We start from the raw sequence: 57,671 nt of genomic DNA on the forward strand, positions 1-57,671 counted from the left end.
GTAGGCGCGAGCCTCACCACCACGCGCTTCAGCGCTCACCTTCGTCAGTGCCGCCGTCAGCGTCGTCTTGCCGTGGTCAACGTGACCGATCGTGCCCACGTTGACGTGCGGCTTGGTGCGTTCAAACTTTGCCTTGGACATGCCTCAAAACTCCGTTTTGTTTTGCTTTGCAGTTGTCGATGATCATGGTGCCCACGACTGGAATCGAACCAGTGACCTCTCCCTTACCAAGGGAGTGCTCTACCGCCTGAGCTACGTGGGCGCTCAACTCAAAAAAAAACCGGCAACGAAACACCTGCGGCATTCGCTGCATGCCGCTTGCGGCGGTTTCCGCAAGCAACCTCGCTTCCTGACCCGCGGGCCGGGCACTGATCCAGCGCGCAAAACCAGCGCGCTACACCAAACACTGGAGCGGGTGATCGGAATCGAACCGACATCATCAGCTTGGAAGGCTGAGGTTCTACCATTGAACTACACCCGCTCGGAAAACCGACTGCTTCCAAACCTCAAAAATCTGGTGGAGGGGGCAGGATTCGAACCTGCGAAGGCTAAGCCAGCAGATTTACAGTCTGCCCTCGTTGACCGCTTGAGTACCCCTCCGGAAATCCGTACATTTGGCCTGGCCGGACCAGCCGACCGCCTGACTTTCCAGACGAAGCCCGCAATTCTGTCCGATCCTGTTCGACAAGTCAACCACTTTACCGAATTCAGGACGGATGGACCGCCCTGAGCTGCCGACCAACGGCAAGCCAGGCGCCCAGAATGCCGAGCGCGCCGCTGCCCAGAACCAGGATGGCCACTACGCCCGACGGCACCGATGCCAGGATGAAGTCGCTGGCATACGCACCACTGAGCCGCCCGACGGGCCCGGACAGCGCGAGCAAGCCCAGCTCGACGACGGCCCAGGCCGTCAGGCCACCGGCCAGACCGTACCAGAAGCCGGAATAAAGAAAAGGGCGGCGCACAAAACCGTCGGTGGCACCGACCAGGGCAAGCACGCGAATCTCCTCGCGGCGGTTATGGATATCCATCCGGATGGTATTGCCGATAACAAACGCTACTGCCAGGGCAAACAGCGCGCCGAGGAGAATCGCCAGGCGCTCGAGCAGCGCAAGAATGGCGTCCAGGCGCTCGAGCCAAAGCAGATCGACGACCACCTGATCAACCCCCTCGACAGCGCGCAGGCGCGCCGACAGGGCCTCGACGTCCTGCCGCGCCGCCGGGGTAATCTCCAGCACCCACGGCAACGGGTTGCCCTCGACATGCGCCGAAACCCCTTCGATCTGCAGGCGCCCGGTGAGCTCGGCCATGCCCGCCTGCGGGCTGATCGGATCGACCGCGACGATGTCCGCCCAGGTGCTCAGCCGGGAGGCCAGCTGCACGGCCTCGCGCTCGCCGCGCTCGCTCTGAAGAAACACCGACAGCGTATCAAGGCGCTCCCAGCCGTCGCTGATCCGCCCGGCATTGTCGAGCGCCACATAAAGGCCGGTCGGCAGGCTGAGCGTGATTGCCAGCACCACCACCGTCATCAGCGTAGCCAGAGGGTGCCGCAGCAATGCGCCGAGTGACGACAACAGACTGTAGGCATGCCTGCGCGCCCAGGCGCGGACACCACCGGTCCAGGGCATCCCCCGGGGGCCAAAGCCGACCTGACCGCTCACGCCCCAGCCTCCGGCCGGGCAGGCAGATCGTCGCCCAGCGCGCCATTCCTGAGCACCAGAACGCGACGCTGCAACCGCCGAATCAAGTCGAGGTCATGGCTGGCGATCAGCACCGTTGTGCCCAGCTCATTCAAGGACACGAAGAACTGCATCAGCTCTGCCGAAAGCTCGGGGTCGAGATTGCCGGTCGGCTCATCGGCCAGCAGCAACGGCGGCTTGGCGACGATCGCCCGGGCAATGCCCACGCGCTGCTGCTCACCGCCGGAGAGCATCGGCGGATACATGCGCTCTCTGGCCAGCAGCCCCACCTTGTCGAGCGCGGCGCGCACCCGCCGCCGGATCTCCGGATACGCGACGCCGGCAATCACCAGCGGCAGCGCCACGTTATCGAACACGCGCCGATCGCCGAGCAGGGAGTGATCCTGAAACACGATGCCGATATGACGGCGCAGCCAGGGAATCTGGCGGCGGGAAATCCGGCCCACGTTGCGGCCCTCGAACAGCACCCGGCCCCGACTGGGCCGCTCGAGCAGCGCGATCAGCTTGAGCAGCGTCGACTTGCCCGCTCCGGAATGTCCGGTCAGGAACACCATTTCGCCGCGGGCCAGGCCGAAGCTGACGTCAGTCAGCGCCTGGATACCGCCAGGATAGCGCTTGGCTACCTGCTCGAACCGGATGATGTGATCGGATGCGCTCATGGCGACGCTCAGGACAACAACTGACTCATTGACATGATCGGCAACATGATGGCCAGCACGATGTAGAGCACCACCAGACCGACGACAAGGATCAATATCGGCTGCAGAACCGCCAGCAGAAGCTCACTGGCCGTCTGCAGCTCGCGCTCCTGAAGCTGCGCCGCCTGCTCAAGCATCGGCGCGAGCTTTCCGCTTCTCTCGCCGCCGGCCAGCAAGCGCCTGGCCATTGGCGGCAGCCAGTCGAACCGACCCAGCGCCCGGGTCAGCGAAACGCCCTCGCGCACCTGAGCGGCGGCGACGGCAACGTCGGCGCGAATCTGCCGGTTACCGACCACCTCGCCGGCCACGCGCAGGGCATCGACCAGCGGCACCGCACTGGCTGCCAGAATGGCCAGGGTACGCATCAGCGTGGCCGTCTCGCGCGAGCGCGCCAGACGCCCGAGCACCGGCACGCGCAGCAGCCGGGCATCGAACAGCCGCCGCACAGCCGGCCGCCTCAGCGCCAGCGCACCACCAAAGGCAACAGCTACAGCAAAAAGCACGACAAGCCAGCCCCAGGCAGCGACGAACTCTGACAGCGCGAGCAGGCTGCGCGTCAACAGCGGCAGCTCGCGGGCGGCGTGCTCGAACACACCCACCACGCGCGGCACGACAAAGCCGATCAGGCCGCTGACCACGGCCATCGCAATCACCGCCAGCGCCAGCGGATAAACCAGGGCCAGAGAAAAACTGCGCCGCATTTCCTCGCGCTGCTCGGCAAACGCGGCCAGGCGATCGAGCACGCCGTCAAGGGCGCCAGCGCGCTCTCCAGCGGCAACCGAGGCGCTGTAGAGCGGCGGGAACAGGCGCGGCTGCTCGGCCATCGCCGCCGACAGGCTCTGCCCCTCCATGACCCGAGCCCGAATGGCACCAAGCTGGCCGCGCGAGCGGGCCTGCTCGGCCTGCTCGACCAGCACCGAGAGCACTTCCTCGAGAGGCAGGCCGGCCGCCAGCAGCGTACTCATCTGCCGCAGCAGCAGCGCGCGCTCGCGCCCCTGCCCGCCAAACCCGGCACGACGGCGCGGCTGGGCGTCGACGCCGTGCACCTCCAGCGGAATCAGCCCGCGCTCACGCAGCTGCGAACGGGCCGCGCGGGCGCTGTCGGCCTGCACCACACCGCGGGCGGTCGAGCCGGTCTCGGTCAGCGCCTGATACTCGTACGCCTGCATCAGGGTGTGCCGGGCGCGCGCGCGCTGTCAAAAGCACGAAGCCCGGCGCCAGCCGGCAGCAGTGGCGTCGGCACCAGGCCGAAGCTCGACACCCGAAACACCGGATCCGAAACCGGCTTCAGCCAGCCGAGCTGCTTGATCAACGCGATCGATTCACGATTCGTGAACGATGCAAAGGCAGTCGCTTCAGTCATTCGCATTTCGAATCTGTTTCGGATTGGACGCTTCGAATTCCGGATCTGCTCTTCCTCAAGTCGTCCTCGTCACCCGCAACACCTCTTCCAGCGAGGTTGTGCCATCGAGCGCCTTGCGCCAGCCGTCTTCGAAGATCGACGGCGCCAGCTCGCGGGCAAGCTCGTGAAGAGCCTGCTCCGAGGCGCCGTCATGAATCAGCCCACGCATCGCCGCGTTGACTGCAACCAGCTCATAAATGCCGGTGCGGCCACGATAGCCCGACTGCCCGATACCAAGATCGGCCCGCGGCCGGTACAGGGTCGCCGACGGCACGCCGGCCACGCCGAGCCGCTCGAGCTCGGTGGCGTCGACCGCCCAGGCCTCGCGGGTGTCGGGGTCGAGCACGCGCACCAGACGCTGGGCGAGCACGCCAATCAGGCTGGAGGCCAGCAAAAACGGCTCCACACCCATATCGACCAGGCGCGCAATGGCGCCAATGGCAGTATTGGTGTGCAGGGTCGAGAGCACCAGATGGCCGGTCAGGCTGGCCTGCACGGCAATCCGGGCGGTTTCGAGGTCGCGTATCTCGCCGACCATCACCACATCCGGATCCTGGCGCAGGATGGCCCGCAGGCCTCGGGCAAACGTCAGATCGACCTTCGGATTGACCTGGGTCTGACCGATGCCATCGAGATCGTACTCGATCGGGTCTTCGACGGTCATGATATTGCGGCTGCGGTCGTTGAGACGCATCAGGGCGGCGTACAGCGTGGTCGACTTGCCCGAGCCGGTGGGCCCGGTCACCAGCAGGATGCCGTGCGGACGCTGAATCAGCGACTCCATCCGCTGACAGGTGGCTTCGTCCATGCCCAGCTCGGCCAGATCCAGCCGACCGGCCTGCTTGTCGAGCAGGCGCAGCACCACGCGCTCGCCGTGACTAGACGGCAGCGTCGACACGCGCACGTCAACCGGTCGGCCGGCGATACGCACCCCAATCCGCCCGTCCTGCGGCAGTCTTTTTTCGGCAATATCAAGCTGCGCCATCACCTTGATACGCGACACGATCAGCCCGGCCAGGCCGCGGGCGGGACTCATGACCTCGCGCAGAACCCCATCGACCCGGAAGCGGATCGACAGACGCTCTTCGAAAGGCTCGAGGTGAATATCCGACGCACCCTCGCGGATCGCCTGAGTGAGAACGCCGTTGATCAGGCGGATGATCGGTGCGTCGTCTTCGGACTCGAGCAGATCGGCCGGCTCGGGCAGATCCTCGGCCAGGCGGGAAAGATCGAGATCTTCGCCCAGGTCCTCCGCCGCATGCTGGGCCGAAGCGTCGTCGGCCTCGTAGAGCTCACCGACGCGATGCTCGAAGTCGGCGGCCGCCAGACGCTCAAGCGCGATCGCCCCACCCACGCGCCGGCGAACTTCCTGGAGTGCAGGCACGTCGAGTGGCTCGCGTGCAATCACGCGTGTACGGCCGTCCTCGGCCCTTCCGGCCACGGCCACTCCGCGCTTGCGGGCAAACCCGTAGCCCGGCCGGAATTCAGCGCCCATCGTCGTTTGCGTCGCCGGCCGCGGAGTCGACCGGGGCAGCCTGCATGAAGGCATCGAGCTCGGGCAGGAGCGGCATTGCCTCGCGGCTGCCCAGCCCCTTGACTGACTCGCGCTGCTCGAGCTGAACATCACGAATACGGGTATATTTCGAACGCGTCACGCTTTCCATCAGCGCCTGATCATGCAGAATCCGGGGGCGAATGAAGACCATCAGGTTACGCTTGACCTTACTGGAAGTGCGGTAGCGAAACAGCTCGCCGAGCAGCGGAATCCTTCCCAGGCCGGGCACTTCCTCCCGCCCCTCCTGCACGTCGTCGCTGATCAGCCCGCCGAGCACCAGCATGGAACCGTCGGGAACCATCACGCGGGTGGAAATGGTGCGCTTGTTGGTCACCAGATCCACCGCACCGGTCGAAGGCGCCAGCGTCGAGACCTCCTGCGAGATATCGAGCATGATGGTGTCGCCCTCATTGATATGCGGAGTGACGTTGAGCTTGACCCCGATCTCTTCGCGATTGATGGTCTGGAAGGGGTTGACCTGACCTTCCCCGGTAGAGACGCCCTGCGTCGAGTAACTGCCCGAGAGGAAAGGCACCTCCTGGCCGACATTGATGTTGGCTTCATGGTTGTCGAGCGTGACCAGCGACGGCGTGGACAGCACGTTGGTGTTGGAATCGCTGGCCAGGGCGCGCGCCAGACCGCCGATCTCGAGCAGCTCCATGCCCAGAAGCTCGGTGGTGCCACTCACATAGCCCAGGTTCAACCCGCCGCCGGGCAGCAGCGGCGCGCCGTTTTCGCCGCCGGCACCCAGGCCGGCGGAGAGGCTGAGAATATTGTTGCCGCCGGACTGAAAGTTGGTGCCGCCGAAAAAGCCCGAATCGCCGGACTCGAAGGCCTGCCACTGAATGCCCAGCTCACGGCTGAAATCCATCGAAACCTCGGCGATGATTGCCTCGACCAGCACCTGCGCGCGGCGTACGTCGAGCTGCTTGATCACCGACTCGATGGACCGAAACACCGAAGGCGGCGCGGTCACTACCAGCGCATTGGTTTCATTGTGCGCCTGGATACGCGCTCGCGCGCCTTCTTCGGCATCCAGTTCGAGCATGCCCTCGAGCACCGGCACCAGCGTATCGGCCGTGGCATAGCGCAGATAGATCACCCGGGTGCTGCCCTCGGCGTCCAGCGGGGTATCGAGATGGCTGATCAGCGTTCGCAGGCGCAGGCGACGGGCGGGGTCGCCCGAGAGCACAACGGTATTGGTGCGTTCATCGGCCACCGCCGACTGCGCGCCGCCGTTGGCCGGATAGATCTGATTGATCAGCTGCACCACCTCGGCCGCGTCGGCGTGCGTGAGCGCAATCACCTCCACTTCCTGATCGATGGCGGCGTCGAGCCGCTCGATGATGGCCTCGATGCGGCGAATGTTGCCGGCACGATCGGAGATGATCAGGCTGTTCGAGCTTTCATGATGCACCATGTAGGCCGACTGCGGCAGCAGCTGGCGCAGCAGCTGGGAGACCTTGCCGGCATCGACATGCTCGAGCTGGATGATGCGCGTCAGCGGCTCGTCACCGCCGCCGCGCATGTCGTCGACCGGCACCCGCCCATCCTGGCGCGCATTGACGTCAGGCAGCACGCGCACCGTGTTCTCGTCGCTCACGGCGGTGTAGCCGTGCACGCGCAGAATCGACTGGAACACCTCCCAGACCTCGTCGTCGTCAAGCGGCTGCGATGAAATCACCGTCACCTGGCCACTGACCTGCGGATCCACGATGATCGAGCGCCCGGTCATGTCGGCCACCGCGGTGATCAGCGAGCGAATATCGGCGTCCTTGAAATTGAGGACGTGGCCGTTCTCCTCCGTTGCCTGCTGCGCCAGCGCCGGTACGGCAAGCGCCAGCCACAGAGCGGCCAGTCGAATGGATTGCATCATCTTGATTGCAGACTCCCCATGATTTGTTCCAGATCGGGCTGCAGCGTCATCTCGCGGCCGTCCCGGCGCACCGTGATGGCCACCCGACCGCTGGACATGACCTCTCCGAACAACCGCCGGACGGCCTGCGCCGACTCCAGAGGCTGGCCGTTGACCGCGACCACCACATCGTTGACCTGCAGGCCCAGCTGCTGAAACAGCTGCGCGTTGCGCCCCGGCCGAACCCGAAAGCCACCACCGGCGACCGGCATGACCGAAACCGATTGCGCCAGCTCGTCGACATCAAGGCCCATCGAACGGGCGGCGTCGGGCAACGCGGCCACGCTGGCACCGGAAGCGGCATCGATCCCGCGAATGCCGGGCAGCGGGCGGCTTGCCCCGGCGGCGCTGCGCTCACGCGCAGCACCCGTGTGCCGCGGTCGGCCCGAAGCGGCGGCCCTGGCATCGAGCACCAGCGTCTCGCGCTGACCGTCACGAACGATGATCACCCTTCTCGATTCAATCGACTCGATCTCAGCGCCATCAGGCAGCTTTTCACCCCGGCGGTAGACGCCTTGCCCCGCGCCTTCGGCGGCGATGATGGCGTAACCTCGCCGGCCGGCCATCACGCCCTTGAGCTTGAGCCTGCTGTCGGCCACCGGCAGCGGCTGCAGCGCCACGCCGGCCGGGGTCGAGCGCCCGAACAGCGCCCAGCGAAATTCGCCGCTACTGCCGCTGGCCTGCGACATCTTCGGCACATCCAGCGCCGGCGCTGATTCAACCGCCACCCCGCCAATCACCAGCCACAGCAGGCGCACCAGCAGCCAGACCAGGGCCAGCGCCAGCAATGCACCGCTGACCAGGGCCAGTCGCGAAGACCAGGCAGGCGGCAACAGGGTGGTCACGAGCGGGTCGACTCCGGGGATGATTCTTGCGCGAGATTAGCACAGACTGGCCGCACTCCGAAGGATGCAAGGCGGCAGGACCGGAGCCATCAATGGGGCGCGGGCGCAGCCGCGCTGGACGACAATTCAGATGGAAACACGCGTCGTCATGGGTGAACAGATTCGGGAGGTCACCGGTCGGCGGTGTCACGCCGACCCGTGCAGAATGGCTGACTGGCTGGTCTCAGCCGGTGCGGCGCCGGCCGCGACCCTGATTGCCGCCCCCACGCCTGCGTCCGCCGCCCCCGCGCCGACCGCCCTTTTTCTTGCCGCTTTTCTTGCGCGGCGCCGGGCGTTCCAGTTCGGGAAGCCCGTCGGGATCATGCTGCTCCACCGGCAGCTGCATCTCGATGTAGTCCTCGATTTCGGGCAGGTGGAAGGCGTAGTCCTCGCAGGCAAAGCTTATGGCTTCGCCGGTGGCGCCCAGCCGGGCGGTGCGACCGATACGGTGAACGTAATCGGCGGCGTCCTGCGGCAGATCGAAGTTGATCACGTGGCTGACATCGGGAATATGCAGCCCGCGCGCGGCCACGTCGGTGGCCACCAGCACATCGATCTCACCGTCGTGAAACCGTTTGAGCAGCGTCTGGCGCTTTTTCTGCGGCACATTGCCAGCCAGCATCGCGGCATCGATGCCGTTGGCCTTGAGCGTCCGCGCCACGCGGTCGGTCTGATGGCGGGTATTGACAAACACCATCACATGGCCATCTTCCATTTCGCGCAGCAGCTTGAACAGCAGCGGCAGCTTTTCCGGGTTGGAGGGATAGTAGACGCTCTGGTGCACCCGATCACTGGTCACCTGCTCTTCTTCGAAGCGAATGGTCTCGGCTTCATTCATGTGCTCGTAGGCCAGCTCGGTGACTTTCAGCGGGAAGGTCGCCGAAAACATCAGGGTCTGACGCTTGTCGACCGGCGGCATCTTGCGAAACAGATAGCGGATATCGGTGATGAAACCGAGGTCGAACATGCGGTCGGCCTCGTCGAGCACGGCGACCTCGATGACCTTGAGGTTATAGACACCCTGCTTGAAATAGTCGATCAATCGACCGGGCGTGCCGATGAGGATATCGACGCCCTCGGCAATCTCATCGCGCTGCCGAGCATAATCAACGCCGCCATAGGTGAGCACCGAACGCAGGCCGGTGTACCTGCCCAGCAGCTCGGCGTCGCGGTGAATCTGGATCGCCAGCTCGCGCGTGGGCGCGACGATCAGCGCTCTGGGATTGGCCCCGGGCCCGATGGAATCCGGTGACAGCAGGCGCTGGAATGCCGCCAGCAGGAAGGCTGCGGTCTTGCCGGTGCCGGTGCGCGCCTGGCCGGCCACGTCACGGCCCGACAGGGCCAGCGGCAGCGTTCGTTCCTGGATCGGCGTACAGTATTCGAAACCGGCCTCGTCGAGGCCGCGGCAGATATCGGGGTGGAGTTCGAAAGAATCGAGCCGGGTGTCGGTTAGCACCTGTTCGGTGCCAGTGTTTTCGGTCACGGGGATGGTATTGTCCTTGAAATTCTGTTGGCTTGCCTTGAATTAGCGTGTTAACCCGGATGGTATCAAGCCATCGCAACCCAGTTGATCGGGAGAGCCGACACACGGATAAGCGGGCATAGTATATTGCCAATCCCGCGCGCCTGCCGGAAATGAACACAAATCGCCGCCGCAGCCCCGAATTTCGAACCCCAACGCCAAGGAGAAGAACACCGTGAGCGACAAGATCATCCATGTCAACGACAGCGATTTCGAAGACCAGGTTCTCAAGGCCGACGGCCCCGTGCTGGTCGACTACTGGGCCGAATGGTGTGGGCCGTGCAAGATGATCGAGCCGATCCTGCACGAGCTGGCCGACGAGTACGGTGACCGCCTCACGATTGCCAAGCTCAATATCGATGAAAACCAGCAAACCACCAGCCGCTACAAGATCCGCGGCATTCCGACCCTGATGATTTTCGAAAACGGAGAGCACCAGGGCACCAAGGTCGGCATGCTGACCAAGTCCGCGCTCAAGGCGTTCGTTGACGAAACCGTCTGATCAGGCAAGGCCGAACCGCTCGAACGGCCGGATCAACCCGCCGTGGCTGGACTCAGCTGGCGAATAGTGCTAGTTTACGATCCATCGGGCGGACCAACCGCCCGGCAATTCCGTAATTTCCCGAACCCTTCCCCGGATCTCTGGGGCACTATGCGATAGAACCTGACCATGGTCCTTATCCGGTCGCTGTGACCGGCGAGCCTCCCCGTTCGCCTGCGGTGCGCCCAAAGACTCCCGTAAAAGACACTCAAGCGATGAACCTGACCGAACTCAAGAAGAAATCCGCCAAAGAACTCGTCGACATGGCCGAAGAACTCGGCATCGACAACATGGGACGCTCGCGCAAGCACGATCTCATTTTCGCCATCCTCAAGGCGAGGGCACAGAAAAAGGACGCCATCTACGGCGACGGCGTGCTCGAAATCCTGCAGGATGGCTTCGGCTTCCTGCGCTCGGCCGAGGCCTCATACATGGCCGGGCCCGACGACATCTACGTGTCGCCTTCGCAAATCCGACGCTTTACCCTGCGCACCGGCGACTACATCTCCGGCAAGATCCGCCCGCCGAAGTCCTCGGAGCGCTATTTTGCGCTGCTCAAGGTCGAAGAGCTCAACTACGACAAGCCCGAACAGTCCAAGAACAAGATCCTGTTCGAGAACCTGACGCCGGAATTCCCGCGCGAGCAGCTCACGCTCGAGCGCGGCAACGGCTCTACTGAAGACATCACCGGTCGCATCGTCGACCTGATCGCGCCGATCGGCAAAGGCCAGCGCGGCCTGGTCGTCAGCCCGCCCAAGGCCGGCAAGACCATGATGCTGCAGAACATCGCCACCGCCATCCGGGCCAATAACCCGGAAACGCACATGATCATCCTGCTCATCGACGAGCGCCCCGAGGAAGTTACCGAAATGGAGCGCAGTGTCGATGCCGAGGTCATTTCCTCGACCTTCGACGAACCGGCAACCCGCCACGTGCAGGTCGCTGACATGGTCATAGAGCGAGCCAAGCGGCTGGTGGAGCACAAGCACGACGTGATCATCCTGCTCGACTCCATCACCCGGCTGGCGCGCGCCTACAATACGGTGGTGCCCTCCTCGGGCAAGGTGCTCACCGGCGGCGTTGACGCCAACGCCCTGCAGCGGCCCAAGCGCTTCTTCGGCGCGGCCCGCAACATCGAGGACGGCGCCAGCCTGACCATCATCGCCACGGCGCTGGTCGACACCGGCTCGAAGATGGACGAGGTGATCTACGAAGAGTTCAAGGGCACCGGCAACATGGAAATCCATTTGAGCCGCCGCATTGCCGAAAAGCGCGTCTACCCCGCCATCGACATCAACCGCTCCGGCACCCGGCGCGAAGAGCTGATGATCGGCAACGATGAGCTCCAGAAAACCTGGATCCTGCGCCGCATTCTCCACCCGATGGATGAAAGCCAGGCCATCGAGTTCATGCTCGACAAGCTCAAGGTCACCAAGACCAACGAGGAGTTCTTCAATTACATGAAGCGGTGAGGCCACGCCCCGGCCTGGCGGCGTGCCCGAGCGTGGCGGCAGACCGGCAGGACGGGACGTCAGAGCCCGTTTGCTGGTTTGCTGGTTTGCTGGTTTGCTGGTTTGCTGGTTTGCTGGTTTGCTGGTTTGCTGGTTTGCTGGTTTGCTGGTTTGCTGGTTTGCTGGTTTGCTGGTTTGCTGGTTTGCAATGATTATGCGCAGCCGGCACAGTGAAAACGAAGGCGAGCCGACCCGAGCGCAACTAGCCAACTAGCCAACAACTTCTTCACCCCCCGTTGACATCCGCGGCCTAAACTCATTCCATTCACAAATGTGAAGGAGCGAGGCCATGTCCGAGGAATCCCTGCCGCAGGCGACCATCCTGCTGGTTGAAGATCATGATGACCTGGCGGCCACCATCGGCACCTGGCTGGAGTCGGTCAACTTTGCCGTCGACTACGCCGCCGATGGCGCGATTGCCCTCAACCTGGTGGCAGAAAATGAATACGACGCCATCGTTCTCGATCTGATGCTGCCGCGCGTCAACGGCATCCGCGTGGCCGAAAAGCTGCGCGACAACGGCATTTCCACGCCGATTCTGATGCTGACCGCCCGCGACCAGCTCGAAGACAAGATCGAGGGCTTCAACGCCGGCGCCGATGACTACGTGGTCAAGCCCTTTGAAACCGAGGAGCTGATTGCGCGGCTGCGCGCGCTGATCCGCCGGGCCCGCGGCGAAACCGGCGAAGGCCAGCTCAAGGTTGGTGACCTGGTGTTCGATCCGCGCCTGATGCGCGTCGAGCGCGGCGGCGAGCGGGTCACACTTTCACCCACGGCCATGCGCATTCTCAAGATCCTGATGCGGGAATCACCCCGCGTGGTCAGCCGCGAGCAGATCGAGAACGAGCTGTGGGGCGACACCCTGCCCGACTCTGACACGCTCAGGAGCCATATCTACAACCTGCGCAAAGGCATCGACCGCGACTTCGAAGGCAAGCTGCTGCACACCGTGCAAGGGATGGGCTTCAAGCTGGCGACACCGGAGGAGGCCTGAGGAATCGGTCGAAGCCCGGGTAATCGATGAAACCCGCGACCGGCAAAGTGCAGGCCGTCCGTCGGGGGCCTGGCCCCGACCTCAGACCTGCGCAGGCACAGCCACAACCCCGCGATGCCCTGGGCCCGGACCGTAGATCACGGTTACATCCGCGACGGACGAGTTTTGGATCGGCAAGGGCGTGGGCGATATGTATCCAGGCCTGCCAGGGCGCCCGTTGGCGATGCAACCCCAACCGACGACACCTCAAGATGCCGACAACATCTCCACGCGGTTCCAATACGTCGCGCGCAGCTCGCGCCACTCCATCCGGAACCACGGGGTGACATCGGCCTGTTCATCGGCAATCAGCGCATCCACTTCGGCGGGCGTGAGAAAGCGCCAGTCGTCGATCTCGAGCGGGTTGGGCTGCAGATCCGACGGATTGACCCGACCGATATATACCCGACACAGCTCACGCTCGGAGCCCAGATCACCGTAGCGGGCGTGGTAGCTGAACTTGTAGAGATACTCGAGCGCCGTGGCGGCCACGCCAAGTTCTTCTTGCAGGCGGCGCTGCGCGGCCTCGTCGGTCTCTTCGCCCGCGCGCGGGTGGGAGCAGCAGCTGTTGGCCCAGTACAGCGGCCACAGGCGCTTGTCGGCACCACGCTGCTGGATCAGCAGGCGACCGTCGGCATCGAACAGAAACACGGAGAAGGCGCGATGAAGCACGCCCTCGCCGTCGTGACACTCGCCCTTGGATTGCGTGCCCAGCACGCGGTCTTGCTCATCGACCAGAATCAATTCTTCGCTGTCGTGGGAAACGGACCTTGCCGGTCCGGCCTGTTCAAGTGCCACCGATCTGTACCTCCAGTGCGTTGTAACCAGCCGCGCGAATGGCGCGGGCAACCCGTGCGCTGTCATCAGGACAAAGCGCGATGATGGATCCCCCCCCTCCGCCGCCGGTCAGCTTGGCGCCGACGGCACCATTGCTGCGCGCGACCTGCAGCAGCTCTTCAAGCTCCCAGCTCGATACCTGCATGGCATTGAGCAATCCCTGGCAGACGTTCATCAATTCGCCCAGCGTCTCGTAGTCGCCGCTTTTGAGCGCGTCCAGCCCGTTGCCGGCAAGCGTGTCGATCTCATCGAAGATCCGCTCATACAGCGCCGGGTTTTTCGTCCAGGCCTCGCGTACGCGGGCCACGGTGCGGGCTGTCAGACTTTCGACGCCGCTCATGCCGATGACGATCGGCAGCGGCTCGCTCACCTCGATCACCTCACGCTCGGGCTGCTGACCGTTGCGAAACAGCATGAACTCGCCCCAGGTGGCCAGGGTGTTGTCGATGCCCGATGGGGTGCCGTGGGCCACCTTCTCGCACTCGAAAGCCAGTTCGTTGATGCGTTCGTCGCTCAGCCCCAGTGAAAAATGCGCGTCGATCGCGCGAATGACGGCCACCGCCAGCGCCGCCGACCCGCCCAGGCCCATCGCCCGCGGCACGTTGGGAAAAACCTCGATGCGCATGCCGCGCCCGGTCAGACCCAGGGCTTCGAGCACTCGCGCAATCGAACGCGCAAACGATTGCGGATGCCGGGCGGTAAAGTCCAGGCGCTGCTCCACGCCCCAGCGCGGAATGATCAACTCCACGCCCTCGCGCGCCTGCTCGACCTGGGCCTGGATCGCCAAAGGCACCGGCGCGGCAATGGCGCGGCGCCCGTAGACCACGGCGTGCTCGCCGAGCAGAATGATCTTGCCGTGGCCGGCACCCAGGGCTTCGCCCTCGAGCATGTAGTGCTCATCGCGGCGCTCGCTGTCTTCGAGTGAAATCGCGGCCGGCTCGGTCTGGGAGCGTACTTCGGTGATCAACTCCTCGGCCTTCCAGATCTTGATCTCGCCCGAGGCGATCAGGCGCTCGACCACGGTGTCGAACAGCTCCGGCGGCGTCCCGGCGGCGGTCGCCACGGAGCGCGCGTGCAGGGTCATGTGGCCCTGCTGAATGCCTTCGGTGACCAGGGCGCGAATGGCTGAAAAATTCTGTGCCAGGCCGACCGCGCCCATCACCTCGGCGAGCTCACGGGCCGAGTCCACGCCCAGCATGCGCATGTTCAGAGCCACCGTGGGGTTGGTCTGCAGCGGGCCGCCGACCGTACCCACCTTGATCGGAATTTCCAGTTCCCCGACCAGGTCACCATTGTCGTCCTTGTACCACTGTGTCAGCGAGGCGTAGCGACCGCCGCGGGCAGCGTAAGCGTGCGCGCCCGACTCGATCGCGCGCCAGTCGTTGCCGGTGGCCAGGGCCACGGCGTCGATGCCGTTCATGATGCCCTTGTTGTGGGTTGCTGCCCGGTAGGGATCGATGCGGGCAAAGTCATTGGCCACGATGATGCCGTCGCGCACCTGCTGGCCGTCGAAGCCCTTGCCGGTCAGGCTGTCAACGGGAAGACGGACGCGCGCCTTCACCAGCGCCCGATCGGTCAGGTTTGAAAGAATGCGCAGAAAGACGCGGCCATCGGCAATGGTTTCCACCAGCGAGGCGACACCCTCGCACATGGTATTGACCAGGTTGGCACCCATGGCGTCACGGGTATCGACCAGCAGGTGGACTACCACCATATCGCCGCCCGGGCCCTGGGAGGGATGGATGAACACCTCCAGATCACGGGCGCCGCCGCCGCGCGCAATCATTTTCGGGTGCAGGCTGTTGGCCAGGTTGAGAATCTCGGCCTTGCGCTGCAAAAGTGCCGCCTTGGCCCGGGAGGGATTGGCCACGTCAACGATCTGGATCTGGCCGATGAGCTGGGGCTCCATGCTCTCGACGCTGAAACCACCGGATGCGCGCGCCAGCTTGGCCGCCGAAGACAGGGCAGCGACAATCGAGGGCTCCTCGACCACCAGCGGCACGACATACTCCTTGTCGTTGATCAGGAAGTTCAGCCCCAGGCCCACCGGCAGGCCCATGACGCCAACCACGTTCTCGATCATCTTGTCGGCCAGCTGCACCGACAAGGTGTGCTTGCCCGACTGCAGGCTCTTGTAGTCGTCCGGGCCAAGCAGGCCACGATCACGCACGGTTCGCACCCGCTCGGGCACGGACATCTTGTAAAAACGGGGTATCCGGGATCGTTCCATCACCTGATCACTCTTGTGTCACGCGCACGCCTTGCGCGTCCGGCCGGATCGTCAACGTCCGCAGCCCGGCCTGCCGGCACAGACGGTCGAATTGCGATCCGAAAGTCGTATCGAGCGAAGCGGCGATCCCCAGATCACCGCCACCGGCACCGCAGGGTTTGTATACCCCGCCCAACTGCCTGGCCAGGCCACTGGCGATCCGGTGCTCGCGGGTCACAACCTCGCAGCCGACCAAATCATTCATTTTACCCATTATTGCGCCATAATCGGAGAAGCAGGCCAGAAACTCCGCGGGGTTGCCGCCCTCCAGCGCTGTGATGCCGGCCCTGGCCACCGTCTGCATCCGGCCGCGCATGCGGTCATGCTCCTGCAGAGACTTCTCACGCGAACGCTGCCAGGCGGCCAGCAGCTCGGCCGTCGAGGCCGGCTCGCCGGTCCAGACGAAGCTGACGCCAATCTCCGGCGGCAGCGCAAGAGGCCGGAGTTCGATCTGCTCGCCACGGATGGAATAAGCCAGCAAGCCGCCACACAGGCCGGCTGCCAGGTCAATGCCGCTGCCGGCATTGCCCTGGGCTTCGCGACCGGGAACAAGCAGGCGTGCCACGGTCTCCGCGGCGGCCTCCTGTGATCTGTCGCCGATAAAGGCGGCATGCACAGCCGCATCGATGGCCACCGCAGTGGCCGCGCTCGAGCCAACGCCCAGCTTGACCGAGCGCCTGCCGCTGTTGTCGAACAGCTCGGCGGTATCCACGCGCATGCGAAACGGCGTGATCCGTGCACCCTGCCGATGGAGATGCGCCACTACGGAATCGATCAGCGCTGCGGTGCGGACAAAGGCCGCAGGCATGGCGCCCTGCCACTGCAGGCGGCCCGCCGCGCCGACGGCAAAACGAACCGCCGGAATATCGAGCTGCGGCGCCTCGACGCGACAGTCGGACGCGGCGCACTCGGTCAACTCCACCCGGCAGCGGCGATCGACGGCCTGCACCAGCGCCGGCGCGCCCTCGAGTACCGCATACTCGCCCAGCAGCACGACCTTGCCCGGCGCGCTGGCAATCCAGCGCTTCACGACGCGGCGACCAGGCCGGCGCCCGCCCCCAGGCCGGAAACCAGCACGCCGCTGACTCCGGGCTGGCCACGCAGCGCGCTGGCGACCCGCTCGCCTTCGCCAGGCAGGCAGATGGCCTTGACCTGCGGCCCGGCATCGATGGTGAAAAATACGCCGGTGCCGGACGAACGCAGCGCGCGCACGGCATGCAGGCAGGCCAGCGTGGCCGGATTCCAGTACACCAGCCCGGGCCGCGCGGCCAGCATCGAGGCATGCATCTTCAGCGCGCTGTGCTCGGCCACCTCGGCCAGGGCCTCGAAATCGCGAGCGGCAATCGCCGTGCGGGCGACATCAAGATCACCCGCCACGGTTTCGATCCAGACGGGGTAGTACGGTGAAGTGCGCATGGTGTGATTCATGCCGTCACGCGAACTCACCGGCTTGCCGCCGGCATCGGTGATGGCCACAACCACTTCCAGCGGCCACGCGCTGGCGGGCAGCAGGGCCTGCGCCACCGCGTCGGCACCATCGTCGCGCTGGCCGGCCTGCATTTCCACGAACCCGCCGAAGATCGAGCGCGCCGCCGAACCCGACCCGCGGCGGGCCAGCTCAGAGAGCCTGCGCTCGGAGAGGTCAAGACCGAAGGCGCCAGCGGCGGCCACCACCAGCGCGGCAAAACCCGAGGCCGAGGAAGCCAGCCCCGCCGAGGTCGGAAAGTCGTTATGGCTCTCCACCCGGCAGGCCGCCGTGGAGTCGGCCAGTTCCCGCATCAGATTGAGCACGGCGCCGACGCGACCCGGCGGCTGCTCAACGCCGTCGAGCAGGACAAGATCAGCGCCCGAGGACGGCGCAAGCGTGACCGTGGTATGCGTCTGCAGGCCCGCCAGCGTGACGGAAATGGAGCCGGCCGCCGGCAGATTCAGCGCCTGATCGCGTTTACCCCAGTATTTGATCAGCGCAAAATTCGCCCCGGCGCGCGCAGTGGCTTTCTGAAAAGACATGTCCGCGTTGTCAAAGTGAACAAAGCCCAATGATACGGACTTCGGCTCGGCATGAGGCTTGCCTTCAGAGCATCAGCCCGTGCCCCCGCCAAAGCGCTTGAACGCGGCTTGGGGAAACTCGACGCGAATTTCCGTACCCGCACCCAGCTCGCTGTCGGCGTGCAGACGCCAGCCAAAGCGATTGCACAGCCGGCGGACAATGGACAGACCGAGACCATACCCCTCGCTGGAGCGGTCGTGGCCGCGGTAGAAGGGCTCGAACATGCGCTCCAGGTCGGTCTCGGCCATGCCGCAGCCCGAGTCCTGGACGGTCACCCCGCTATCGTCGATCAGCACCTGAACGCGACCGGTTTCGGTGTAGCTCAGCGCATTGCGCAACAGGTTGGTGAACACGATCGCCAGCACCCGTTCCGGCGCACTGATCTCGAGCAGACCGTTGCCACGCAGGTTGGTTGTGACCTCGGGACGATCGAAGGTCGCCGCAATCTGGTCAAGCAGATCAGCCAGCAAGTCATTGAGCACCACGGTGGACCAGCTCAAGCGGCTTTCGCTTTCGCGCGCGAGAATCAGCAGCGTCTCAACCAGAGCCTCCATGTCGCGAACCGTCCGGTTCATGCGCGCGACGGTCTTGGCCTGCGCTTCGGGATCGCTTTGTTTGGTCAGCAACCCGAGGTTGGAGCGCAGTACCGCCAGCGGCGTGCGCAGTTCGTGGCTGGCGTTGCGGGTGAAATTGCGCTCGCGCTGGATAAAGGACTCCAGCCGATGAATGAACTGGTTGAAGGCGTTGATCAGGGCCAGCGTTTCCGTATCGGTGGTCTCGCCGAAGGCGTCCTCGCTGAGCTCCTCGAGCTGACCCGAGCGGAAATCGTAGTTGCGCACGGCATCGGCCAGTTGAACCACCGTGGATACGGCCCGCCTCGACATCACGTAGCCGAGCCAGGTCAGCAGGTAGATCAGCAGCAGTACCCCGGTCAAGGGAGCAACGCCAAAATACCAGGCCAGAGACGACACCTGCATTTCGTGAAACACCAGATAGAGGCGGTCGCTGCCGCGCTCGGACACATGCACCACCGGCCGGGATTCGTTGCCCCGGTGCCCGCGACGAAAGCCCGGCGACTCCTCACGCAGCCAGGCCGGCACAGTCGAGGTATCGCCGTCCCGGGCCAGAAATGCCGTTAAATTATTGGTATCGGGCAGGGGGAAATCCGCGTCATCAGCGTAGCGGTCCCAGAAATACTCGGCTTCGCCATTGAGCGCTTCCTGAACGAGCACGCGCTCGACCACCCAGGCCGCGGCATACACGCCAAGCACGGTCGCCATACTGATCGCCAGCGCCTGCAGCAGAAAGACGCGAACCAGGCGGCTGCGCAAGCCGCCGCTGAGAGGGCGATCAAGCGGTTTCATCTGAGCTCTCGGGAGCCGAAGCACTCAACTCGGACCACTCGCGGCAGTGCTCATCGCCGAGCAAATGCCCGCAGGCCATCAAAAACATGTGCCCACGCTGCCAACGAAGGGCCTGCTCCTGCGAGACGAAACTGTGGCGACAGGATAAATCTGCCATGGCCAATTGAACCCGGCGAAGAAGATCTGCATTCTAAAAGCGTTTTCTGTCCAATCAAGCGCTCATTAAGCGCTTCCGACGATCAAGACGACGTGAAAAGACCGGCCCGCTACCCTACCCGCTACAATGAAGCGCCCTGGCTGATGGGAGCATCCCGATCCCTGAGTTCGTCGCAAGAATTTTCGCGCTGGTCGCTGGGGCCAGCTGCACGTGGCTATGGCTGACAGGCCCGGCAAGTCCCGGTGTCGCTTTTACGGCGCGGACCTTCACTATCGGACTGGGCGTCGCGCTGTTCACCATCTGCGCCTTGATACCCAGCCAATTGGACGAGCGTGTCCGACTGCTGGGCGCGAGCGGCCTGATACGCAGTTTTGGTTTTGTAGGTCTGGCGCTATTGGCCAGCGTGCTGTACGCGGTATCCGGACGATAGCGCCGCGAGATGCATGCCGGCCCAGGCGGTTGCTGGCTGGTTAGCTGGTTAGCTGGTTAGCTGGTTAGCTGGTTAGCTGGTTAGCTGGTTAGCTGGTTCGCTGGTTCGCTGGTTCGCTGGTTCGCTGGTTCGCTGGTTCGCTGGTTCGCTGGTTCGCAAAGGTTATGATGCCCGGGGCACATAAAGCAACATTAAACAGAGCCTATCCCGGCGCAACTAGCCAACCAGCCAACCAGCCAACCAGCCAACTAACCCTTGGATGGCCCCACCCACACCTGTTGCGCGTTGACAAACTCGCGGATGCCGTGGGGCCCGAGCTCGCGGCCGATGCCGGAGCGCTTGATACCGCCCGAGGGCAGCCTGGGGTCGGTCTTGACGATGCCGTTGATCGCCACCTGGCCGGTTTCCAGCCGGCGCGCCATGGCCACGGCACGCTCGGTGCCGGCCCACACCGCCGCGGCCAGGCCGTAGCGGGTGTCGTTGGCCAGCGCCAGCGCCTCTTCTTCGTCGGCGACCTTCATCACCACCGCCACCGGGCCGAAGGTCTCTTCCCTTGCCGCGGTCATCTCCGCGGTGACCTGGGTGAGCAGGGTGACCGGATAGAAGAAACCCTCACCCGCGGGGATTTCGCCCCCCAGCGGGCATTGGGCACCGGCTTCCACGGTCTCGCGCACCTGGCGATGCAGGTTCTCGCGCAGGTCGTTTCTGGCGATCGGGCCGATATCGGTGGCTTCCTCGGCAGGGTCACCGACCTTCAACCGCGCCAGACGCTCGTGCAGACGCTCGACGAAGGCGTCGTGCACCGACTCCTCGACGATGATGCGCTTGGCCGCGATGCAGCTCTGGCCGGCGTTGATGATGCGCGACAGGCAGATGGTGTCGGCGGCGGTGTCGAGATCGGCGTCGGCGAGCACGATGGCCGGGTCGGAGCCGCCCAGCTCGAGGATGGAGTGCTTGATTTCGGCCGCCGCGGTGGCGGCGACGATGCCGCCGGCCTTGTCCGAGCCGGTGAACGAGACCGCCTGCACACGCTGATCGCGGATCACGCCCTCGACCCGCTCGGTTTCCAGCGGCAGGTTGGCAAAGATGTTCGCCGGGGCACCGGCGCGTTCGAACAGCTTGCCGATGGCTTCGCCACAGGCCGGCACGTTGGGGTCGTGCTTGAGCAGGCAGGTGTTGCCGGCCATCAGCGTGGGCGCGGCAAAACGGAAGGCCAGCCAGAACGGTGCATTCCACGGCAGGATGCCCAGGATCACCCCCAGCGGCAGGTACTGCACGTAGCTTTCGCTGGCATCGGATGCCAGATGCTCGGTGGCCAGGTAGGCTTCGGCATGTTCAGCGTAGTGCTCGGCGCACCAGGCCGCCTTTTCGACCTCGCCGCGCGCCTCGCCAATGGGCTTGCCCATCTCTTCGGTCATCAGCCGCGCCAGCGACTCGGTGTCTTCGCGCATCAGGGCGGCGACGTCTCGCAGCACCCGCGCACGCTCATCGAAACCGGCCGCTGCCCAGCCGTCAAAGGCCGAGTGCGCGGCGGCCAGCCGGCGCTCCAGGGTTTCGTCGTCGAGCGCGGCGAGTTCGTACTGGACCCGGCCGGTAGCCGGATTGATCGATTGGAGCATGCTCACCTCTTTCCTGCTTCGTTGATGTGCTTGACCGCTTCGCCATCCGGAACGCGCGGCGGGTGCGTGGTTTTCGGCTCGGGCAATTCCCGTGGCGACTGGTCGGGCTTGACGACGAAATCCTCATCGAGGGTGAAAAAGGACTTGCTACCGTTGGCGGTGATGTAGATGGTGTCGGAAATGCCGACCGTCTTGTCGCCGTCCACGCCCCACATCCAGGGAATGATGTGGAAGGTCATGCCTTCCTTGAGCACCCTGGAGTCGCCCTGCTTGAGGCTGATGATGTAGCCCTCGTCCCAGCTCGGCGGAAAGGCAATGCCGATGGAATAGCCCGAACGCGTGATCAGCCGCGCGTCGACCTCGTTGGCGGTGATGATGTTGCGGATCAGGTTGTCGGCATCGGAGACGGTCATGCCCGGGCGCAGCACTTCCTTGAACTCGTGCAGCGCCTGCTTCATGCGGTCCTGGGCGTGCCTCATCGACGGCGACAGCTCACCGAGAACGATGGTGCGCATCATCGCGGTGTGATAGCGGCGGTAGCAGCCGCCAACCTCGAGAAATACGTGCTCACCGGGCTGCACCGTGCGCCCTTCCCAGGTGGCGTGGCCGATCATGGTGCGCGGACCGGAGGTCACGTAGGGCATCACCGCCGGCGGCTCGCCACCGGCACGGAACATGGCCGCGCTGATGGCCGCGCCGATCTCGTTTTCGGTCACCCCGGCGCGAGCGGCCTCGAAGCCGGCCTGCATGCCCGCCTCGGTGGCCGCGGCGGCCCGCCGCATGACCTTGATTTCATGCTCGGACTTGCAGATCCGTCCTTCTTCGACGATCCCGAAGCAGTCGAACAGCCGGCCATCGAGGAAGGTCGTGTGGATGCTGTCCTGATGGTAGGCGGCAAAGTAGTAGCTGTTGCGCTCGTAGCCGATGCACTTGCTGCCCAGACCGAACTCGCGCAGCGACTCGACCAGCATCTGGATGGCATCCCCCGTATCCGGGTAGGGCCGGGTCTTTTCCACCCAGGTGCGCGCATGCACGTTCGACTCTTCCATCTGGCGGGTGATCATGAACGGCTCGCCTTCAAGCGGCACCACCAGGGCCTGGAAGAATGAATATCCGGTGGTCTGATAGTCGGTCAGGTACATCAGGTTTTCCGGGTCGGTGATCACCACCGCGTCGAGCAGGCGCTCGGCCATGCGCTCGCGCAGGGCCTCGAGGCGGCGCTCGTATTCCTCGAAGGGAAAGGTCATGTCATCGCGCTGTCTCACGCCGCCGCCCTCCGCGCCGAGGCCACCGCCTGTTCGAGAATATCCAGCCCTTCGTTCAGGTCGGCCTCCGGGGTGGTCAGCGGCGGAATCAGCTTGAGCACGCGGCCGCCGGTGCCGCAGGCGCCGATCAGCAGGCCGTTCTCGAAGCTGGTGGTCGCGATCTGCTTGGCCAACTCACCATCGCCGACGTCGAGCGCCTGCAGCATGCCGCGACCGCGCACGGAAAACTCCCCGCGACCGGATTCGTCCGCGATCGATTGCAGGCGCTTGCGCATGGTTTCGCTGTTTGCCTTGACCGCGTTCATCAGCTCGTCGTTCTGGAAATACTCCATCGCCACGGTGCCGGCCACGAAGCTCAGGCCCTGGCCGCGGAAAGTGCCGGTATGCTCGCTCGGCGACCAGTGCTTGTCGTGCTCGGGCTTGGCCAGCGTCATTGCCAGCGGCGTGCCGTAGCCGCCGACGCCCTTGGCCAGCGCGATGATGTCGGGGTCGAGCCCCATGTCGTCGAAGCTGAAGTAGCTGCCGGTGCGCCCGCATCCGGCCTGAATATCGTCGTAGATCACCAGTGCGCCGAGGTCGCGGGCCAGATCCTGAACCGCCTTGAGCCATTCGGGTCGGGCCAGGTGCACCCCGCCCTCGGCCTGGATCGGCTCGAGCACGAAGGCTGCCGGGGCTTCCAGGCCGCTGGAGGAATCTTCGTACATGGCCCTGAGCTGATCGACCCAGGCCAGGCACTGCTCGAGCGGCACCTCTTCGCTGCCGTAGGGCTGGCGATAAACGTGTTCCAGCGGCACCCCGGCGGCGTTGCGGAAGTAGGAATTGGCGGTACACGCCAGCGAACCCAGGGTCATCCCGTGAAAGCCGTGCTCGTAGGCCACGACGCCGGGGCGACCGGTGACCTTGCGGGCCAGCTTGAGCGCGGCCTCGACGGCGTTGGTGCCGGTCGGCCCCATGAACTGCAGCTTGTGGTTCCAGCCTCGGGGTTTGACGATGGTTTCGACGAAGCTTTCGATGAAGTCACGCTTGACGTCGGTGTACATGTCCAGGCTGTGGGCCACGCCATCGCGTTCCATGAACTCGATCATGGCGCGCTTCATGCGGTTGTTGTTGTGCCCGAAGTTGAGCACGCCGGCGCCACCGAAGAAGTCGATGTACGACTTGCCGTTCTCGTCGGTCTGGCGCGCGTTGGATGCGGACTTGAATACGGTCGGATACAGACGGCAGTAGCCGCGAATTTCCGATTCCCACTGTTCGAATACCTGCATGATGCACCTCCTGGCAGCTCGCTCCCGGCAATCTTCCGCCGGGGGCGGGCGTGATTACTCCTTCACGGGAACTCCCGCGATGCGGACGTATAGGCGGCCGACCACGTCGATCAGCCGGTCGTTGAAATCGTATTCGGGGCTGTGGCAGGGATGGTGATTCCCCAGGCCGTCGTCGGCCCCGATCAGGGCAAAGGCGCCGGGAATTTCCTTGAGGTAATAGCTGAAGTCTTCCGACGCCATGATGGGTGTCTTCAGCCCGGCATCGAGCGCGCCGTCGCCCAGCTCGGTGAGCAGCGCCTGGCGGTACGCTTCGGCTTCGCGCTCGTGGTTGACCGTTGCGTCATAACGCGGATGGATGCTCACATCTGCGTTGACACCGTGGGCGCGGGCCGTGTTCCGGGCAACTTCAGTGATCAGCTCGGCCATCTGCGCGCGCGTGTCGGGGTCGCCGAGCCTGAAACTCCCCGCCAGACGGGCGGTGGCCGGCGTGACGGTTGCCGAGCCGCCGTCGGCGTGCAGGCTGGTGACGCTGAGCACCGTTGGCGCCTGCGGCGAGATGCGGCGGCTGACAATCTGCTGCAGGGCCGTAACAATCGCGGCGGCGGCCGGCAGCGGGTCGCGGCACAGCTCGGGCTGGCTGGCGTGCCCACCCTGGCCGTGGATGCTGATCTCGAAAGTGCCGTTACCGGCCATCACCGGGCCGTCGGGACAGGCGGCCTTGCCAAAAGCAATCGCTGGCCAGTTATGCCAGCCGAAGATCGCCTCGACGCGGTCGAGCGCTCCGTCATCGATCATCGCCTTTGCGCCGTGTCCGCCCTCCTCGGCCGGCTGGAACAGCAGCGTCACCGGGCCGGGCAGCCGATCTTCGTGCGCTTTCAGCCAGCGGGCAGTGGCCATCAGCGTGGCGGTGTGGCCGTCATGACCGCAGGCGTGCATTCGCCCTTCGGTCGTCGACGACCACTGAACACCGCTGGCCTCGACGATCGGCAGCGCGTCGATATCTCCGCGCAGCGCGATGTGCCGGCCGGGTGCCCCGGGGGCCAGCGTGGCCACGGTGCCGGTTTCAGCGCAGGCGCGCCAGGGAATACCCAGGTTGTCCAGGCGCTCGCGGATGGCGGCGGCCGTCTTGACCTCCTGCCAGGTCAACTCCGGCGCGCGATGCAGGGCGCGACGAAACACCACCGCCTCGTCGACCACGGCCTGCCAGTTGTCTGCGACCCGATTCAACACGCAGCACACTCCCGGTCAATGAAAATCGCCCCGGACTGAAACCCGGATGCATCGGAAGATTCCGAAAACGCGCCCGCCCGAAGGCTAAGGCCGTGTCTTCCACACTAGCCGGGAGACCATGCCGTGTGCAAGCGCTTTCGTTTAGGGCCAAAACTGTTGTGTGGCAAGCATTTACGATATCCGGGCGCCGCGGGAGCTGCAGCCAGCCAGCGGCTGGCCATCACGCTCTCGCTGCACCTGAGCAGACCTCAGCCCTCGAAGTGATCGGAGAAAATCAGCCCGGTATCGGTGCTGTGAAAGCGTCTGCTCAATCGGGTGATGTTGCCCTGCCGATCGGCCACCTCGACATACAAGTGAGCATCACGGAGCCCCGAAGGCATGCCTTCGGGCAGATCGATCACCCAACGCCCACCCCCAAGCTTGCGAGCCAGGTCAGCCAGCTCGGAATCGGCTGGCCGGCCCAGCAGCTCGAAGTCAGCGCGGATCGACAGGCTGCCTGCGGCAAGACCGCTGTTGGCGTCACTGGCACCGATACGGATGGCGTCAATCGTCTGCGGCGCGGGCTCCGGCCGGGGGCTGGAAATGGTCAACGTGGGGCGCTGGGCGTCCATGAACCAGCCGTAGTCCGCGGGCATGTCGAGCTGGCTGCTCAGGTCAATGGGCGCGCCCAGATCGATCCAGCGGGCAATCGTCATTTTCTGCTCGATGGTCAACGGCGCCACGCCGGAGTCGGGCGGCGGCATGATCTCGCCAGTGAAGTCGATATCCGCATCGTTGGGATCAGCACCTGCTGGCAGGGTGCCGGCTTCACCCGGCGTTGTCGCACTGGGATGGTCGTCGTTATCCCAGCCGTCCAGCCGGCGGCCGAAGACTTTCCAGACCAGCAGGCTGCGCCGGCTCTGGAATTTGCGCAGGTAGCGGCTGGCGTTGGTTTGGCGCCATGTCCCGTCCGCGAGCAGCGAGGGGTAACCATAATCAGCGCACTCGTCTGCGGCCAGGCGGCGATAGTCTCCCGGCAGGTCAGGCACATTCCACTTGCAACCATCGACCAGCTCGGTTTCCGCCAGATTCAGATTACCGGCGTTTTCGCTGGCGTTGTGGCACTGCACGCAATGGCTCTGGAGAATCGGGCGAATGTCATGCAGGAATTCGATGTCGACCACTGTCTCGGGACGCTGTTCGAGGACCAGATTGCCTTCGGGATCCTGGCTGATCATTGGCGTGCCGGCGAGCAGGTCGGGCACGTCGAAGCCCGGCTGTGCTGCCACCGTTGACGCGAAGGCCAGCGGCTGCTGGCTGTGCGCATGACAGCCGCCGCAGTCGGCTCGCACTTCGCCGGGCCGGACCTGGTGCCAGGTCTGCGACATGTTGAGCACCATGCCGTTGCCGTCTATGGTCTGAAAGGTGAACGGCGTATCGGCCGGCAGTCGTGCGAGGAAGCTGGTGTCCGGATTACCGTCATCGTCCATGATCGGCTGCCCGTCATCGTCGGACTTACGCACCGGAATTTCGCCGAGAATACGCAAGCGCTCGTTGGCATGGTTGATGAAGCCGTTGGTACTGCTGCCGTTGGCGCCGTAACGGCGATCAGGAATCCCCTCCATGGCCAGCACGCGAACGGCCTGGATCTCGCTGTTGTCGTACTTGCCGGCATCCGCACCCTGGTAGATCCAGTTGCTCCAGCGGCGATTGCGATGGTTGCGGTTCTGCGAGGTGTTGAACGGGTCCAGGCCATCAAAGGAACTGGAACCGGCATGGGGAAAGCTCTCGCGCCGATACAGGCTGGAGCTGCCGACCAGACCATGGGGCGTGCCTTCAGGCAGCAGCGGATGCTGTTGACCGTCGTTGGGAAGCCACTCCAGCTCGGCCGGCTCGGGCACGCCGTGTATCGCCATGTAAGGCACCACCGCCCGCGGCCAGGCGGCATTGAATGCGTCATTTTCGACCAGTTTCACCAGGCTGTCGGGAGACCGGACAGGCTGAGAGTCCGGCACCAGATAGATACCGCTGTCGTAGTAAGGCCTGGGCGTAGGCCGCTTGAGATCGTTGGCCGGTCCAGGCGACCACACCACCAGCAAGTCATTGCCTGGTGCAGCAGACGGGTGCGTGAACTTGCCCACCCGCCGGCCATTTTCGCCCTCAGGCGCCGCGTTATCGAAGTGGTGGGTCATCGGCGTCATGCTGTAATAGCCGCGCGGCGTATAAGCCATGGTGAAAGTGGCGCGGTTGCCGGAAGTTGACGTGTAGTCGATGGGCGGGTTGTGCTGCGGATCCCAGCTGTAAAAAGCCGGTTCACCGGGGGGCGGCGAAGGTGGAAAAGCGTAGAGCGCGCCAAAGCCATTATTGTTGATGTTGTAGTAGGCCTCGACCACGATATCGCCGTTACCAATCTGGGTCATGAAGTGGAAGGCATCCGGGGAAGACATGGCACTGACCAGAGGCTCCCAGCCCCTGCCGTCGGGCCGAATGGCCCACAGGCCCCACAGCCGCCGATCACGCAAGCCCTGCGATTCATAGCTGGAAAACATCAAACGGCCGTCCTTGAGGATGGTCGGGTGCAAAGCACTGCCGAGGGTCATGGGCGCAATTGCTTCGACGTTTTCACCGTCATCATCCATCACGAACAACTGCATCGTCGGCGTGCTGAAAGGACGAGTAGGCAGAAAGCCGTTCCGGCTGCTGGTAAAAGCCAGTCGACGGCCGGGCAGGGGCATGGGGCCCAGATTGAACACGCCGTAACCCAGGCGGTCATGCCCCGGCGCCGGATTGACCGGATTGGATTCATCCCAATTCCCCGAGCCTGTATTGGGCGTGAACTCACCGAAAGTCAGCTGCTCGATCCGCCGGCTGGTCAGATGAATGCGGTAAATATCTGCGCCGGCCACGGACAGATTGCTGCGCTGTGAATTGAGGGCATCATCGCTGACGTCGTGGAACAGACTGTAATAGACCCATTCGGCATCAAAGCTCACCACCGGGTCGGTCACCGAGCAATCGCTGCAGTCAATCAGGATCTCTTCGCTGCCATCGGGATGACGAAGAACCAGGTCAGCACCGGGATCGATACGTGCCGGGTGGCCAACCTCCGGCCAGATGGTGTTTTCCGTGTCGCCAAAGCGCGCCTGGCGAACATAGACAATGTCGTAGTCGACGGCGCCAGCCGCGACACCAAAGCTGGCACAGCCACCCAGCAGCAGCATTACCCCGACACGAATGCAGATCACATTCAGCCGGCTTGATAGAACCATTCGCAACATGAAGCGAAACTCCCTCGGCAACTGATAACACGGCCCCTCTGAATGACGCATCCTAACGGCAACGCCCCGGAATATCAGCGAACGCGCAGGCGAATGGCTTGAACGGCACTGCCAGGGCGCCGAACGGGAAAACGCCTTCCGAACCAGCTTGGCGCCAATGCTGCCGCGGGCTAAAATGGGCGGTTTTGATCTTCAGCCCACCACTGTCTGGACAGAAACCATGCGCATCGGCACCACCCTCACCCACTACATCATCCGCAACCAGCGCGACATCGAAGGCGCCAGTGGCACTTTCACCGGTCTGCTCAACGACGTCAGTGTGGCCTGCAAGAAGATCGCGGCCCTGGTCGACAAGGGCGCCCTGGTCAATGTTCTTGGCGCGGCCGACAGCGAAAACGTACAGGGTGAAAAGCAGAAAAAGCTCGACATCATTTCCAATGAGATCATGATCGAGGCGCTGGAACACAACGGGCATATCGCTGCGCTGGCGTCAGAAGAAATGGAGGGCATTCACCCGATGGCGGCCGAACGCCGCGGCCGCTACCTGTTGCTGTGCGATCCGCTGGATGGCTCATCGAACATCGACGTCAATGTCTCGGTGGGCACGATCTTCTCGATCCTGCGCGCACCCGCTGATGCCAGGGAACCCGTCGAAGCCGACTTTCTCCGCCCCGGCACCGAACAGGTCGCCGCCGGCTACTGTCTGTACGGACCCTCGGCCATGATGGTACTGACCACCGGGGAAGGCGTGAGCATGTTCACTCTCGATCGCGATATTGGCGAGTTCCTGCTCACCCGCGAGGACGTCGCCATTCCCGAAGACACCGGTGAGTTCGCCATCAACGCATCGTACAAACGTCACTGGGACGAGCCGATCAAGCGCTACATCGACGAATGCCTGGCCGGCGCAGACGGCCCGCGCGGCCGCAACTTCAACATGCGCTGGGTCGCCTCGATGGTGGCCGAAGTCCACCGCATTCTCACCCGCGGCGGCATTTTCCTGTATCCCGCCGACAAGCGCATCCGCGCCGAAGGCAAGGCCGGAAAACTGCGGCTGATGTACGAGGCCAACCCGATGGCCATGATCATCGAACAGGCCGGCGGCGCGGCCAGCACCGGCGAGCAGCGCATCCTGGAAGTCCAGCCTGACGAACTGCACCAGCGCGTGCCGGTGATCCTGGGCTCACGCAACGAGGTCGAGCGAGTCGCCGGCTATCACGGCTGATCCGCCTCGATGAAATCCACGCGAAGACGAAAAAGGCCGCCCGAAGGCGGCCTTTTTCGTGTTGCATCGGAACGGTGGATCGTCAGCCCAGCGACCACAGCGCAGTAAACTCCGGTACCGTCATCGCCTTGAGCGGATCGAAGTCCTCGGTGGCGGCCAGGATGGCGCTTGTCTTGCGCTCCGACAGATGCTCGGCCACGGCGGCGGCGAACTTGTCCTCGAGCAGCGGGATGCCCTCTTCGCGGCGGCGGCGGTGGCCGACGGGATAGTCGATCGAGACCTTGTCGGTGCTCGAGCCGTCGGTGAAGAACACCTGCACCGAGTTGCCGATGGCGCGCTTGTCGGCGTCGAAGTATTCTTCGGTAAAGCGCGGATTTTCCTTGACCGTCATCTTTTCGCGCAGGGCGTCGATGCGCTCGTCGGCGGCGACTTCGTCGCTGTAGTGCTCGGCGGTCAACTCGCCGAAGATCAGCGGCACGGCCACCATGTACTGCAGGCAGTGGTCGCGGTCGGCGTAGTTGTCGAGCGGGCCGGTCTTGTCGATGATGCGCACGGCCGCTTCCTGCGTTTCGAGCTCGATACGCTCGACCTCGTCGAGGCGATCGGCAACTTCGTCGTACAGCTTGTAGGCGCACTCCACCGCAGTCTGGGCGTGGAATTCGGCCGGGTAGGAAATCTTGAACAGCACCTGCTCCATGACGTAGCTGCCCAATTCTCTCTCGAGGACAATATCTTTGCCGCCAAACAACACGTCCTGGAAACCCCAGCCCTTGGCCGTGAGCGCCGACGGGTAACCGATCTCGCCGTCGAGCGTGATCAGCGCAAGCTGCACGGCGCGGCGACAGGCATCACCGGCAGCCCAGCTCTTGCGCGGCCCGGTATTGGGTGCGTGGCGGTAAGTTCGAAGCGCACCGCCGTCGATCCAGGCCTGGCTCAAGGCATTGATGACATCGTCGCGATCGCCGCCAAGCATCTTCGTGACCACTGCGGTGGAGGCGACGCGCACCAGCAGCACGTGGTCCAGGCCGACGCGGTTGAAACTGTTCTTGAGCGCCAGAATGCCCTGTATTTCGTGGGCCTTGATCATCGCTTCAAGCACGTCTTCGACCTTGAGCGGCTCGCCGCCCTGGGCCACGTCGCGGCGCGAGACATAGTCGGCCACGGCAAGTATTGCGCCGAGGTTATCGGACGGATGGCCCCACTCGGCCGCCAGCCAGGTGTCGTTGAAGTCGAGGTAACGCACCAGCACGCCGATATCGAAGGCCGCCTTGACCGGATCGAGCTTGTAGGCCGTGCCGGGCACGCGCGCGCCGATTTCAAGCTCCACGCCGGGCACGACCGGACCGAGCAGTTTGGCGCATTCAGGAAACTTCAGCGCCAGCATCGAGCAGGCGAGCGAATCCTTGAGGCAGTAGTGGGCTGTCTCCCAGGCCTCCTTCGAGGTGATTTCGTAATCGCAGACGTAATCGGCGATGTCCTGAAACAGCTGGTCGGGGTCGGGGCGGCTTGCCGAGCGAATATCGATCTCGCCACTCATATCGGTGGGACTCCTGATGGGGATGGGTGAATCCCCCTATTCTAAGCTACTGGCGGGAGAAGAAGCTGTCGGGAATGAAAACCTGTAATCCGAGGCGCCAGATCCGAAACAGAATCCGGGAGCGGCTGGAGGCAGACGCGGAATCAAGAACAAGCAGCGACCCTGCCGACTGGCCGTTTCGATTGTCAGATTTCTGAGCCTACTTCGAATCGGGTGCTTCGACTTTCCAACTTGCTGTTACTCCGCCGCCCAGGCAGCCAGATCCTGGCGGCGAATCTTGGCGTTGTGGCGGATGTCGACGGGAAAGCTGTCCTTGAACAGAACGCGTCGGATCTCGCGGGTCAGCTGGTTTCGCGACAGCACTTCGCGCACGGCTGACTCGACCGCCGGTTGATCCGCGCTGTCCTCCGGCTCGATGACGAGCACCGGCTCCTGCCGGCCCTTTTCGCCCACGCCCACCAGAGCGGAGCGGAACACGCCTTCGACGGCGTTGACAGGGCCTTCGACGCATTCGGTAAACAGCGTGCCCTCGGGCGTAACCACGCGCTCGGACTTGCGCCCGCAAAACCACAGCCGGCCCTCGTCGTCGAGCCAGCCCAGATCGCCCATGCGGTGCCAGACCCGGCCCTGGTTGTCGGTCATCTTGGCTTCGCGAGTCTGGCGCTCGCGCTGCCAGTAGGTGTCGGTCACGGTCGGGCCGGCCACGCAGATCTCGCCGATCTCGCCGTCGGGCATCTCGCCAGCGTACTCGGTCAGGTCGATCGGCTCGTCGCTGACCGGGATGATGCGGATTTCATTCGCCGCCAGCGCGCGGCCGACGCAGATGCCCTTGCCTGAGCGATTGCCCTCGGACAGCTCGCCAACCAGCTCGCGCCCGGCGACCGTGGCCACCGGCAAGGCCTCGGTAGCGCCGTAGGGGGTGTGAATGTCCGACCAGGGATCAAGCGCGCCGTGAATGCGCTCGATCACCGCCGGCGAGACCGGCGCGCCGGCCGAGAGCATGCGACGCAGGCCCGGCAGTCGAATCCGGTGCTTTTCCAGATGCCGACCCAGGGTGTTCATCAGCGCCGGCGAGCCGAACAGGCTGGTCACGCCGTAGGTCTCGATCAGGCTGACCAGCATGTCCGGGTCGGCCTCGGCCGGGCGGGTGAAGTCCATGATCGGCACGACCGTGGTCATGCCCAGCGCCGGGTCGAACAGGGCAAACGGCGGAAAGGTCGGCAAATCCACCTCGCCGGGCTGCATGCCGAAGGTCGCGCGCATCAGCTCGACCTGGGCGGCAAAGTGGCGGTGACGATAGAGCACGCCTTTCGGGATACCCGTCGATCCGGAAGTAAACACAATAGCCGCCGGATCATCGCCGGCGACCTCGGGCGCCTCGAAGGACTCGCCCTTTCCGGCCAGCAGATCGGAAAACTTCAGCCCGCGCCAGAAAGGCCGCGGCCCGACGGTGATGAGCTGGCGAATGCTCGCGCGCGCCCAGCCCAGCGCCATGCGCGCGACCTGCGCGCGGGTGACGCCGACAAACACCTCCGGTGCGGCTTCGCCCAGGCAGGTCTTGAGCGGCTTGATGCCGATACCCGGGTCGATGAGCACCGGCACCGCGCCAGCCTTGAACAGCGCGAAGAACAGCGCGAAGAATTCCAGCGAAGGCGGCACCATGAACCCCACCCGGGTGCCTTTCACGATGCCTTTCGCCTGCAGGCCCGCCGCCAGCCGGTCGGTCAGCTCGTTGAGCTCGCGATAAGTCCAGCGTCGATCGACCCAGCCGCCCTTTTTGCGCTTGAGCGGCAGAACAAGCGCCGTGGCATCGGGCTGCGCCTCGGCCTGCCGGGTCAGCGCATGCGCAATGTTGATTTCATTCGGCATCTTCAGATCAGTCTTCCACCACGAAAGGCACGAACAAGCTTCTTGCAGCTTTTCCTGCGTGACCTTCGTGCGCTTTGCGGCTCATTTCAGTCCTTGAGGTGCTGCTTTATGCCGGCTGTCACTCGCTCGGGGGCGTCCTCGAGCACGTAGTGGCCGGCCTCTTCCAGGTAGTCGATTTCGGCCTGCGGCCAGATTCTGCGCCATTGATCGAGCACCCGGTCGTCGAAGACAAAATCCCGGCCGCCCCAGATGAATTTGACCGGCTTTTCGGCCAGGCGGTCAAGGTGCCGCTCGGTCTCGGCCAGCACCGGCCAGGCCGGGTCGGATTGGTCAAGCGGGATATCCTGCACGAAGCGCAGCGTGGCCAGGCGGCTTTTCGGACCCCGGCGATAGGGCGCGGTCAGGCCGCGGGCCACCTCGCGATCGAGCTTTCCGGCCGTCCCCAGTCGGGCAGCCAGGCCGGAAAAGGCGTTGAAGCGATTGATGGCGAAGCCTCCGGGCCCCGTGCGGGCGAATTTCAGCGCAAAGGGCAGCGGCAGTTCGGGCCCGATGGTAAATGCCCAGGTGTTGAGCAACACGACCCGCCGCACCCGCTCAGGATGGCGCACCGCCCAGGCCAGGCCGATCGCCCCGCCCCAGTCGTGCACCAGCAGGTCGACCTCGCGATCGGGCTCGACCTCGTCGAGCCAGTGGCCCAGATCGGCCACCCGGCTGGCCATGGTGTAGTCATAGCGCGGCTCGTCGGGCCGGTCGGACAGACCCATGCCGATATGATCGGGCACCAGGCAGCGGCGCTCGTGCTTGAGCGCATTGATGACGTTGCGGTAGTAGAACGACCAGGTCGGATTGCCGTGCACCATCACCACCGGTCGCCCCTCGACCGGCCCTTCATCCACGTAGTGCATGCGGTGGCCGGTGGACTGGACGTGGTAGCGGGACTCGAACGGGAACAGTTTCTTTGGAACCACGGGCTTTCGCTCGGAACGGTTAGCTGGTTAGCTGGTTAGCTGGTTAGCTGGTTAGCTGGTTAGCTGGTTAGCTGGTTAGCTGGTTAGCTGGTTAGCTGGTTAGCTGGTTAGCTGGTTAGCAATGATTATGACGCTCGGATCACATAAAGCAACAGCAAAAGGGCTTATCCCGGCGCAACTAGCCAACTAGCCAACTAGCCAACTAGCCAACTAGCCAACTAGCCAACTAGCCAACTAGCCAACTAGCCAACCTCCTTACCAGACAATCTCGGTCATGCAGCAGTTCAGACCCGAGCCAATGCCCATCAGCGCAATCTTGTCGCCACGGTTGACGCGACCCTTGTCGACGATCTTGCTCAAGACCGTGGGGATCGACGCCGGACCGACGTTGCCCAGCTTGGGAAAGATCCGGTAGACCCTTTCGGGCTCGACGCCAAAGGCGCGGATGAAAGCCTCGGTATGCACGCGCGAGACCTGGTGTATGACCACGTGGTCGAGCTCGTTGGCGACCCAACCCAACACCTGGCGGGCCGTGCCGTAGGTGGCGCCGGCAAGCTTCATGCCTTCGCGCAGCAGGCTCTTGGCGTCGGTCCACATCAGATGGTTCCAGCCGCGACACAGGTTGTTGAACTCGGTGGCCGCGCGCGCGACACCGCCCTTGTATTGGTGCCCATCGGGCTCGAGGTCACCGCGTGACATGACCATGGCCGCAGCGCCGCAGCCCAGCGTCAGGCTGGCGAACTCGCTCTTGAACTGCTTGCGCGTGACATCCGGCTCGAGCAGGCGATCAATGGTGATCTCGCAGACCTCGCGGATATTTTCGGCGTTGACAATCAGCGCGTAGTCGATCTCGCCGCGGTCGAGCATGCGCGCGGCGATGTTCATGCCGTTGATGAACGCCAGGCAGGCATTGCCCACGTCGAAGCTCTCGCAGGTGTTGGCCAGCTTGAGGTTCCTGTGCACCATGCAGGCCGTCGACGGCTCGAGAAAATCACGCGTGACCGAAGTATTGATCAGGATACCGACACGATCACGATCGATATCGGCGCGCGCCAGGGCCTCTTCGGCCGCCAGGGTGGCGGCATCCGAAGGCTGGACGCCGTGATCCCAGAAGCGGCGCTCTTCGATGCCGGCGACGTCAATCAACGGGTTGCCGCGCATGCGCAGTTTTCGGAAGGTCGGCTCGAGCCGCTCCCCGATCTCTTCACTGGTTACGGTGTGCGGGGCGTCGATGGAGGCCACCGACTTGATGACAACGTTGTCAAACAGCATGAGGTTCTTTCCTGGCCACGGACGCCCGGGCGATGGTTGATGGATCGATCATACAGGCACAATAAACCATTGTACCGCGAATCGGAAGCCGGGCCCCAACGCGAAAATACTACGCTCCGGAGCGCCGTCGGCGCGGCAGCATGCGGGCCATCAGCGACCGCAGCGCCAGCGGACGAATGGGCTTGTGCAGAAACTCGCAGCCCGCCCGCCGCGCGGCCGCACGCACCTCGGCGGCGTGATCGGCGCTGATCAGTACGGTGGGGCGCTGGCAGCCGGCCTCCTGCAGCGACTCCAGCAAGTGCAGGCCGGTTTTGCCATCGTCAAGATGATAATCGACTACCAGCAGCTCGGGTTCGAAAGCCGCGGCCGCTGTCAGCGCCTGTTCGGCGTTGCTGGCCACGCGCACCTCGTAGCCCCAGCCCGAAATCAGGGTCTCCAGCGAGCCGAGCATGGCCGCCTCGTTGTCGACAACCAGCACCCGGCCCGAGCCCGGCTCGGAGCGCTCGGCCCGGCGGCCGGGCAAACAGGGTTGTGGTTCGGCGCGGGGCACGCGAACGCCAAAGGCGGTGCCATGGCCGGGCCGGCTGACCAGCTCGATTTCATGGCCGAGCAGACGCGCCATGCGCTCGGCGATGGCCAGGCCCAGACCCAGTCCGGGCGCGTGCTGGCCGTCACCCAGACGACGAAACTCCTCGAAGATGACGGCCTGATCCGCGCTGCTGATACCTGGCCCGGTATCCCACACACCCACCAGCAGTTCCGCGCCACGCCGGCGGCAGCCAATCAGCACCCGACCGTGGCGGGTATAACGCACGGCGTTGGAGAGGAAATTCTGCAGAATCCGTCGCAGAAGCTGTGGGTCGGTCTCCACCCACTGAAGCGTATTGACGCAGTCGAGCTCGAGGTCGCGCTCGCGAGCGAGCAGTGAAAACTCGCCCTGCAGCTGCGAGAACAGCTCCCCGAGTGGAAAGCGACTGTGTCTTGGCTCCATGCCGCCGGCATCCAGCCGCGAGATGTCGAGCAGCCCCTCGATCAGGTTCTCGGTGGCGCCCAGAGCACCCGAAATCTGAGCGAGCGAGTGCTGCGCGTGGGGGTCGGCAACCCGCCCGCTCAGCGCGTGCGTCAAAAGCTGTGCGGCATTGAGTGGCTGTACCAGATCGTGACTGACCGCCGCGAGAAACCGGGTCTTGGCTTCGCTGGCGCGCTCGGCTTCCACCTTTGCCTGCTCCAGCTCACGGGTGCGTTCGATCACCCGCTGCTCCAGGGTCTCGTTGATGCGCCGCAGCTCATCTTCGGCATGACGAAAGGCCGTTACATCGGTGAACGTGGCCACGAAACCGCCGCTTGCCATGGGGTTGCCGCGAATCTCGATAATGCGCCCGTCGCGCCATGGGCGCTCGATATGGTGGCGCGTTCCGGCACGCTTGTGGGTAATTCGGCGCTGAATCTTGCGCTCGATATCACCGCGCCCCATCAAACCGGCCTCGGCGTTGTGGCGCAGCAGGTCCGCCACCGGCCGACCGACGCGGATCAGCTCCTCCGGATAGGAGAAAAATGCCAGATAGGCGCTGTTCCAGGCCACCAGGCGCATATCGCGATCCACCACGCATACGCCCTGGCTCATGTTTTCCAGCGCGCCCGAGAGCACCTCGCGGCTGAAGCGCGCCTGCGCGGCGGCCTGGCCCACGAGGTCGGCCACCGTATCCAGCGGTGCCGGCGTGCGCCGGCGCGCGGCATCCAGCAGCAGGCGCGCGGACGCCGAGCCGACGACCGCCGCCAGCTCGAGCTCGAGGCCCGCTGCCAGACGGCGAGCGTTACGGTTGCCGGCAAACAGCGGGCCGAGGCGCTCCTCCGGCAGAAAGCGTTCGGCCAGGCGGTAAAGCATGTCCGGGCGCAGCGGGTCGTCGTCGGGCTCATGCCCCGGCACCGCATCGAGGCGAACGCCCACCAGCGTGACCACCAGGTTGACCGCCAGGCTGGTGACCACCGCGCGCGTGAGCGGCGCGACCCCCTGCAGCCCCAGCAGGTTATCCGGCGTCAGCCAGCTCAGCCCCAGCGGTCCGGTGCTCGTCCAGCCGGCTTGAATACCGAGGCCATCGAGCAACAGCGGCAAGAAGAGCACGTAGGCCCAGACGGCCACCCCGATGAGAATACCCGACAGGATGGCACGCGCCGAACGGCCGGGACGATAGACGGCGAGCACCACCGCCGGCCCCAGCTGGGCCAGGCCGGAAAACGACATCGCGCCGATATCGGCCAGGGCACCGGCCGTGCCAATCGATCGGCTGTAGACATAAGCCAGCAACAGCACCACCACGATGCCCATGCGGCGCTGCTGACGCACCGGGATGCCCATTTCGCTGACCCGTCCCCAGTGGCGATTGAGCAGCGCGGGAGTGAGCCAGTGGTTGCCGATCATGATGGAAAGAGTGAGGCTGGCCAGGATCACCATCGAGGTGGCCGCGCTCAAGCCCCCAAGAAAGGCCAGCAGCGCCAGCCCCTGATGCCCCTCACCCAGCGGCAGCATCAGCACGTAGAGATCGGGCGCGACCACGCCTTCGAGCAGCGCGTTGCCGGCGCGCGCCAGCGGCAGCACCGGCAGGCTGATAAGCACCAGAAACACCGGAAACAGCCAGCGGGCCGTGCGCAGGTGGCGCTCCTGGCGACACTCGACCACGCCGATATGGAACTGATGCGGCAGGGTAAACATCGCCAGCGCACCCAACAACATCAGCGTCAGGAACGAATCCAGGCTGGAAAAGGGCGGCGATGGCGCCCGCTGGGCAAACTCGACCGGGCCGGAAAACAGCGCAAAAACCACGAAACCACCCAGGGCAAGCATGGCCGTTAGCTTGAGTAGAGACTCAAACCCCATGGCCAGCACAAGGCCGCGATTATGCTCGGTAGCGGCAGCGCGCCGGGTGCCGAACAGCATGGCGAAAATCGCCATGAACAGTGCTGCATAAAGCGCCAGATCCTGCCAGGCGGCATCGGCAGCAACCGCGCTGCCGTGAATCGCCTCGAAGCTCATGGCCACCGCCTGCAGCTGCAGCGAGATGTAGGGCACGATGCCGATCACGGCCACGCCGGTGACTGCGGCCGAGAGCATGGATGACTTGCCGAAACGGCTGGCGATGAAATCCGCGATGCTGGTGGCGTTGCCGGCCTTGCTCAGCGCGACCAAACGGCGCAGAAAGGGAAAAAAGAAAACGAACAAGACGATCGTGCCGACAAAGGTCGGTGGCACCGGCCAGCCCGAGCGTGCTGCCTGGGTGGTGGTGCCGTAAAACGTCCAGGCGGTGCAGTAAACCGCCAGCGACAACGAATAGACCACCGGCCAGAGCCGGCGCCAGCGCGCCTGGGAGCGCTCGCCAAGCAGCGCAACCGCGAACAGCAGTCCCAGCCAGGCCAGCCCGGCCCCGATGAGAATCAGCGTTGACATGATCCGGATCCGATTGGGATGACAGCCAGCATGTTGAACAGTCCGCTTCGAGTTTCTGCTACCGCGTGGTTTTCAGCTTAGCGCAGATGCTCCGCCATCGAACACGCTCGGTTGGCCTCTGGATGATCGGCTGGGGCTTCCGGGTGGCGCGGCTTAAAAAAAAGGGCCGGAAACCGCACTGCGGCTCCGGCCCAAGGGAGGAGACCCGGTAGCAATCAGAAGTTGACGGTGCCGGTCAGCGTGACCGTGCGCGGCGGACCATAGAACGCGTTCATCACGCCTTCCAGACCCAGGGTTGGCTCGGTGCCATCGGGCGTGGCGAACACGTAGCCCGAGGTCTTGTATTGCTCGTCGCCGAGGTTACGACCGTGCAGGCCGATTTCATAGCGACCGTCGCTGCGCTTCCACACCAGGCTCAGATCGTAGAGCGAATAAGCCTCCTGGTCGAGAAACTGCGAGGGTGCCTCGAACTGATGAGTCTTGCCGCGGTAGGACCAGGCACCGATGACCGAAAACAGGCCATCGTTGCCCAGCAGGGCCATGGGCACGTCGTAGCGAACGTTGAGATGGCCGGTCCAGTCGGGCGTGTTCTGGAACACGCGCTCGTCGGCCACGTCTTCCAGCGCGGTCGACCCCGTGGCCGGATCGGTAACGGCGGTGACGAACTCGTCGTACTCGGCGTCGATATAGCCCAGCGTGAGCATGGTGGAGAACTCATCGCCGGAAGCAAAGACATCCTGCCCGAGCAGCGCGTTGGCTTCGAGCTCCACGCCCTGAACCGTCGCCGAACCAGCGTTGGTCGTGACCCCGGCAAAGGTGTCGGAGATGCCGTCACCGGTGGTATCAACACCGATCGAGCCGGGCACTTGAATATCGGTGTAATCGCTGTAGAAGAACGCCAGGTTGGTGTTGATGCGACCCTGAGCGAAGGAAGATTTGGCGCCGATTTCATAGGTGTCCACGGTTTCGGGTTCGAAACGCATGAAATCGAACACCTCTGCCTCGCTGACCACGCCGTCACCGTCGAGGTCGGGCGCGGCGGTGGTCAGGCCACGCGGGTCAAAACTGCCACCCTTGAAACCCTGACTCCAGGAAACATAGAGGTTGTGCTCTCGCACCGGCTTCCAGGCCAGGCTGGCGCGCGGGGTGAACTCCGAGAAGCGATCCGACCCTTCGAAGTCCGAGGTAGTTACCGTGATGATCGGATCACCGCCAAACCAGGACGACTTGCCCAGCATGTTCTGGCGCAGCACTCGCGAGGAGCGCTTGTCGTCGGTATAGCGGCCGCCGAGCGACAGCTCCAGCCCGGTGCCGAGATCGAACATGTTGCCCAGATCGAAGCTGACGTCGGCAAAGACCGACCAGGTTTCGGTATCGACATCACCCAGAGTAAAGGCATTGAGCTTGGGCGCACCGATCAGCTCGCCGGTCTGGTAGAGGCGGACGTCGAAGGGGCCGAAGGCGTTGGCATCAAGATAATAGAAGCCGGCAATGCCGCTGACGTTCGCGCTGCTGTAGTTGAGCTGGAATTCCTGACTGTATTGCTCATTGTCGTAAATGGTGGCGACGTCCACGTCGGCTGGCGGCAGCGCCTCGAAATCAATCTGATTGACGGTGTCATCGGCCCGCCAGGCGCTGATGCTCTTGAACATCCAGTTCGGGTTGATGTCGTACTCGACCAGCAAGCTGACGCCCTGTTGCTCGGTGTCGTTCTGCCCCTGAATGCCGCCGCGGGTGTCGTAGACATCGTCGAGCACCGGTGCGCCGGAGAACAGCCCCGGAATCAACCGATGACCGCCCACCGGGCTGGAGTCGTCCTTGAAGTAGTCGCCGGCCAGGCGAATGAAGAAACGGTCGCCGGGCGTCCACTCCAGGCTGGCGCGGGCGGCCACGACATCCTTGTCGTAGTTTTCCGTGCCCAGGGTCAGGTTCTTGCCGAAACCATCACGGTTGAACGTGGCCGCGGCGGCACCGATTGCCAGGCTGTCGCTGAGCGGGGTTTCGGCCTTGACCATCAGATCGGCCTGCGAATAGCTGCCAACGCTGGCGCGCACGCTTGCCGACGGCTCATTGCCCAGGCGCTTGGTGACGTATTTGACGGCACCGCCGATGGTGTTGCGCCCGTACAGCGTGCCCTGCGGGCCGCGCAAGACTTCCACGCGCTCGACGTCATAGATATCGAGCACCGCACCCTGCGGGCGGTTCAGATAGACATCGTCGATATAGATGCCCACGCCGGCTTCGAAACCGGCTACCGGATCCTGCTGACCGACGCCGCGAATGAAGGCGGTCAGCGTGTTGCTGGTGCCGCGCGAGACTTCCATCGTGGTGTTGGGCACGACCTGGTTGAGATAGGTAATATCCGGAGCTCCCACCTCTTCGAGCTTTTCGCCACTCAGCGCGGTGATCGAGATCGGCACGTCGGCAGCGCTTTCGCTACGGCGTCTTGCTGTCACCTCGATGACGTCGAGCGAAGCGTACTGCTCGAGGCGCTCGTCGCCCGAAGACTCCGACTCGTTTTCGTTGTCCTGAGCCGATACGGCCGTGGTCATTGCCAGGCCCAGCGCGACAGCCAGGCTCAGCCTGGAGAGCTTCAGCAGCTTGTTTGACGAATTGCGCGATTTCATTGGAACTCCCTTGTACAAACGTCGTCGATGAACGTTGACTTTTTCGTGACTTTGGCCCGCCGGCGAGTATCCGGCGATCGCATGGCTGAAGATTAGACAAGCGCCGACCGCGTGTAACTTGTACCTTGGTACAGTTCCGCCCCGCGCGGGCGCTTGCCAACATGGCCGCCAATTCAAGCGGATGCATCCACCATGCTCAGCCTGATCGGCCTGTTGGGCGGCCTCGCCCTGTTGATCGTACTCGTCATGCGCGGCATGAGCCTGTTCGTGGCCACCCCCCTGTGCGCCCTGCTGATCGCGCTGACCAGCGGCATCGCGCTGCTGCCGCCGCTGGCCGCCGAAGGCCAGGCCGACCTGGTTACCCAGTACATGAACGGGTTTACCGGCTTCATCGCCTCGTGGTTCTTCGTCTTTCTGCTCGGCTCGCTGTTCGGCAAGCTGATGGAATCATCCGGCGGCGCCGAGTCGGTGGCCCACTGGATCGTGCGCCGGTTGGGCACCCACCATGCCGCGCTGGCGGTGGTGATCGCCTGCGCGGTGCTCACCTACGGCGGTGTCAGCCTGTTCGTGGTCGCGTTTTCGGTCTATCCGATGGCGCTGGCGCTGTTTCGCGACGCCGACCTGCCGCGGCGCTTCATTCCCGCCACCCTGGCCTTCGGTTCGGTAACTTTCACCATGACCTCGGCCGGCTCGCCGGAGATCCAGAACTGGATCCCCATCGAGCATCTCGGCACCGGCCCGCTGGCGGCCTGGCAGGCCAGCCTGATGGTCGCCATCGTGATGGCCACCAGCGGCTATTTCTGGCTGAAGTGGATGCTCGCGCGCGCGGTCGCGCGCGGCGAGAACTTCGACGGGCGCGAAGCCGACCCGGCCAGCGGTCGGGCCAACCTGCCCCACCCGGTTCTGGCCCTGGTGCCGCTGATGCTGGTGCTGGGCTTTTCCTTCACCCTGCATGATCGCCTGGGCGTATCCGCCCTGATCGTGGCGCTGCTGGCCGGCTGCATCGGCGCGGCGCTGATCAACATCCGCCACCTCAACCAGCCCGGTGCCGCGCTGACCGAAGGCGGCGTGGGCGCCCTGGTTGCGATCGGGAATACCGCCGCCGTGGTCGGTTTCGGCACCGTTGCCCGGGTCTCGCCGGCCTTCGACGCGGCCGTGGTCTGGGTCACCGGCCTGCCCGGCAACGGCCTGGTCAGCGCCGCCATTGCCGTGTCCTCGATCGCGGCCATGACCGGTTCGGCCTCGGGCGGTCAGGCCATCGCCCTGCCGATTCTCGGCCCGCACTACGTCGACGCCGGCGTCGACCCCGACCAGCTTCACCGGGTGGTCTCGATTTCCTCGGGCGCGCTCGACTCGCTGCCGCACAACGGCTATGTCGTGACCACTATCCGCGCCATCTGCAACGAAACCCATGCCGCCGCCTACCCGGCGATGGGCGCGCTGACGGTCATCATCCCGCTGGCCGGGTTGATCCTTTGCCTGGGCCTGTTTGCGTTAGGGCTCTGAATAGAAAGTGTGAAGTGTGAAGTGTGAAGTGTGAAGTGGCGGGCGTTAGGCCGGTCAATCAGGTTTTATACGCTCGGGGTTTTACCCGGCACGGCCGTTAGCGTAAACCATCACATCTTTTCTTCACACTTAACACTTCACACTCGCAAGTTCCGTGTTCTGCACTATGCAGCGCCGCTGCGCTATCATGCCCGGTCGCTGTCGCGGCGGCGTTTTCAAGACCAAACTCAGGACTCTTCAATCCCGTGAGCAACAACGACAGCCCGACGATCACCGCCCGTCGCAACTGGTTTACTCGTTTTCTCGACGTCGTCGAGTGGCTCGGCAATCTGCTGCCGCATCCGGTCACGCTGTTTGCGCTGCTGGCATTGGCCATGGTGCTGCTCTCGGGCCTGTTCGGCTGGCTGGGGGTGAGCGTCACCGACCCGCGCCCCAGCGCCGAGGCGGGCGCCACCATCGAGGCGATCAGCCTGGTCAACGCCGAGGGCCTGCGCCGGATTCTCGGTGGCCTGGTGGACAATTTCGTCAACTTCGCGCCGCTGGGCGTGGTGCTGGTGGCCATGCTCGGCGTGGGCGTGGCCGAAAAGTCCGGGCTGCTCTCGGCGCTGGTGCGCGGCATCGTGCTGTCGGCACCCAAACACGTCGTGACCGTGGCCGTGGTCTTTGCCGGCGTGCTCTCCAACACCGCCTCGGAGATGGGTTATGTCGTGCTGGTGCCGCTGGGTGGCGCCATCTTTCTGGCCCTGGGTCGGCATCCGCTGGCCGGCATGGCGGCCGCTTTCGCCGGGGTTTCGGGCGGCTACAGCGCCAACCTCCTGCTGGGCACCATCGACCCGCTGCTCGCCGGATTGACCCAGGAGGCGGCACGCCTGGTCGATCCCGACTACACCGTCTACGCCACGGCCAGCTGGTATTTCATGATCGTGTCGACGTTCATGATCACCGCCATCGGCTCGCTGGTGACGATCTTCATCGTCGAGCCCAAGCTCGGCAGCTACGACGACTCCAACGCCGACCCCTCGGTGCTCGACGACAGCCAGATGACGCCGCTGAGCGGCTTGGAAAAGAAGGGCCTTTTGACAGCCCTGTTGGCCGTGATCGCCCTGCTGGGCCTGGTCGCCTGGCTCGTCGTGCCCGAAAGTGGCGTCCTGCGCGACCCGGCGGCCGGCAGCGGGTTTATCGAAACTTCCCGACCTTTCTTCAATTCGATCGTGGCCTGGATCTTCATCTTCTTTCTGGTCGTGGGCTTCGCCTACGGCCGGGTCGTGGGCACGATGAAGAACGACCGCGACATCATCGACGGGATGGCCTCGGCGATTTCCACGCTCGGCCTCTACGTGGTGCTGGTGTTCTTCGCCGCCCAGTTCGTCGCTTTCTTCGGCTGGTCGAATCTCGGGCTGATCACGGCGGTGACCGGCGCCGATTTCCTCCAGAGCATCGAGTTGACCGGCCCGCTGGTGTTCGTGCTGTTCATCATCATGTGCGGCATCGTCAACCTGTCGCTGGGCTCGGCCTCGGCACAATGGGCCGTGACCGCGCCGATTTTCGTGCCCATGCTGATGTTCATCGGTTACTCGCCCGAAGTCATCCAGACGGCCTATCGGATCGGCGACTCGACCACCAACATCATCACGCCGATGATGAGCTACTTCGGTCTGATCCTGGCCTGGGCGACCCGCTACGATCGAAAACTCGGCATCGGCACACTGATTGCCACCATGCTGCCCTATTCGATCTGCTACTTTATCGGCTGGAGTCTGCTATTCATGCTGTGGGTCTTCGGCCTTGACCTGCCGGTTGGCCCCGGCTCGCCCACCTATTACCAGGCACCATGAGCGAACGCCAACCCAACGAACTGACCTACGAGCGCAGCCGCCGCGTGCTGATCGTCGCCTTCGACGACGGTGCTCGCTTCGAGCTGCCGGCCGAGTACCTTCGCACCCACTCGCCGTCGGCCGAGGTGCGCGGCCACGGCTATTCAGAGCCGAAACTGATGACCGGCAAGGAGAGCGTCGGCATCGCGGCCATCGAGCCGATCGGCAGCTATGCCGTACAGCTGCGTTTCGACGACGGCCACCAGACCGGCATCTACACCTGGGCTTTCCTTTATGATCTGGGCCAGAACATGGAACGGAATCTGGCGCGCTACGCCGAGCGCTTGCGTGAGCGTGACGGTGATTAGCAGCATCCGCCCGGTGATCAAGGGCGCACGAAGGTGCACGCAGGCAAACTCCCTGTCGCTGAACAGCGTCGTCTTCTTCGCGACCTTCGTGCTCCATTCTTTTCGATGAACCGGCACATGGTTGCCGGACAATACGGAAACCCAGCATGACCGATTTTGGCTACCGCGACGTATCGCCCGAGGAGAAAACGCAGCTCGTCGGCCGCGTGTTTTCATCAGTGGCGCGGCGATACGACCTGATGAACGATCTGATGAGCCTGGGCATCCACCGCGCCTGGAAACGGCACTTCGTGGCCACCTGCGGCATCAGGTCCGGCCAGAAGCTGCTCGATCTGGCCGGCGGCACCGGTGATATTGCCCGGCTGGCGCGCGAGCGCGGGGCCGGGGTGGTCGTCGCCGACATCAATCATGACATGCTCGCCACCGGCCGCGCGCGCATGGACGACCGCGGCCTGGTCAAGGGCCTGGACTGGCTGCAGGTCAATGCCGAGGCCCTGCCCTTTGCCGACAGGCATTTTGATCACGTGACGATCGCGTTCGGCCTGCGCAACGTCACCTGGCGCGATCGTGCCCTTGCGGAAATGCATCGCGTACTCAAGCCCGGCGGACGCGTGCATATTCTCGAGTTCTCGAAGGTCGGGCTGCCGGCCCTGGCCAGGCTCTATGACACCTGGTCCTTTCAGGTGCTGCCGCGCCTGGGTGCGCGCATCGCCGGCGATGCCGAAAGCTACCGCTACCTGGCCGAATCCATCCGCCGCTTTCCCGACCAGCCGAGCCTGGCCGGGCAGATGCGCGAAGCCGGTTTCGAGCGGGTGCGCTGGTCCAACCTTTCGGCCGGCATCTGCGCCATTCATCGGGGTGCCAGGGTCTGATCCATGCACCTCCGACGATGATTCTTCGACGATGAATTGCCGAACATGAGCTTGCGACCATGAGTTCCCGCCCCACCAGCGCCCGCTACCTGACCCCCCTGCCCGGCCGGCTTGCTGCCGTCGTCGACCAAGCCATTACGCGCGCCATTGCGCTCGACGACAGCGCCACGACACGGCTCGCGCCACTGGCCGACAAGCGCGTGTGCCTGGAGCTCAAGGGCCTGGGTATCGACCTGCATTTCCACGGGCGCGAAGACGGCCTCGGCGTCAGCGCTGAATGCGACGACGCCCCTGACACCACCATCAGCGGTACGCCGCTGGCGCTTTTGGCCATGGCGGTGCCGGAGTGGCGCGCGCCCGGTAGCGGCGTGCGCATCGAGGGCGATGCCGGCACCGGTCAGGCCTTCGAAAAGCTGCTGAAGCAGCTCGACCCCGACTGGGAGGCGATGTTTGTCGAGCGCTTCGGGCCGGTCGTCGGCCACCAGCTGTGGCGCACGTTGATCGACGCCCGTGCCGGCGCGCGGCAGCTTACGCGCACGGCCGCCGACCAGACCGCCCGTTTTCTGCGTGAAGAGTCCGGCCTGCTGGTCACCCGCGAGGAGGTCAACGCCTTCGTGCACGAGGTCGATGAACTGCGCGAGGCCGCCGACCGGCTGGAGGCGCAGTTGCGCCGTCGGAGCCGGGCGTGATTGCGCGCGGTGTGCACCTGGCGAGCATCGCGCTGACTCTGGCGCGTTACCGACTCGACGAATTGCTTACCGCGCTGCCACCGCTGAAATTTGCGCGTATCGTGCGTGTGCTGCCCTGGGGGCGCCGCCACGTGCGCCAGCTCTCGCGCGGCGCTCGGCTCAGGCTGGCCCTGCAGGAGCTCGGGCCGATCTACGTCAAATTCGGCCAGATCCTGTCGACCCGCCGCGACTTGCTGCCTGAAGACATCGCCGATGACCTGGCCGGCCTGCAGGACGACGTGCCGCCCTTCCCGACCGAACAGGCGCGCGCCATCATAGAACGCCAGCTTGGCGCCCCGATTGCCGAGCTGTTCAACGAGTTCGATGACTGCCCGCTGGCCTCGGCCTCGATCGCGCAAGTCCACGCTGCCGGCCTGAAGTCCGGCGAGAAGGTCGTGGTCAAGGTGGTGCGACCGGGAATCGAACGCCAGATCCGGCGCGACCTGGAACTGTTGCGTGCACTCGCGCGCCTGCTGCGCCGCTACCATCCGGAAGGGGACCGGATTCGCCCCGACGATATCGTCTCGGAGTTCGAGCGGGTCATCTACCGCGAGCTCGACATGAAGGCCGAGGCGGCCAGTGCTTCGCTGCTCAAACGCAACTTTCAGGGCTCGCGCGACCTCTACATTCCGACCATCTACTGGCAGTTCACCGCCGAGCGGGTGCTGGTAATGGAGCACGTCGACGGCGTGTCGGTCAAGGATATCCCGGAGCTCAAGCGCCGCGGCGTCGACCTTGGGCGCCTGGCACGGCGAGGTATCCGAGTGTTTTACAGCCAGGTCTTTCGCGACAATCTCTTCCATGCCGACATGCACCCCGGCAATCTGCTCGTCGATACCACCAACCCGCTCGATCCGACCTGGATCGCGCTCGATTTCGGCATCGTCGAGAGCCTCACCCCGCAGGATCTCTACTACATAGGCGAGAACTTCCTGGCCATCTTCAACCGCGACTATCGCCGCGTCGCCGAGCTGCACGTCGAGGCCGGCTGGGTGCCCGCTGATACCCGCATCGACCAGCTCGCCGCTGCCGCGCGCACCGTCGGCGAACCCAACTTCACCCGGCCGCTTGAAGAAGTGTCCTTTGCCGAGATGGTAATCGAACTGTTCTCGGTCGCGCGTCAGTTCAAGCTAACGCTGCAGCCACAGCTGATCATGCTGCAGAAAACCCTCCTCAACATCGAGGGCATGGGCCGACAGCTCGACCCGCGCCTGAATATCTGGGAGGTGGCCAAACCCGAACTCGAAGCCATCTTCGCCGAACGCTACGGCCTGCCGCGGACCATGCGGCGCATGGCGCGCGAGATGCCAACCTGGCTTGCCCGCGCGCCCGAGCTGCCGGGGCTGGTACACGGCTTCCTCAAGACCACCGGCGAAGGTCGCCTGCGCACCCGCATCGATTCCGAAGACCTCGAAAAGCTCGCCGCCGAACTGGGCCACCACAACCGCCGGCTGCCCGGCGCCATCCTCGCCGCCGGCCTCATTGTCGCCGGCGCCGTACTCGCCGGCTACCAGGTCACGCCGCTGTGGCAGGGCCATTCCCTTCCAGCGGGCGTGTCACTGCTGGCGGGCGTCATCCTCGGCTGGCGGGCCTGGCGCGCCCGCTGACGTGCCCGAATCAGACATCAGTTTCCTGGAAACCCGGAACAGGCTCGTACTGAAAACTTCTGGCCTTTGTCTCAGCGCCAAGCGTCCGGACATGCTGCACGAGCGCCTCATAACGCTCACGGTGGCCCCATAAACTGCCATTGAACTCGAGTTGAACAACGAACCCCTCTCCGGTGCAGGACGAATGCACAGCCTCCACTATTTCCACATCCGTATCAGGGAACGCCTCGCTCAGATAATTCGCAATTTCCGGCGCTACTTGGTCCGGATTGGTGGAACAGACTGTCTCTTGATGCGTATAGTCCAGGTGAAAGATACGGTCGGCCCAGCTAGATGCTGGGCCGTGGTTCCGTTCCAGCTATACGTTGCAATCAGAAACAGGCGTCAGCGTAATGAAGACACAAGCCTGAAAGAGAGTTGGACGCCCAAGGCCACAAACCAGCACAAGCAGGACCCTGACAGGGTGGATTGCTCGGTGGTATAGGTGGTAGGCGTAATTCGCAAACGAGAATGGGTTACACACATATCTGCCCTACGCCAAACTAGCCAAGCCAACAAACCCCCACTAACAGATTAGAAAAATGTCACACTGGCTGCCAACAGCTTTGTCCAATGACACTTGAGGTTGAACAAGGCGCGTATTTCCAACAAGAAGTGAGCCTGAAGGCAGCTCGATGCCCGGGATCATCGGACGATAATCGTGACCGGATCACACGAGGGCCTAGGACTGCAAACAAGATCCCGGTCCTTGGCGCTCGCGATCTGCCGACGGACTTTCGGCCGCCGATCGCGGCGCAAGCTTTGACCGGCTTATGCGGTAGCTGTGGTGGTTCGGCTACGCCCCTGTGAGCAGGTTGGCAGTCAGGAATTCATGAACTCCCGATAGTCCTCCAGCGCGTCGGCCAGGCCGGCTTCGTAGAAGCGCTTGCCGTGTTCGGGGGTGGCGCGGTGGGGCTCGGAGCCGATGCGGCCGTCGGGGAAATGTTTGCGGTAGTCGGCGGCGTCGCGGATGGGGCCGTTCGGGGCGCGAACCGGATCGAGCTTGTCAGCGCGCATCAGATCAGGGTAGCCATACCAGGTCAGGGCCAGCTCCGAGGCCGTGGCGTGGCTGCCGTCGGCCTCGCCGTACAGTTCGCGCGCCAGCGCCTGTACGCGCTGCCCGGCGAACCAGTTGCCCACTTTCAGACGCAACGCCGAAGGTTTTTGGGCCAGGCTGGCATCGGCCCAGATTTCGGCAAAGACGGCTTGAAAGGTGGCGATATTGCCGCCGTGGCCGTTGAAAAAATAGATGTGGGTGAAGCCGTGGACGGCCAGCGAGGCGACCACATCGCGCACCAGCGCCATGAGCGTGGAGGGTCGCAGGGTGATCGATCCGGGAAAGCCCAGATGATGCTGCGCCATGCCGATGCTCAGCGTCGGGCCGATCAGAATGCCGGCTTCGGCCAGACCCCCGGCAATGATTTCCGGGCAGAGGGCGTCGGTACCGATCAGACCGGTCGGGCCGTGCTGTTCGGTTGAACCGACCGGTATGACGATGCCGCTGGAGTCTTTCAGATAGGCCTCGATTTCAGGCCAGGTGGATTGCTGCAGATACATTGTTCGGCTCCTCTATTTGAATGTTGCACGCAATGACATGCGTGCGCCGCCAGGTTCGACTCAGGCGCCAATACGGCGCACGCGCGGGCGCAACGCGCCCTGCGCCGCTGCCAGGTGCCCAATCAGGCCATCGGGCATGGCCAGACTGGCCAGCGTCATGCGTTCGGCACCATCCCAGTCAGCCGGCAGCTGCCGGACTCTGGGCGGCTGCCAGTCCAGCGCCATTTCGCCCAGGCAACCGGCCAGGCCGCAGCCGCGCGCCTTGACCAGAGCCTCACGCGCAGTCCATTGCTCGAGAAACTGCCGCGATCGAAACGGCTCGTCCAGGCCGCTGATCCAGTCGGCCTCTTCCGGCGACAGAAAACGGCGGCTCAGCAGCGCCGCTCTTGGCAGGCGGCGCGCGGCTTCCAGATCGACACCAACAGCCACCGCGTCGGCAACCGCCAGCACCAGCCAGTCACCGGAATGGGAAACATTGAACTGCAGGCGACTGCCGGCCAGATCACCGCCCAGCATGGGTTTGCCGCGGTCGCTTCGAACCAGCTTGATCGATTTGCCCGGCCGGTCGAGATACGCCGCCAGCAGCAAGCGCAGGAAAAACCGCTGCTGGATCCGCTGGCGCATGACCTGATCGCGCCGACTGCTCCCGCGCGGCCCCATGTCGAGCGGCATTTCGCTCAGCCGGGTCAGCCAGACATCGGCCTCCCCGGTGGCGGGCATGGGCTGCGAGCGGATCGGCAGCGAAACGGTTTCGATACTCATTTTGCGCCCTTGAATTCAAAGCAGCCGGCGACGCCGAAACCACCGTGCTCGCGTGCGCGACCCAAATCGTCCGGACCGACACCACCGTGAGCATAAACCGGCAGCGGAGAGAAACTGACCAGCTGCGCAAAGCCGTCCCAGCCCAGGGCGCCGGTACCACCGGATGGGTCTGCGGTATTTACCGGCGCAAGCGTCACGAAATCGGCGGCAATGCGCCCGGCATGCGCAAGCTGTGCCACGTTGCCACAGGATGCGGCCACCAGCAGGCGCTCCGGCAACGGGCGGGTCTTGAGCTGCAGCAATCGCTCGGGGCCGAGATGAACACCGTCGGCTCTCAGCATGTGGGCCTGCTCGACCGAGGTGTCGACCAACCAGCGTGCGCCAACGCGGTGGACCATTGCGCCAAAGTCGCGGGCCAGCAGCTCGAACTCCGCTTCGGCAAGCGACCACGTGCGCAGCAGAAACAGGCGCCCGCCGGCGGCCAGCGCCCTGCGGGTCCAGTCGAGTATGGCTTCAGGCCCGCCAACGTCGGCAGGATCCGGCGCGGTGGCATAGCAGGGATCAAGAGTGAGTGCCCGAACGATCGGTCGATCGGCGGCCGGCATCTGCAGCTGGCGCATGGCCTCAGGCGCCACCCATTGCAGTGCCTGACCCTCGCGACCGCGTGGCTCACCGCGCCAGTCTTCGACGCTGAAAAGCCACAGGCGAACGCTCAGCTCGGGATAGGCGTGGGTCAGTGACAGCCAGGGTCGGAGGGTGTCGACCGTGATCCCCAGCTCTTCATCCAGTTCCCGGCGCAGAGCCTGCTCGCGGGATTCGTCAGCCTCCCACTTGCCGCCGGGAAACTCCCAGCTGCCGGCCAGGTGCTTGCCGGGAAGCCGCTGGCCCAGCAAGACGGCCCCGCGGTGATCACGCAGCACGCCGGCAACGACATGAATCAGCGGCGAGGAAGCGTCCGCCTCGGGATTCATGCCTGCACCAGGTGCTTCAGCTCAGCTTGCCGTGGCAATGCTTGTATTTTTTGCCTGAACCACAGGGACAGGGCTCGTTGCGCCCTACCTTGCGGCCCTCACGCACGAAGGTGTCGGGTTTGCTTGGGCCCTGACCCTGCTGGCCAGCAGCGGCGGCGGCATCACCGGAGGTCGCCGACTGCGCCTCGGCATGCTGGAACTGCATCGGCGCTTCGCGTCGGCGCTGCTGATCCACCGCCTCGACGTCTTCTTCGCTGCGCACCCGCACTCGCGCCAGGCCTTTCATCACCTCGTGCTTCATGTTGTCGAGCATCTCGGTGAACATCTCGAAGCCTTCGCGCTTGTACTCCTGCTGAGGCTTCTTCTGCGCAAAGCTGCGCAGGCCCACGCTGCGGCGCAGATAGTCCATGCTGGCGAGATGTTCCTTCCACTGCTGGTCGAGAATCGACAGCATCAGCGCCTGTTCGAACTGGCGCATGACCTCGGAGCCGACCAGATCTTCCTTGGCCTGGTAATGCGCATCGACCGCGGCCACGATCTTCTCTCGCAGGCCCTCCTCGGCCAGCTCGTCGTCTTCATCCAGCCATTGCCGGATGGGCACTTCGATTCCGAACTCGCCTTCCAGGGCACGCTGCAGGCCGTCGATGTCCCACATCTCGTCGATCGAGCCCGGCGGCACGAACTGGCTGATGAGTCGATCAAACACCTCCTCACGGATGGCGTCGATGGTGTCCTTGATGTCCTCGGCTTCCATCAGCTCGTTGCGCTGGGTGTAGATCACGCGCCGCTGGTCGTTGGCAACGTCGTCATATTCGAGCAGGTGCTTGCGCATGTCGAAGTTGTGCGCTTCGACCTTGCGCTGGGCATTCTCGATCGCACGATTGACCCACGGGTGCTCGATGGCCTCGCCGTCGCGCATGCCCAGCTTCTGCATCATGGTGCTCATGCGCTCGGAGGCGAAGATGCGCATCAGCGGATCTTCGAGGGCCAGATAGAAGCGGCTCGAGCCGGGGTCGCCCTGGCGGCCGGCACGGCCGCGCAATTGATTGTCGACGCGCCGCGATTCGTGGCGCTCGGTGCCGATGATGTGCAGCCCGCCGGCCTCGAGCACCTGATCGTGGCGCTGCTGCCAGTTTTCCCGGGCCTTGCGGCGCTGCTCTTCGCTGGCGTCCTCGCCGAGATCGCGCAGTTCAGCCTCGAGATTGCCGCCCAGCACGATGTCGGTACCGCGGCCGGCCATATTGGTGGCGATGGTCACATTGCCGATATCGCCGGCCCGCTCGATGATGTTGGCCTCGCGCTCGTGCTGTTTGGCGTTGAGCACCTCGTGCTTGATGCCGGCGCGCTTGAGCTCCCGGGAGATCAGCTCGGAGTTCTCGATCGAGGTGGTGCCCACCAGCACCGGCTGGCCATTGGTGGCGCGCTCCTTGATGTCGTCGACAATCGCGTCGAACTTCTCCTGCCGGGTCAGAAACACCAGGTCTGCGTGGTCCTTGCGGACCATCGGCTTGTTGGTGGGTATCACCACCACTTCCAGACCGTAGATCGACTGCAGCTCGTAGGCTTCGGTGTCGGCCGTGCCGGTCATCCCCGAAAGCTTGTCATAGAGCCGGAAGAAGTTCTGGAAGGTGATCGAGGCCAACGTCTGGTTTTCACGCTGGATGGGCACCCCTTCCTTGGCCTCCACGGCCTGGTGCAACCCCTCTGACCAGCGCCGCCCGTGCAGGGTGCGCCCGGTGAATTCATCGACGATGACGACCTCGCCGTCGCTGACGATATAGTCGGTGTCCTTGTAATACAGATGATGCGCGCGCAACGAAGCATTGAGCGTGTGCATCAACCCCAGATTGACCGAATCGTAAAGACTGGCCCCGGATTCGATCATTCCGGCCTCGGAGAGCAAGTCCTCGACCTTGGCCATGCCCTCTTCGGTGAGATAGACCTGCTTGGTCTTCTCGTCGATGGAGAAGTCGCCGGGCCCGTCCTCTTCTTCCTGCGGCTGCAGGCTGGGCACGATGCTGTTCATGCGCACGTAGATCTCCGGGCCCTCATCGGTCGGGCCGGAAATGATCAGCGGTGTGCGCGCCTCGTCGATCAGGATGGAGTCGACCTCGTCGACGATGGCGAAGTGGCGACCACGCTGGACCCGTTGTTCCAGTGAAAAGGCCATGTTGTCGCGCAGATAATCGAAGCCGAACTCATTGTTGGTGCCGTAGGTCACATCGGCGTTGTAGGCTTCCCGCTTGCTGTCCGGGCTCATCCCGGGTATCGATACCCCCACGCTGAGATCCAGCGCCTGATAGAGCGGTTCCATCCACTCCGCGTCGCGGCCGGCAAGATAGTCGTTGACCGTCACCACGTGCACGCCCTGGTCGGGAATCGCGTTGAGATAGACCGCCAGAGTGGCCACCAGAGTCTTGCCCTCACCGGTCTTCATCTCGGCAATCTTGCCCTGATGCAGCACCATGCCGCCGATGAGCTGCACGTCGTAATGGCGCATGCCCAGCGTTCTTACCGCGGCTTCGCGCACGGCGGCAAAGGCCTCGGGCAGCAGTTTGTCCAGACTTTCACCCTCGCCGTGGCGCTGGCGGAACTCGGCCGTTTTGGCCTTGAGTTCGGCGTCGCTGAGCTGCTGGAACTCGGGCTCGAAGGCGTTGATCGCTTCGACGTCCTTGTAGAGGGCCTTGATCAGCCGTTCGTTACGGCTGCCCACGACTCTGGTGATCAGGGATTTGAGCATGAAACGTCCGTTGCTTGAGATTGGGCTCTTGCGAGATGACTAAATTGGGGTCGGCACCGCGGGGGTGCAAGCACAAGCTCGACATTGTAGCGCCACCGGGCGTTAAACTGCACCAGCCTGGCAACAGTGGAGTCTTGAAACATGACCGGACGCGGCCGCAAGGAGCGCGCTGTCGAAGAGGTCACCGATTCGCACGGGGGGCTGCAGCGCCTGCTGCAGACGGCTCGCGCGCTGGACCGGCTCGATGCCGATCTGCGCCAGGTGCTGCCCGGCAGCATGCGCGAGCACATCGGCCTGGCCTGTATCGAAGGCGAAACCCTGATTCTGGCCGCTACCAGCCCGGCCTGGGCAAGCCGTGCCCGGCTGATGGCCGATGACCTGCTCAGGGAAGCCAACCGCCGGCTTGATCAGCGACTGACGGGCACAAGGGTCATCGTGGTGCCGCAGCTTCGCTGAACCCCAATCAGCAGTTTCCAGTTGCCGGGCAGGTACCCGACTGGGCCCTGGGCGCCCGCTCTACATCCAGACGGCCGGCCCGCCCCGTCTCAGACCGCCTGCGCCGGCTGCACGTAAGAAATCGGCGCATGCCCATCGTCCTCGAAGGTCACCTCTTCCCAGGCCGTTTCGTCGGCCAGCACCTGGCGGACAAGCTGGTTATTGAGCTCGTGGCCGGACTTGTGGCCGAAAAAGGCGCCGATGGGGTTACGGTTGAGAAGGTAGAGATCACCGATGGCGTCGAGCACCTTGTGCTTGACGAACTCGTCTTCGTAGCGCAGCCCGTTCTCGTTGAGCACGCGATAGTCGTCAAGCACAACCGCGTTGTCGAGGCTGCCGCCAAGCACCAGGTTACGCTGGCGCAGGTATTCGATATCGCGCATGAAGCCAAAGGTACGCGCGCGTGCCACCTCCTTGAGGTAGGACGTCGTGGAGAACTCCACGTCGGCCTTGCACGAGTGCGAGCGAATCACCGGGTGGTCGAACTCGATGGCAAAATTGACGCGGAAGCCTTCGTGCGGCTCGAAGCGCGCCCAGCGGTCCTCGTCACGTACCTCGACGGCCTTCTTGATGCGGATGAAGCGCTTGGGCGCGCTCTGCTCGGCAATGCCGGCAGACTGGATCAGAAAGGCAAATGGCCCGGCGCTGCCGTCCATGATCGGCACTTCCGGCGCGCTGAGGTCGACATAGAGGTTGTCGATACCCAGACCCGCCAGGGCCGACATCAGGTGCTCGATTGTCGCGACCCGCACTCCTTCGTCGTTGATCAGCGTGGTCGACAGGGCGGTGTCGCGCACAAGATGGGGCTCGGCCTTGATTTCCGTGACCGGGTCAAGATCGACGCGACGAAAGACGATGCCGCGGTTGGCCGGTGCCGGCCGCAAGGTCATGAGCACCTTCTCGCCGGTGTGCAGGCCCACGCCGGTGGCGCGGATGACGTTCTTTAGCGTTCTCTGGCAGATCACTGCATTACCGATTGCTGGTAGACGCCGCGGAGCATAGCACAGGAGGTTGTCGTAAAAAAGCAATTTTTCGTGAAAATCACCACACCTGTTGCCAAAAAGCCACAAACACAGCTTTTGCCAGGCAATATCAGCCGGCTACGGGCTTCGTGGCGAGTCGAAGCCCATTGCCGGCTGATTCGTGGCCGCTTCGTCAGCGAAACCACCGCAGCACGTGGCCGACCTCAATCGGCCTGGTTGCGCAGAAATGCGGGAATATCGAGATAGTCCATCTCCTTCTGCTCACCGAACAGGCGGCGGCTTTCTCCGGAAGCCGCGGCGTCTTCCGGACGTGGATTGCCGGGCTGTACGCGATCGGGCTCTTCGGTCGCCGTGAACGCCGGGTGGTTATCGGTACCGGTGCGGACGACTTGCATCGGCCGCTCCTCGCGCTTTGGGCGCTGGGAGCCCAGGCCGGTCGCCACAACGGTCACGCGCAACTCCTCGTTCATGTCCGGGTCGATGACCGTGCCGATCACCACCGTGGCGTCTTCGCTGGCCAGGTCGGCAACCGTGGTACCCACCTCCTCGAATTCCTTCATGCTCAGGTTCATGCCGGCGGTGACGTTGACCAGAATGCCGCAGGCGCCGTTGAGGTCGATGTCTTCGAGCAGGGGCGAACCGATGGCCGACTGTGCCGCCATCAGGGCGCGGTCTTCGCCCTTGGCCGTGCCGGCGCCCATCATTGCCATGCCCATCTCGCTCATCACCGTGCGCACATCGGCGAAGTCGACGTTGATCAGGCCCGGGCGGGTGATCAGCTCGGCAATACCCTGCACCGCCCCGGAGAGCACCTGATTGGCCGACTTGAAGGCGTCGAGCAAGGTGACCTCCGCGCCGAGCACGCTCAACAGCTTGCCGTTGGGAATGGTGATCAGCGAGTCGACGTGGTGCGACAGCTCATCGATACCCTGCTGGGCGACGGCGCTGCGGCGCTGACCTTCGAAGGGGAAGGGCTTGGTCACCACCGCGACGGTGAGTATTCCCATTTCCTTGGCGGTCTGAGCCACCACCGGCGCCGCTCCGGTGCCGGTGCCGCCGCCCATGCCGGCGGTGATGAACACCATGTCGCAGCCTTCAAGCATTTCGCTGATGCGATCGCGGTCCTCGAGCGCGGCCTGCCGCCCGACTTCCGGATTGGCGCCGGCACCCAGACCCTTGGTGACGCCGGTGCCGATCTGCAGCGTGGTCTTGCCGGAAAAGTTCTGCAGCGCCTGAGAGTCGGTATTGACGCAGATGAACTCCACGCCCTCAATGGCCGACTCCACCATCTGATTGACGGCGTTGCCGCCGCCTCCGCCGATTCCGACGACCTTGATGGTCGCTCCAGGTGTATAGTTTTCGATCAATTCAAAAGGCATATCGGTTTCTCCTTTCGCTCGCCATTCGATCAACAAATCCGGTTGTTCCGGATAACGCATTCAAAAGGGATGGCGACACGCGTCTTCTTGCAGGACGCTTTGTGCCGCTCCCGTTCCTTGCCCGAGGCACATCGCTTGCGGGCATCAAAACTCCCCTTGAAACCAGTTCTTGATGCGGTTCCAGAGGCTTTCTCCGCCGCGCGCCAGTCCAGTGCGACGCGGCGACTCCACATGGCTGCCGTAGATCAACAGACCCACGCCGGTGGCGTGAATCTGGTTGTTGACCACTTCCGACAGCCCCGAAACATGCTGCGGCGCGCCGAGACGCACCGGCATGTGCAGAATTTCTTCGGCCAGCTCGACGACACCCTCCATCTTCGATCCGCCGCCGGTCAGCACCAGGCCT

Annotated in this window: 43 protein-coding genes and 3 tRNA genes (1 of these 46 running past the window's edge); 11 read left to right on the forward strand and 35 right to left on the reverse strand. The window is 64.2% G+C overall.

Annotated elements, in window-relative coordinates; all coding sequences use genetic code 11:
- The 12 genes from ACEWQZ_RS01150 to ACEWQZ_RS01205 form a co-directional block, all read right to left on the reverse strand.
- A partial coding sequence (locus tag ACEWQZ_RS01150; RefSeq protein ID WP_476481236.1) for a GTP-binding protein occupies window positions 1-141 on the reverse strand: 141 nt, incomplete at its 3' end.
- 45 nt (window positions 142-186) lie between these two features.
- Window positions 187-262: transfer RNA gene (locus ACEWQZ_RS01155), tRNA-Thr, on the reverse strand.
- 145 nt (window positions 263-407) lie between these two features.
- Window positions 408-481: transfer RNA gene (locus ACEWQZ_RS01160), tRNA-Gly, on the reverse strand.
- 34 nt (window positions 482-515) lie between these two features.
- A tRNA-Tyr gene (locus ACEWQZ_RS01165) sits at window positions 516-600 on the reverse strand.
- A 107-nt stretch (window positions 601-707) separates the two neighbouring features.
- Entirely contained in the window at window positions 708-1,661 is a 954-nt protein-coding gene (ftsX, locus tag ACEWQZ_RS01170; protein WP_476481237.1) for a permease-like cell division protein FtsX, read from the reverse strand.
- Entirely contained in the window at window positions 1,658-2,341 is a 684-nt protein-coding gene (gene ftsE, locus ACEWQZ_RS01175) for a cell division ATP-binding protein FtsE (RefSeq protein ID WP_476481340.1), read from the reverse strand. The genes ftsX and ftsE overlap by 4 nt, the downstream gene beginning before the upstream one ends.
- 26 nt (window positions 2,342-2,367) lie before the next feature.
- On the reverse strand, window positions 2,368-3,567 hold the full coding sequence (gene gspF, locus ACEWQZ_RS01180; protein WP_476481238.1) for a type II secretion system inner membrane protein GspF: 1,200 nt from the start codon (window positions 3,565-3,567) through the stop codon (window positions 2,368-2,370).
- Window positions 3,567-3,761 (reverse strand): hypothetical protein, encoded by a 195-nt coding sequence (locus ACEWQZ_RS01185; RefSeq protein WP_476481239.1) that lies wholly within the window; start codon window positions 3,759-3,761, stop codon window positions 3,567-3,569. Before ACEWQZ_RS01185 ends, gspF begins: the two co-directional genes overlap by 1 nt.
- Window positions 3,762-3,816: 55 nt before the next feature.
- A complete protein-coding gene (gspE, locus tag ACEWQZ_RS01190; protein WP_476481240.1) occupies window positions 3,817-5,349 on the reverse strand; it encodes a type II secretion system ATPase GspE in 1,533 nt (510 codons plus the stop codon).
- Window positions 5,285-7,231, reverse strand: a complete 1,947-nt coding sequence (locus ACEWQZ_RS01195; protein WP_476481241.1) for a secretin N-terminal domain-containing protein — start codon at window positions 7,229-7,231, stop codon at window positions 5,285-5,287. Before ACEWQZ_RS01195 ends, gspE begins: the two co-directional genes overlap by 65 nt.
- A complete protein-coding gene (locus ACEWQZ_RS01200; RefSeq protein WP_476481242.1) occupies window positions 7,228-8,115 on the reverse strand; it encodes a type II secretion system protein N in 888 nt (295 codons plus the stop codon). Before ACEWQZ_RS01200 ends, ACEWQZ_RS01195 begins: the two co-directional genes overlap by 4 nt.
- Before the next feature lie 223 nt (window positions 8,116-8,338).
- Window positions 8,339-9,637 carry a DEAD/DEAH box helicase gene (locus tag ACEWQZ_RS01205; protein ID WP_476481243.1) on the reverse strand — a complete coding sequence of 433 codons (1,299 nt, stop codon included), beginning with the start codon at window positions 9,635-9,637 and terminating at the stop codon, window positions 8,339-8,341.
- A 214-nt stretch (window positions 9,638-9,851) separates the two neighbouring features.
- Between ACEWQZ_RS01205 and trxA the strand changes: the two genes are divergently transcribed.
- The 3 genes from trxA (at window position 9,852) to ACEWQZ_RS01220 (ending at window position 12,722) form a co-directional block, all read left to right on the forward strand.
- Window positions 9,852-10,178: a thioredoxin TrxA gene (gene trxA / locus ACEWQZ_RS01210; RefSeq protein WP_476481244.1), complete on the forward strand. Its 327-nt coding sequence runs from the start codon at window positions 9,852-9,854 to the stop codon at window positions 10,176-10,178.
- Window positions 10,179-10,432: 254 nt separating this feature from the next.
- Window positions 10,433-11,689 carry a transcription termination factor Rho gene (gene rho, locus ACEWQZ_RS01215; protein ID WP_476481245.1) on the forward strand — a complete coding sequence of 419 codons (1,257 nt, stop codon included), beginning with the start codon at window positions 10,433-10,435 and terminating at the stop codon, window positions 11,687-11,689.
- 328 nt (window positions 11,690-12,017) lie between these two features.
- The gene (locus ACEWQZ_RS01220; RefSeq protein WP_476481246.1) at window positions 12,018-12,722 is read left to right on the forward strand and encodes a response regulator transcription factor; all 705 of its coding nucleotides are present in this window, start codon (window positions 12,018-12,020) and stop codon (window positions 12,720-12,722) included.
- Window positions 12,723-12,968: 246 nt separating this feature from the next.
- On the opposite strand, the gene idi is transcribed toward ACEWQZ_RS01220, so the two are convergent.
- The 10 genes from idi to ACEWQZ_RS01270 all read right to left on the reverse strand — a co-directional run bounded on the left by idi (window position 12,969) and on the right by ACEWQZ_RS01270 (window position 28,504).
- Window positions 12,969-13,559, reverse strand: a complete 591-nt coding sequence (idi, locus tag ACEWQZ_RS01225; RefSeq protein WP_476481247.1) for an isopentenyl-diphosphate Delta-isomerase — start codon at window positions 13,557-13,559, stop codon at window positions 12,969-12,971.
- Window positions 13,549-15,828, reverse strand: coding sequence for a hydroxymethylglutaryl-CoA reductase, degradative (locus tag ACEWQZ_RS01230; RefSeq protein WP_476481248.1), 2,280 nt, complete (start codon window positions 15,826-15,828; stop codon window positions 13,549-13,551). The genes idi and ACEWQZ_RS01230 overlap by 11 nt, the downstream gene beginning before the upstream one ends.
- 7 nt (window positions 15,829-15,835) lie before the next feature.
- Window positions 15,836-16,897 carry a mevalonate kinase family protein gene (locus ACEWQZ_RS01235; RefSeq protein ID WP_476481249.1) on the reverse strand — a complete coding sequence of 354 codons (1,062 nt, stop codon included), beginning with the start codon at window positions 16,895-16,897 and terminating at the stop codon, window positions 15,836-15,838.
- Window positions 16,894-17,877, reverse strand: coding sequence for a diphosphomevalonate decarboxylase (gene mvaD / locus ACEWQZ_RS01240; RefSeq protein ID WP_476481250.1), 984 nt, complete (start codon window positions 17,875-17,877; stop codon window positions 16,894-16,896). Before mvaD ends, ACEWQZ_RS01235 begins: the two co-directional genes overlap by 4 nt.
- Window positions 17,878-17,949: 72 nt before the next feature.
- Window positions 17,950-19,281 (reverse strand): sensor histidine kinase, encoded by a 1,332-nt coding sequence (locus tag ACEWQZ_RS01245; protein WP_476481251.1) that lies wholly within the window; start codon window positions 19,279-19,281, stop codon window positions 17,950-17,952.
- A gap of 835 nt (window positions 19,282-20,116) precedes the next feature.
- Window positions 20,117-21,493, reverse strand: coding sequence for an NAD-dependent succinate-semialdehyde dehydrogenase (locus ACEWQZ_RS01250; protein WP_476481252.1), 1,377 nt, complete (start codon window positions 21,491-21,493; stop codon window positions 20,117-20,119).
- The gene (gene doeA / locus ACEWQZ_RS01255; protein WP_476481253.1) at window positions 21,490-22,752 is read right to left on the reverse strand and encodes an ectoine hydrolase; all 1,263 of its coding nucleotides are present in this window, start codon (window positions 22,750-22,752) and stop codon (window positions 21,490-21,492) included. The genes ACEWQZ_RS01250 and doeA overlap by 4 nt, the downstream gene beginning before the upstream one ends.
- On the reverse strand, window positions 22,749-24,017 hold the full coding sequence (locus ACEWQZ_RS01260; protein ID WP_476481254.1) for a diaminobutyrate--2-oxoglutarate transaminase: 1,269 nt from the start codon (window positions 24,015-24,017) through the stop codon (window positions 22,749-22,751). The genes doeA and ACEWQZ_RS01260 overlap by 4 nt, the downstream gene beginning before the upstream one ends.
- Before the next feature lie 54 nt (window positions 24,018-24,071).
- A complete protein-coding gene (gene doeB2 / locus ACEWQZ_RS01265; RefSeq protein ID WP_476481255.1) occupies window positions 24,072-25,244 on the reverse strand; it encodes a N(2)-acetyl-L-2,4-diaminobutanoate deacetylase DoeB2 in 1,173 nt (390 codons plus the stop codon).
- Between the two features lie 251 nt (window positions 25,245-25,495).
- Entirely contained in the window at window positions 25,496-28,504 is a 3,009-nt protein-coding gene (locus ACEWQZ_RS01270) for an HzsA-related protein (protein WP_476481256.1), read from the reverse strand.
- Window positions 28,505-28,724: 220 nt separating this feature from the next.
- Here ACEWQZ_RS01270 and ACEWQZ_RS01275 point away from each other — a divergent pair, with 220 nt between their 5' ends.
- Window positions 28,725-29,729: a class 1 fructose-bisphosphatase gene (locus tag ACEWQZ_RS01275; RefSeq protein ID WP_476481257.1), complete on the forward strand. Its 1,005-nt coding sequence runs from the start codon at window positions 28,725-28,727 to the stop codon at window positions 29,727-29,729.
- Between the two features lie 82 nt (window positions 29,730-29,811).
- On the opposite strand, the gene ACEWQZ_RS01280 is transcribed toward ACEWQZ_RS01275, so the two are convergent.
- From ACEWQZ_RS01280 to ACEWQZ_RS01305, 6 genes are all read right to left on the reverse strand, one after another.
- Window positions 29,812-31,266 (reverse strand): bifunctional 2-methylcitrate dehydratase/aconitate hydratase, encoded by a 1,455-nt coding sequence (locus ACEWQZ_RS01280; protein WP_476481258.1) that lies wholly within the window; start codon window positions 31,264-31,266, stop codon window positions 29,812-29,814.
- A 237-nt stretch (window positions 31,267-31,503) separates the two neighbouring features.
- Window positions 31,504-33,135, reverse strand: coding sequence for a fatty acid CoA ligase family protein (locus ACEWQZ_RS01285; protein WP_476481259.1), 1,632 nt, complete (start codon window positions 33,133-33,135; stop codon window positions 31,504-31,506).
- A gap of 86 nt (window positions 33,136-33,221) precedes the next feature.
- Window positions 33,222-34,103 carry an alpha/beta fold hydrolase gene (locus ACEWQZ_RS01290; RefSeq protein ID WP_476481260.1) on the reverse strand — a complete coding sequence of 294 codons (882 nt, stop codon included), beginning with the start codon at window positions 34,101-34,103 and terminating at the stop codon, window positions 33,222-33,224.
- Between the two features lie 255 nt (window positions 34,104-34,358).
- Complete coding sequence (locus tag ACEWQZ_RS01295) at window positions 34,359-35,375, reverse strand: 3-oxoacyl-ACP synthase III (protein ID WP_476481261.1); 1,017 nt, start codon at window positions 35,373-35,375, stop codon at window positions 34,359-34,361.
- Window positions 35,376-35,484: 109 nt separating this feature from the next.
- Complete coding sequence (locus ACEWQZ_RS01300; protein ID WP_476481262.1) at window positions 35,485-38,817, reverse strand: hybrid sensor histidine kinase/response regulator; 3,333 nt, start codon at window positions 38,815-38,817, stop codon at window positions 35,485-35,487.
- Window positions 38,818-39,032: 215 nt separating this feature from the next.
- A complete protein-coding gene (locus ACEWQZ_RS01305; protein ID WP_476481263.1) occupies window positions 39,033-41,444 on the reverse strand; it encodes a TonB-dependent receptor in 2,412 nt (803 codons plus the stop codon).
- A 192-nt stretch (window positions 41,445-41,636) separates the two neighbouring features.
- Here ACEWQZ_RS01305 and ACEWQZ_RS01310 point away from each other — a divergent pair, with 192 nt between their 5' ends.
- The 6 genes from ACEWQZ_RS01310 (at window position 41,637) to ubiB (ending at window position 48,339) form a co-directional block, all read left to right on the forward strand.
- On the forward strand, window positions 41,637-42,950 hold the full coding sequence (locus tag ACEWQZ_RS01310; protein ID WP_476481264.1) for a GntP family permease: 1,314 nt from the start codon (window positions 41,637-41,639) through the stop codon (window positions 42,948-42,950).
- Window positions 42,951-43,195: 245 nt separating this feature from the next.
- Entirely contained in the window at window positions 43,196-44,785 is a 1,590-nt protein-coding gene (locus ACEWQZ_RS01315; RefSeq protein WP_476481265.1) for an AbgT family transporter, read from the forward strand.
- Complete coding sequence (locus ACEWQZ_RS01320; protein ID WP_476481266.1) at window positions 44,782-45,132, forward strand: gamma-butyrobetaine hydroxylase family protein; 351 nt, start codon at window positions 44,782-44,784, stop codon at window positions 45,130-45,132. The genes ACEWQZ_RS01315 and ACEWQZ_RS01320 overlap by 4 nt, the downstream gene beginning before the upstream one ends.
- A 146-nt stretch (window positions 45,133-45,278) precedes the next feature.
- Complete coding sequence (locus ACEWQZ_RS01325) at window positions 45,279-46,004, forward strand: class I SAM-dependent methyltransferase (RefSeq protein WP_476481267.1); 726 nt, start codon at window positions 45,279-45,281, stop codon at window positions 46,002-46,004.
- A gap of 59 nt (window positions 46,005-46,063) precedes the next feature.
- Window positions 46,064-46,693 (forward strand): ubiquinone biosynthesis accessory factor UbiJ, encoded by a 630-nt coding sequence (locus ACEWQZ_RS01330; protein WP_476481268.1) that lies wholly within the window; start codon window positions 46,064-46,066, stop codon window positions 46,691-46,693.
- Window positions 46,690-48,339, forward strand: a complete 1,650-nt coding sequence (gene ubiB, locus ACEWQZ_RS01335; protein ID WP_476481269.1) for a ubiquinone biosynthesis regulatory protein kinase UbiB — start codon at window positions 46,690-46,692, stop codon at window positions 48,337-48,339. Before ACEWQZ_RS01330 ends, ubiB begins: the two co-directional genes overlap by 4 nt.
- Before the next feature lie 861 nt (window positions 48,340-49,200).
- On the opposite strand, the gene ACEWQZ_RS01340 is transcribed toward ubiB, so the two are convergent.
- From ACEWQZ_RS01340 to secA, 4 genes are read right to left on the reverse strand one after another with little or no spacing between them, the layout of a single operon-like run.
- Window positions 49,201-49,935, reverse strand: a complete 735-nt coding sequence (locus ACEWQZ_RS01340; RefSeq protein WP_476481270.1) for a creatininase family protein — start codon at window positions 49,933-49,935, stop codon at window positions 49,201-49,203.
- 60 nt (window positions 49,936-49,995) lie between these two features.
- Window positions 49,996-50,697 carry a 4'-phosphopantetheinyl transferase family protein gene (locus ACEWQZ_RS01345; protein WP_476481271.1) on the reverse strand — a complete coding sequence of 234 codons (702 nt, stop codon included), beginning with the start codon at window positions 50,695-50,697 and terminating at the stop codon, window positions 49,996-49,998.
- Window positions 50,694-51,668 (reverse strand): Nudix family hydrolase, encoded by a 975-nt coding sequence (locus ACEWQZ_RS01350; protein WP_476481272.1) that lies wholly within the window; start codon window positions 51,666-51,668, stop codon window positions 50,694-50,696. Before ACEWQZ_RS01350 ends, ACEWQZ_RS01345 begins: the two co-directional genes overlap by 4 nt.
- A 16-nt stretch (window positions 51,669-51,684) precedes the next feature.
- A complete protein-coding gene (gene secA / locus ACEWQZ_RS01355; RefSeq protein ID WP_476481273.1) occupies window positions 51,685-54,408 on the reverse strand; it encodes a preprotein translocase subunit SecA in 2,724 nt (907 codons plus the stop codon).
- A gap of 141 nt (window positions 54,409-54,549) precedes the next feature.
- Between secA and ACEWQZ_RS01360 the strand changes: the two genes are divergently transcribed.
- Window positions 54,550-54,864, forward strand: coding sequence for a DciA family protein (locus ACEWQZ_RS01360; RefSeq protein ID WP_476481274.1), 315 nt, complete (start codon window positions 54,550-54,552; stop codon window positions 54,862-54,864).
- An 89-nt stretch (window positions 54,865-54,953) separates the two neighbouring features.
- On the opposite strand, the gene lpxC is transcribed toward ACEWQZ_RS01360, so the two are convergent.
- The 3 genes from lpxC to ftsA all read right to left on the reverse strand — a co-directional run.
- Window positions 54,954-55,868 (reverse strand): UDP-3-O-acyl-N-acetylglucosamine deacetylase, encoded by a 915-nt coding sequence (gene lpxC, locus ACEWQZ_RS01365; protein WP_476481275.1) that lies wholly within the window; start codon window positions 55,866-55,868, stop codon window positions 54,954-54,956.
- 221 nt (window positions 55,869-56,089) lie between these two features.
- Window positions 56,090-57,265, reverse strand: coding sequence for a cell division protein FtsZ (gene ftsZ / locus ACEWQZ_RS01370; RefSeq protein WP_476481276.1), 1,176 nt, complete (start codon window positions 57,263-57,265; stop codon window positions 56,090-56,092).
- Between the two features lie 144 nt (window positions 57,266-57,409).
- A protein-coding gene (gene ftsA / locus ACEWQZ_RS01375; protein ID WP_476481277.1) for a cell division protein FtsA crosses the window boundary here: on the reverse strand, window positions 57,410-57,671 show its 3' end. The gene runs 968 nt beyond the window's last position; the window shows 262 of its 1,230 coding nt (coding positions 969-1,230); its start codon lies off the right edge, out of view — the gene reads right to left on this strand; the stop codon is at window positions 57,410-57,412.

It is taken from the genome of Wenzhouxiangella sp. YN1 (genome assembly GCF_056324145.1).

Bases quoted from the DNA above. Each gene is read 5' to 3' on its own strand.
- gspF (WP_476481238.1), bottom strand. From the start codon at position 3,567: ATGCAGGCGTACGAGTATCAGGCGCTGACCGAGACCGGCTCGACCGCC.
- ACEWQZ_RS01185 (WP_476481239.1), bottom strand. From the start codon at position 3,761: ATGACTGAAGCGACTGCCTTTGCATCGTTCACGAATCGTGAATCGATC.
- gspE (WP_476481240.1), bottom strand. From the start codon at position 5,349: ATGCCTTCATGCAGGCTGCCCCGGTCGACTCCGCGGCCGGCGACGCAA.
- ACEWQZ_RS01195 (WP_476481241.1), bottom strand. From the start codon at position 7,231: ATGATGCAATCCATTCGACTGGCCGCTCTGTGGCTGGCGCTTGCCGTA.
- rho (WP_476481245.1), top strand. From the start codon at position 10,433: ATGAACCTGACCGAACTCAAGAAGAAATCCGCCAAAGAACTCGTCGAC.
- ACEWQZ_RS01220 (WP_476481246.1), top strand. From the start codon at position 12,018: ATGTCCGAGGAATCCCTGCCGCAGGCGACCATCCTGCTGGTTGAAGAT.
- ACEWQZ_RS01230 (WP_476481248.1), bottom strand. From the start codon at position 15,828: ATGGAACGATCCCGGATACCCCGTTTTTACAAGATGTCCGTGCCCGAG.
- mvaD (WP_476481250.1), bottom strand. From the start codon at position 17,877: ATGTCTTTTCAGAAAGCCACTGCGCGCGCCGGGGCGAATTTTGCGCTG.
- ACEWQZ_RS01245 (WP_476481251.1), bottom strand. From the start codon at position 19,281: ATGAAACCGCTTGATCGCCCTCTCAGCGGCGGCTTGCGCAGCCGCCTG.
- ACEWQZ_RS01260 (WP_476481254.1), bottom strand. From the start codon at position 24,017: ATGCAGGTATTCGAACAGTGGGAATCGGAAATTCGCGGCTACTGCCGT.
- ACEWQZ_RS01270 (WP_476481256.1), bottom strand. From the start codon at position 28,504: ATGTTGCGAATGGTTCTATCAAGCCGGCTGAATGTGATCTGCATTCGT.
- ACEWQZ_RS01275 (WP_476481257.1), top strand. From the start codon at position 28,725: ATGCGCATCGGCACCACCCTCACCCACTACATCATCCGCAACCAGCGC.
- ACEWQZ_RS01280 (WP_476481258.1), bottom strand. From the start codon at position 31,266: ATGAGTGGCGAGATCGATATTCGCTCGGCAAGCCGCCCCGACCCCGAC.
- ACEWQZ_RS01285 (WP_476481259.1), bottom strand. From the start codon at position 33,135: ATGCCGAATGAAATCAACATTGCGCATGCGCTGACCCGGCAGGCCGAG.
- ACEWQZ_RS01295 (WP_476481261.1), bottom strand. From the start codon at position 35,375: ATGCTGTTTGACAACGTTGTCATCAAGTCGGTGGCCTCCATCGACGCC.
- ACEWQZ_RS01300 (WP_476481262.1), bottom strand. From the start codon at position 38,817: ATGTCAACGCTGATTCTCATCGGGGCCGGGCTGGCCTGGCTGGGACTG.
- ACEWQZ_RS01305 (WP_476481263.1), bottom strand. From the start codon at position 41,444: ATGAAATCGCGCAATTCGTCAAACAAGCTGCTGAAGCTCTCCAGGCTG.
- ACEWQZ_RS01310 (WP_476481264.1), top strand. From the start codon at position 41,637: ATGCTCAGCCTGATCGGCCTGTTGGGCGGCCTCGCCCTGTTGATCGTA.
- ACEWQZ_RS01320 (WP_476481266.1), top strand. From the start codon at position 44,782: ATGAGCGAACGCCAACCCAACGAACTGACCTACGAGCGCAGCCGCCGC.
- ACEWQZ_RS01325 (WP_476481267.1), top strand. From the start codon at position 45,279: ATGACCGATTTTGGCTACCGCGACGTATCGCCCGAGGAGAAAACGCAG.
- ACEWQZ_RS01330 (WP_476481268.1), top strand. From the start codon at position 46,064: ATGAGTTCCCGCCCCACCAGCGCCCGCTACCTGACCCCCCTGCCCGGC.
- ACEWQZ_RS01340 (WP_476481270.1), bottom strand. From the start codon at position 49,935: ATGTATCTGCAGCAATCCACCTGGCCTGAAATCGAGGCCTATCTGAAA.
- ACEWQZ_RS01345 (WP_476481271.1), bottom strand. From the start codon at position 50,697: ATGAGTATCGAAACCGTTTCGCTGCCGATCCGCTCGCAGCCCATGCCC.
- ACEWQZ_RS01350 (WP_476481272.1), bottom strand. From the start codon at position 51,668: ATGAATCCCGAGGCGGACGCTTCCTCGCCGCTGATTCATGTCGTTGCC.
- secA (WP_476481273.1), bottom strand. From the start codon at position 54,408: ATGCTCAAATCCCTGATCACCAGAGTCGTGGGCAGCCGTAACGAACGG.
- ACEWQZ_RS01360 (WP_476481274.1), top strand. From the start codon at position 54,550: ATGACCGGACGCGGCCGCAAGGAGCGCGCTGTCGAAGAGGTCACCGAT.
- ftsZ (WP_476481276.1), bottom strand. From the start codon at position 57,265: ATGCCTTTTGAATTGATCGAAAACTATACACCTGGAGCGACCATCAAG.